Below are 57,671 nucleotides of genomic sequence, written 5' to 3'. Positions count from 1 at the left end.
CAACGATCATATGCCTTTAAATATTCCGATATCCGTTGGTGGATCGGCTATTCTTACAGCTCCTAAGGTTGGTAAGTATAAATTAACGGTAAAAACAAAGGAGGATTGGGGTTTAACGAATACCAGAAGCTATGTGGTTGATATCAAAAATGATTCCCCCGAAGTTTCATTCTCTGTTACAAGCGCGAATCCAGAACCTCCTTTATTTCATACAACCTCGGAAAATGAAATGTTAATGGCATATGGAGATCAATGGCAAGGCTCTTCTTTAACAAATCCTAATTTGAATAAAGTGAGAGATATTGGATTTACATATAACACTGCCACCAATGGTTTAACATCTCATTATGGTAAACAGCCATTTAATGGACCTGCAACCGGATTAACGATTACTCCAGAACAGTACCAAAAAACAACTTATAGCGCTTGGCATACCTTCCCCATTCCTCAGTTATTTAACACACAATTTTTGGGTAATAGATATGGAGTTGGTTCTGTTGGTTCCATTCCATTTTTTGATGGGACGAACACTAGGATAGATGGAGGGTTGGGAAATACGTACGATTCTGTTCAACAAAAGTATGTCCCTATTAAGCCTACACCTGATAATCCAGGAAAGTTTCTAGCATTTGATGCTAAAGGCGGCGCTTATTCGGTAGATTTCAAATCCGGTTATTATAATGATAATGATTATAGTGAGACCTGGACTATTTATCGTAAAACGGCTGATGGCACAATATCTTGGAAGCGTTCTGGTCAGTACATCTATGACGGCTGTTCTGGTGACTGTTCGTCTAGTGAAAGTGGAACAAGATCACCTCATGCTAACCTGAAATTAAACAATGATGGAACCAAGGTATCGCTTGGAAGCACCTATTCTTATGGATGTTGGTGTGTAGTGACTACTTGGCTTGACGTAGAGACTGGTTTAGAAGTGCCTGCGAATACGGTTACTCCTGCACCTACTCTTACGGGTATCTATGAGGACTCAGAAGTATTTCTATATCGAGAACAACCAATGAATCTAACGACGGATACATATAGTTCTGGGAGTTCGGGATCTAGTAGTAACCGAGCAGGCACGGTTAGTGAATATTTTGTTTCCTATAATAAACAAACAGGTGCTACTAAGAAGATAGAAATATACAAAGATCTCTACTTCAATAATCGTTCAAGGACTACAGATGGCAGCGTAATACGAGGTGACGGTTCAGACAGCGATAGTTCAACTTTAATTGATGTGAATTATTCTGTTTCGGCTGACGGATATGTCTATATTGTTGACGGTATGAACAAAATCGTAGTTGCTGATAAGTTCGCAAATCAACTCGCTTCATATACAACAAAAGGAATTAGACCCACTAATACCTTCACTCACGAGCAAACTCTTCAAGAGAGGTTTAGATATACAGTATCTTCGGCAGGATTAAGTGCAGATGGAGAGTTTCAAGTCGTTCTTCAAGAAGAGCATTATAAATTGAGAAGATGGAACTTCCAATGGACTTCTTGTGGTTCTTGTAGTGTCGGCAGCTATGTTTCTCACTATGATGAAGATGATAGTCAATCTGAACGTAAATTTTACTATTTTAAAATAAATGGTGGAACCACTAGTCCTACTAGCTACGCTTTAGCGGAAATTGGTCAAACCATGAAGAAGGATACGAGTATTGCAGACGCTGATTACGTGTTCGATTTCTTACAATCTAGTGTGAATACGAATGTGAATGCTCCTTCGGGTTTAATCTTCAGGGCAACTAATAACGATACGATGTATCGATTAGAGTTCACAACGAACAAAATAAGCTTATCGAAGCTCGATGGTGGTATACGTACCGAGTTACGGTCTACTCCAGTCTGGTTATCTACGACATCTTTTAACAACATGAAGGTTAGTGTTAGAGGTGGAAAAATAAAAGTGCGGATGGGTACAGTTCCTATTATGGAAGTAACCGATCATACGCTTACTGAAGGTACTTATGGTTTTTTCATAGGCGGGTATGGTTCTCATTTCCGTAACTTCTATGTTAAAGTGCCGATTGTAGATAACAACAAAATTAGCGATATCGGCATTGCGGGAGAAGAACTGACTTACTCTACGGAGTTTGTGGATCCTGAAAGTGATGATCATTTGATTAGTAAGGATAAATGGAAGTACGAGCATACGAACTCTACGAAATTTTTAGATTCGGGGGATGGTAAAAGTGGTCTTTCAGCTTACAATAATCAAACATTTAATGGAGATCCGATAAAAATACTAGATAAGGTAGGGGTTTATAAAATAACCTTTATTGGTGCAGATGATCCTACGCCTGCTGGTTATAAATATCCGAATCCTGCCTTTGCAGAGTACCTCTCTGAATCGGACCCTTACTCTAGAAATGTATTGATTCATCGTAGACCTATAGGGGTTTTGAATGTAAATCAAGATATCTATTATAACGTAACTTATGATGATCAGAGCTATGACCCGGATCGTTGGTTAAACAACTGGACTTACTCTACGGAACCAACTGGCATTGATTATTCGGCATCGCGAGGAATTATTGAACGCAGATACGAGTACATAAAACCAGATGGTACAACCGTCAATGGAAAATTAACGAGAGTAAAAGAAATGGGGGCTTATACGTTTAGGGTAGCTGTTAAAGATGAATACGGTGTGTGGTCTGATTGGGCAGAGGCTATATTGTGGCTAGACGCACCACCTGCGAATCATGCGCCTTTCGTTGATATCACGAGCCATACGAGTACGGATATAAATAATCCGTCTGGATCAGCAGGGAATAATCCATTATTTACTTGGAATGCGGTAGATTACGATGCGGATAGCCGAATTGTACGCTCAGAGATTGACGTGCAACAATACTACTACAATTATTATAATAATCCGCAATGGCAATGGTTTAGTATGAATAACCCTAATATTGCAAAAGTCTCTAATGTACTCAGTGATGGTCATACAGTTTCATTAAGCTATAACTATCCAATGACTGTATACTCCAATCTAACTTACAGGGTTAGAATCAGGGTACAGGATGAGCAAGGAGAATGGTCTGGATGGTCGGAAAGGTATTTTGCATTAGGATTCCCTCCCACGGCTACCTTGACTTTCCCTAACGGAACGCAAGTCAATCCTACACCTATTTCTGACGGAGTTTTGAAACCTTCTTGGAATCAGAATGATCCAGATGTTCCTACGGAGTATCGCAGTTTTCAATATCGTATTCTAGATGCTAATGGAACTCAAGTTCAGTATAGCCAATATGGGTACGTGTACGATGCTCAAAGATATGGCAGTTTTGCGCACTTTTGCAGCTATGATAGCGAAAATAGCTCTTGGAACAACTGTGATTATTATACAATTTCCAATAATTGGAATACTCATCCTACAGAGTGGTTTGGTCTTTCGTTAATCCAAGGTCAAAACGGCCCCTTCCAAGTTCAAGTTAGAGTACATGATGGAAGATACTGGTCGGCGTGGTCTAATTCCGGTTGGTTTACGACGAATAGACCTCCAGTAGCCAACATGACGATTCCAAGTGGGACGCAAGCTGCGCCTACCATTTTCTCCGAGCTGCGCCCTACCTTTGAGTGGAGCCAAACCGATCCTGATCCGGGAACAACTTTCACTTATTTCCAAATGCAAATTACCAATGAGGCTAACAATGTATTGTTGCTGGATTCAGGGCAGTTCTACCAAGGGACGGTTTCTAACGTGGGGAGATGGATGGTTAATCAGGAACTTCCAGCTGGTCAAAAACTCCGCGTCAGAGTTAGAGTATTTGATGGGGTTACTTGGTCCGATTATTCCACTCAAACATGGTTTTATATCAATCAAGCACCTGTAGCCGAATTTGATTGGTCTCCAAAGCCGGTTTGGGAGGGGGATGTAGTGACAAGCATGAATACCTCTTTCGACCCAGATGGTGATGTTCTAACCTATGCGTGGAAATTAGAGCAGCCTGACGGGGTTACTTCCACTTTTTCTAATAAAGATATGTCTCATCGATTCCTTAAGCCTGGTATGTATAAGGTGTCGTTAACCGTATCAGATGGACGTCTTTCTAATACCATAGTTAAAATGATTTCGGCGATGCCCTTAACGATTCATTCGGATGTCACTTATACAGACAACTGGCTGGTTTTGCATGAAAAGAGTGGTCACCAAACGGTTTCGGCACCTAAGGACTTCTACTCTGGTGAAATTTTCATAGTTTCTAGTAAGAGTTCACCTGCTCCTGTAGACGAAGTGACAGCTTGGCTCGATACGACAGGGTTAGATGGGCATGCACTTTATGTGTCTGAGCGTTTAGTTGCAGCAGGAGGGGATGCGACCTCTTTTAGCGGTGAACTATTTGATGCGAAATTCCAGTCATTTGTGGAGGGCTTGCCTAAAGGATTGCAAACCATCCATTTTCAAATTCGTTACCGCAACGGCGTTGTGAAAAAGGAGGACATTCCTGTCAAAATCATTGGCAATGTCAATAAATCAGTCGGAGTTCATAGGGTTCAATAATTGGAGGCAGTTATCTTCGGATAGCTGTCTTTTTTATGTAAATTCGATGAATCCCATGTCTTCCTATGGTACAATAGGTCGATAAAAAGGCGAAGCATAGGGGAGAGAGAAAATCTTGAGATATCGATTAATTGCACTTGATGTAGACGGAACTCTTTTAAATGATGAGCATGAATTATCAGAACGTACGATTGAAACGATTCAGGAGGTACATGATCAAGGGTGTCATATTGTGCTATGTACCGGAAGAGCCCCAGCAAGCACGCTGCCTATTCTTGAGCAGCTCGGGCTTGAGGGAACGATGATTACGCACAATGGCGCGGCGACAGTTCACGCGGATGAACGGGGTCAGACATTGATCAATGAGTTTGCTTTTACGATTCCTGAAATTGAGCCTATGTTGGATTATGTACGGAGAGAAGGCATTCATTTCGATGTATGCACCTCTTTTAACATGTATATTGAACGGATTAGTGAGTACGAAAAACAGATGTATCAAAAGTATCTGATTAGCCCTAAACTTGTGACTAATGTATCAGAGCTTGGTCTGCCATTAGTGAAATTTACACTTTTTAGCCAAACTGAGCTGGACCGCGTTCAAAAGGAATGGGAAGAACAGAAGCTGTACGGTCAAATGCGGATGATTCGCAGTGGCGACCTCTTCATTGATGTGATGAGTCCAAAGGCCAATAAAGGCAACGCCTTGAAAGCTTTGGCTGCTTCATTAGGGATTGATTCTAGTGAGATCATGGCTATCGGCAATTACTATAACGATCTGGAAATGATGGAATTCGCAGGACTCGGCATCGCTGTGGAAAATTCGCCAGATGGTGTGAAAGAAGCAGCGGATGCGGTAACTTCCTCTAATAATGACGAGGGTGTACGTGAAGCTATCTTGAAATACTGTTTATAATCTAAAATTTCGATAAAATCCTCGGTTTTTGAGGATTTTTGTCGTTTTGGGGGGTTCTTCCAAATTATGACGTATGGTAGAATGAGAGAAAGAAAATTGATAACGGTGGTGTAGAGATGGGGAAAGAGAAGAAAGCTTTTAGTAAAAAGGAGAAAATAGTAGGGGCTATTGCTAGTACTGCGATTTTGGCTGTGCCTTTTTTAGTTGCTCCTGCTCAGCAGGGGTATGCAGCCATTGTATCACCTTCAGTTACTCCAACAATTTCAGTGGATAAAATAACAACGATTGTTATACCACTAAACGGAACCAAATATATCGATTTAGATTCTTTGTATAGTGCGGATTATACGTCTGTCGTTCAGAATGAGACTGAGGAAAATATCGCTAAGGGCAAATACACTTTAGGAAATCATGGGATCTATGAAATTACTGCTAGTTCCGTTGGTAAAGCTACATTCACTGTAACTGGAACAAGGTATGAAGAGCCATCTTACACTCAGATCACAGACACATTTCAAGTTATTGTAGTCCCTAATACAGGGAATCCGGATGAATTTAAGTTTGATATTTCAAATGTTCTAAATCTAATGAATCAGTCCTCTGAACAAGATCAGACGAATGACCAAGTAGTTAAAGGATTACTAAGGAATATAAGTCCTAAAACGATCAATAACTATGATCCATTTGAGTATGACTCAATTAATTCAGCACCTTACCAGTTGGAAACAACCGATAAAATTCATGGCATTGTAGGAGAACCAATTCATAGTTTGGAAATCGAACAGCAAATTTATAAGTACTTTAGTGATAATGATGAAAATATGTTAGATGTTATTTTTATTGATAGGAATAACGGAAATATTCAATATGAAGAGAAGTATGATGCGAGTGGCGAAATCTTACATGGATACGACTTGACTCCATTAAGAACAGGAGATTTTGACCTGAATGTTCTTATAGTTGATCATCATGGAGGATTAACGAAAGGAAAGATCCCTTTTCATATTACTGAAACTGAAAACTTTATCTTAGACACGGAATCTTCCATTACTATAGATTTAGCTAACTACTTCACCATTAATCCTAATACTAATTTTGATCTTAATGGAGCCTCGGGCCATTTGACTATTTCGGGTACAGAAGCTACTTTCACACCAGACTCAATGGCTAAGACTTATATAATATCGGCCATTAACGGGGATGAGAGAGAAGATCGTAAGTTTATAGTTACTCCTAGAGATAGTTTAGTGAATAGAAAGATAATCTTAGGCAGTCAATTAAAATTGAATTTGCAAAGTCTTTTAGTACCTGTTCCGGGCTCTTCCGTCACATATTCGGTTTATTTAAACAATTCATCAGTCACTGGAATAACTTATGGTATTGATTATACAAATTCATTGTATTTTAGTTCGGAAATTAATGCTGAAACTAATAGTCCGATTGACATTACGGTAACAGCCAAAGATGAAACAAATAATGTAACTATTAAAGATAAAATGCAAATAAGTGCTATCCCAATGGTAAGATCAAATTCAAATCGTGGATTCGAAGTTACGCAATTATTTGCAAGTGATTCAGAATGGAACGATGTTGTAGTAAGTTCTCCTTTTATTAAAAATGGAACTCCTTTTGGCAGTTATAATACGGTTTATTCAGAAAGTAACGGAACAGGTTCAACAGCAGTAACTTTAAATTATAAAAATGAATTAATATTCACTGTACCATTTACCTATCCATTAAATTAAACAGGTGACTCATGCAACGAAATGCTTCTATCATTGAACATCTACAACAGCAAAGATACAAGGAAGCAGAGTTAGCAGCAAAGGATCTAATAAGGGGCAACCCTTTGGAAGCGCAAAACTGGGTCTTTCTAGGGGAAGCCCTAATGCATCAAGGCTACGGCGGTGCTGCAAATAAAGCATTCCAACGTGCATGGCTGCTTGATCCAGAAGCAACTTGGGTCGCTCCAGTGTTGGATGCTCTCAAGGCAGTTCCTCCAGGCGACGAACGTGTCGACATCGAAGGTTTGCTTCATGTGAGGAAGGTCAGCATTACGGCAGGCATCATCTCGTATAATATGGAGGATACCATCCAGCGTTGTTTAGACTCACTTCAAGGCGCAGTCGATCAAATTGTACTTATCGATTGTTCCACGGACCGCACAGCGGAACTTGCATCGGAGTATCCCAATGTTACGATCATTCCTTATGAGTGGACGAATGATTTTGCCGCGGCTCGCAATACAGGATTGCTGCATATGCATACGGATTGGGTATTTTGGATCGATGCAGATGAGTACCTAGTGAAAGAAGATAAAGATGCCGTCAGACAGGCAGCAGGAATTTATCATGAATCGACAGTGCCGGCTATCTTATGTTTTTGGCAAATTAATCTGATTCAAAATAACGTGAAACACAATTTTTCACAGACGAGATTATTTCCTCTAGGGCGTGGACTTCGCTATTGGGGTAGGGTTCATGAGCAGGTAGGAACTGAATCGGGTATTTATAACAATGAAGCCGCTCGTCATAAAGTTAAGGTTAGAGTGTTTCATGATGGTTATGAACCAGATGTTATGGCAAGCAAGCAGAAAATTGATCGGAACCTGAACTTGTTGCGAACAATGATTGAGGAAGATGCGGATAATCCAGCATGGTGGTTCTATCTTGGTAGAGAACTTCTGGGAGCAGGTATAGAAACAGATGCTGTGGAGGCTCTGATCGAAGCAGAACGAAGAGCAATACCTCATTCGCTTTTTGGAAGGCTGCTTGATATCTATAAATATCTAATGGATATTTATTTTCAGCGTAAGGATTGGGAACAGACTGCCGTGTATTGTATGAAAGCTTTGGATTATCAGTCAGATTTCCCTGATGCGCATTATATGCTTGCACAAGTTCGTATGAAGCAAACTGATGAGCTCTATAGAGATGCAGAAAGTGGTTTCAAAAAGGCAAAAGAATCATTCCATTCCTTTCGGAGTATCGTTTCTCCAGATCATGAGATAGGGGAGTGGAAGGTAGATGTGGCTTTGGGAGACATCGCTCATCGTGCAGGAAAGTCTTCTGTATCTAGGGCTATTTATTCAAATGTGTTAAAGCAAAATCCACGCTTGGTAAACATCGTTGGTCAACGACTCGCAACCATAGAAGCCGAACGCCAACGTCTAAATGATCACAGTAAATAGAAATAGGATGGTTCCATGTCATTTACCATGATGCTGGAAACTGTCCTTTTTCGTTTATCCTAAATACTCATATTTTGGACGATGTTGGGACAATCTACAGAAGAATCATAAGATCTGTAGAGGAGGCGAGTAAAGTCGTGGCCGATATTATGCTGAGACCCGACCTGAAAACGGCAGGCGGAGAAGTCTGCGATATTGTGTACAATGGGGAGTTTGTCGGTACGTTAACGCTAGTCTACAGGGAATCGGATCGACTTAAAGGCTCGATTCATCTGGAGCAGCAGTCCATTACGATCGTGGACAAAGAGAAGGTATATGATTTCGTTCAGTCATATGTTCAGAATGTCATTGATGCACTGTCTATTGAGGAGTGCGAGGTATTATTTAGTTACAGTGATTATGATCTCGTTATCGCGACGGACCATGCCTTACAACCTACCATGACCGAAGCGGATTCTCATTCGTACACTCGTCATGATCATGACGATGAGGTAGATTATGAGTGGGTGAGGGACGAAACCCGATTTGATGACATCGACTCAGAGAATGCTCCGGATAAAATGGAAATGATTCAGGAACGCAAGAAACAACAGGGCTATGAGCTTGTTATTGTAGGTGAAAGTAGAAACCGTGTGGATTATCATGTTTATGATAAAGACTCGGAGCTCGTTGCAGAGATAAGTCTTCATATGTTTGGTACGGATGTGATTGGAGATATAACGTGGAGATTCGATCCTTTTGATGAGGAAATGGATAGGGTATCGGAGCTTATTGTTGAAGATTTCAATGAGGATGAAACGGATACGTTTATTTTTAATATGATCTATAATGGGGAAACCGTAGATACGGTGGAATTAACGCACATTGATTTGTTAGATTTGGTTGATGACATAGAAGCAGATTCGATGCATCCATCTCCGGAGGATTATACGATTAATTTGGCCAGAGATGATGGCGATACCCTCACGTATGAAATTTATCAGCAATCCCATGGTGGTTTGCCAATTGGTACTGCAACGGTGGATATCAGTTCTCGCCAGCTTACAGGATTCATTGATTTCCGAGAGCCAGGAGATTCGGATGATCGAGAGCTAATTGCGACATTATTGCTTGAAGAGTTGGATAAAGAAAAAGAGTACGAAACGTTTAATGTATCCATGCTGTATAGAAATAAGCTAATTGATGAAATTTGGTTCGAAACGGATCAGTATCATTGAGTTAGCACCAAAAGCTAACACCAATTAAAAAAGGCATGAACTTCCTTAGATGGAAGTCATGCCTTTCGTTTAATTAAAATGTATTAGAAACGATGATTTGATCCAAAGGAAGGCGTCCTGAAGGTCTTGCTGGAGTAGCTGCTAAACCTACGCTAATCAGCATAACAGGTACATAACGTGCAGGTACATTGAATGCTTCAACGAATTTGCCGGCATCATAACCACCCATTGGGCATGTGTCATAGCCAAGTGCTTTAGCAGCAATCATAAGCTGCATAGCAGCTAAGGATGCGTTACGAATAGCTTCATCACGAGCAACTTGTGGGTATTGATATGCGCCTTCGATTTGAGCCGCAAGAGTGTCGTACAATTCTTTTGGCATGTGGCCAGCTTCAACTGCTGGACCAAAAACGCGTTCTGTGTTTTTGTTAGCTTCGAGATCGCCTAGAATAGCGATAACAACGGAGCTCTCAACGATTTGCTTTTGTCCGTATGCGATAGGAAGTAATTTCTCTTTTTGAGCTTGATCATCAATAACGAGAAGCTTCCAGTGTTGAAGATTCCATGAAGATGGTGCTTGTGACGTTGATTTCAGCAGCTGCTCAAGATCGGCTTTCGGCATTTTGTGCCCAGCTTGATATTGCTTTACGGAATGACGGTCTTCTAAAACTTTCAAAACTTCGGATTTAACTTCTGTACTCATTAGGTTTCCCTCCAAGGTTATAAATTCTTTTTAGTGTGTTTCGAAGCATTCAGTTTTATCATTTGAAAAAAAATCCAATCAGTAAACTAATTCATAACAATTACTGTAATCATAAATGTTATAGTTTAAGTTGTCAAGAGAGTCTTTCGCGATGTCGGAAAATGTTGGATAATGGAAGCAAGAAAGGGGATGTTCCTCTTGAAAATGACGCAAAAAGAGTTGAGTCACCTTATTTTTCTCTCCGAAGTCATCTTAACCGGCAAGAAGAAGAGCCTTATGGATGAGACGCTGCAATGTTTGCTTTATATTGTAAAATCAGTTGAAGAGGTTGAGCTTCCCGATACCGTGGTTGATCAAATTGAAAGTCTTACAGCTCTAATTGAATCGGATTTACGTAATGAGAATGAACGGATTCAGGAGATTCGGGGTCATTTGGACTGGTCGCAAAAGGGAAGACGAAAAGAACAAGATTGATTGTGAAAAACGGTCTCTTCGTGATAGAATGTAGAGTACTGTTTTTTTCATAATTATGAGGTGATAGATATGAGCTATGATATCCCCAGAGATGTGCAAATGTTGGGGCGTGACATCCAAGAGAACCAATTAAAATATCATCACAAGTCCGTTTTGATTTCCAAAGAATTTACGTTTGACAGTGCTCATCATTTGCATTGTTATGAAGGAAAATGTAAAAATCTACACGGCCATACCTATAGACTGCAAGTTATTATGCGCGGAAAAGTAGATAGCCGGGGGATCGCTATAGATTTTGGTGATATTAAACGTATTGCAAAAGAACGTGTCGTTGACCGATTGGACCATAAATATTTGAATGATGTGCTGCCCGCTATGAATACAACCGCTGAAAATATGGTCGTTTGGATGTATGAGGAAATTCATCAAGCTTTGCTTGAGGAACAACTTTATCCAGCGATCATGCTGGAAGAAATCCGGCTGTGGGAAACGCCGACGAGCTATGCGGCCATCACACGCTCGATGATGGAGGAGGATGTGTAATGCGAGATATCCGCATTCCAATGGTCGAGATCTTCGAGACGGTTGAAGGCGAAGGGACCCGTGCCGGGTTCCCGACGGTCTTCGTCCGTCTTTTTGGTTGCAACCTGCGCTGTACCTGGTGTGACACCAAGTACAGCTACCCGCCCGCGGAAGCGGAGAACGTCATGACCATTGCTGAAATTATCAGCAAGGTCCAGACGTACCGCTCCCGGCATATTTGCCTTACCGGCGGCGAGCCGCTCCTGTACGGCGAGAAGTCGCTCGCGTTAATCGACGCGCTCGCTGAGCTGGAGCAGGTCGATGACCTGCATATCGAGACGAACGGCGCGATCGATCTCGCACTGTTCGTAGAGCGTGTCGCATCGCCGAAGGTGCGATACATCATGGACTTTAAGCTGCCCGACTCTGGCGAGATGGGGCAGATGATCATAAGCAATCTCGCCCTGCTGCGCGAGCAGGACGAGCTGAAGTTCGTCATCGGCAGCGAGCACGATTTCCGCACCGCGGTGGAAGTGCTGGAGCAGCACCCGACGAAGGCGCTGCCGATGTTCAGCCCGGTGTGGGAGACCATGCCGCCGCGAAAACTCGTCGAGCTGATGCTTGACGCAGGGTTGTCCAAGGTGAAGCTGAACATGCAGCTGCATAAGATCATTTGGGATCCAGCAATGCGCGGCGTCTAAGCGCGTGACTACTTATTTATCTATTTTTCACTAGAAGAAAAAGAGGTGTTTATAATGAGCGCAAGCAAAGATAATAAGAAAAGAGCCGTCATCATTCTAAGTGGCGGATTAGATAGTACAACATGCATGGGAATTGCCAAAGAAGCGGGATACGAGCTATATCCGATTTCTTTTGACTATGGTCAGCGCCATAAGATCGAAATCGAGAATGCCAAGCAAGTTGCAGAGCATTACGGAGTCGGTCATCGTCATAAAATCATCAAGCTTGAATTCTTACGCGATTTCGGAGGCAGCGCTCTAACAGACGATAGCATCGATGTTCCGAATGTTGTGGATGGTTTGACTGAAGGAGCCGAGGAAATTCCAGTTACTTATGTACCGGGTCGCAACTTGCTTTTCCTCTCGATTTCGACCTCTTACGCTGAAGTGACCGGATCAGAAGCTATTTATATCGGAGTGAATGCCCTCGATTACAGTGGATATCCGGATTGCCGTCCGGAATTCATTCATAAAGTGGAAGAAGTGATTGCTCTTGCGACCAAGGTCGGTGTTGAAGGGAAAGGAATCACGATTGAAACACCACTCATTGATTGGACCAAGGCACGAATTGTGCAAGAAGGTTTGAAGATCGGCGTTCCTTACGAGCTAACCACGTCTTGTTACAATGGTAAAGCGGAAGCTTGCGGGGTTTGTGACAGCTGCCGGTTACGGTTGAAAGGTTTTGAAGAAGCGGGTTCAAAAGATCCAATACCTTATTTAGCTTAAGTTCCCGCAAGAAAGGCGGAGCGTTTCGTGACCAGAATCATGGTGGTGGATGATGACGCAGATATCAGAGAGTTGATTCGCGTTTATTTGGCCAAAGAAGGCTTAGTGGTTATACAGGCAAACAATGGACGAGAAGCGCTCAGAATGCTTGAAACAACTCCGGCGGATTTAGTCGTATTGGATGTCATGATGCCATTGATGGACGGCTGGGAACTTTGTCGCGAATTAAGGGCGCAATATGCGGACTTGCCTCTTCTTATGGTGACAGCCAAAAGCGAGTCGGTCCACAAGGTGAAAGGTTTTCAGCTTGGCACGGATGACTATCTTGTGAAGCCTTTTGACCCCGTGGAGCTGGTGATGCGTGTCAAAGCTTTGCTGAAGCGCTATCGAATCAACACGTCTCAGACGATCACACTCGGAAATGTGATGATTGATCGGACAGCATTTGAGGTGCGGTTGCAGGATCAACGCTTGGCACTTCCTTTAAAAGAGTTCGAGCTCCTCTATAAGCTTGCTAGTTATCCGGCACAAATCTTCACCCGTACGCAGCTTATTGAGCAGATCTGGGGTATCGATTATGAAGGTGATGACCGAACGGTTGATGTTCATATTAAACGTTTGCGTGAGCGGTTCGAACCGCTGACGGAGGAGTTCCGGATTACGACCATTCGCGGACTTGGGTACAGGCTCGAGGTAAATACATGATTAAGATAAAGTCGCTTTATCTGCGCGTTGTACTGACATTTCTGGCTATCGTTGTGGTTAGTTTGTTAGTCGCCTTTTGGCTGGCAACTTTCTTTTTCATGAATAGGATTGCGATGGATAATCAAACGGAGATGTTGGCGAAAAGCCGGCAAATTGTAAAACTGATTGAAGATGTACAGCCGAGTAATCTTGATTCATTTGTGGCTGGGAGCAATCGCCTAAATGAGAATTACATTTTTACTTTATTTAACGCAAACGGCGAGACTGCTACAGAAATTTCTAAGGATAAAAAAGGGAAGCCTCGTATTTTAGCATCGGAAGTAGACTTTGTTTTACATGGCAACATGTATAAAAGCCTAGACTATGGCATACCTAAAGATCCCATAAATCAGATAAAGGTAGGGATACCGCTCCGTGTAGGTGATACGACATATGCTCTTTTCATTCATCAAAACATCTCCGAAGCAGCCCGGCGTCAAGGGCAGACAGCCATCATTACTGTACTCCTCATCGTACTCATTGTAGGCAGCTTGCTCATTCTCGTCGCCTCTCGCTATCTAGTAAATCCACTAAAGAAGTTGACGCTGGCTACAGAACGATTAGCTCGAGGGAACTTCAATGTTCATGTTTCTGTGAAGCAAAAGGATGAACTAGGGCAGCTAGCTCAAAGTTTTAATCATATGGCTGGCGAACTGAAACAGCTGGAGCAGATGCGGCAAGACTTTGTTTCGAACGTTTCCCATGAAATCCAGTCCCCTCTTACGTCGATTCGAGGCTTTTCCAAGGCACTAAGGGGTTCAGAAATTGATGAGGCGGAGCGTGGACGTTACTTGGAAATCATTGAACGCGAGAGTGAGCGGTTAGCTCGCCTCAGTGATAATTTATTGAAGCTGGCCTCTCTGGAATCGGAGCATCATCCTTTTCACCCAACCACATACGATTTGGATGAACAGCTGCGTAGAATTGTTGTATTTTATGAACCCCAGTGGTCCAGTAAGCAATTGGAGCTTGATTTGGAGCTCCCTCGAGTGAAAGTTACCGCGGATGCAGACCAATTAAGTCAGGTATGGATGAATCTTCTTGGGAACGCAATCAAGTTCACACCTGTAAAAGGGACGATACACATTCAGTTGGAACCTCTCAATGACCGGATTCGCATTCGCATTCAAGATAGTGGGATAGGAATCGCTGCATCTGATCAAGAACGGATATTTGAACGATTTTATAAGGCGGATGCGTCTAGACATCGCGAGACAGGTGGAAGCGGTTTGGGACTTGCGATTGTACGGAAAATTGTTGAACTTCACCATGGTACTATTGAACTGCAGAGTGAGATTGATATAGGAACGTTGTTTACCGTTACGATACCGATTCTGATATATCCAACTAAAAAATAAGAGGACAGCATGCGTTTATGCTGTCCTTTTCCTATTTAAGATGTAACCCTGCCAAGCTGTAACCCATATATTAGTTTAACTGCAAATCATTTTTTTTGTAAAAAGTGAGCATATTCTAATGGGCGTTTATAGACGCTATCGCGCTTATCTATCTCATCATACAGTTCTTTTTGTGGCTTTCCGTTCACTTCAATGATCCAAAGATATCCGGCGCTGTCCAGCATAAGGTCAACACTAAGTTCACCTAAATGGCAGTGGGTACCCATTTCTATGATTTCCGCGGCTCTTAAGCTTATGTCGTAAATTGAGCGAATGATGGCATCAACTTTATCAGGAGGATACAATTGTTTAAGTGCTTTTTCGGATAGACAAACCTTCTCGCATATGCTTGTGTTAAAGCAACCTTTATGAGCTAATCGACTGACAACATTAGTGGCTGACCATTGACCTCGCTTATTTTTTTGTGCGAGTACTCGGATATCGAAAACTTGTTCGTTCAGTGGTTGAATATCAACGCCTTTTTGAATGATGTAAGGAGTCGAACCCACAAGCTTATCGATACTTACTTGGAGTTGTAGGGAGTCTTCTACTATGATTTTAGGAGAAAAATGATGCTCTCCAATGTGAATCTCCTTCGAATCTTTCACTTCTACTCGATAAACACTTTTCCCTTTATTTCCATAGCAAGGTTTAACGTATAGGACCTTATGAGTATCTAGAAAGCGCAAAACATTTTCCTTGTCGTACAGGATAGTTTCCGGTAAATATTGTGCGAGCCATTGGCTTAAATGAATATGAACCTCGTGTTTATTAAATTGGTTGATATGATTGAAGCATTTGTTACTGCCGATTATGGTACCTAAACGTTCGATAATTTGAGGATTAAAACGGTAACAACGGTTGTAAACAACATCGGGGAAAGGAAATTTGCTTAGAAGCCATTTTCGGTTTATTCGATGTATGCCGGTAATGCTATTCCGTTTCCAATCAATATCAGCCGGGGTAAAACAGAATAATTTCATATTGGTCGTATTACAATTCAGATATTTTTGCAGGGCATACTTTCTTTCATACTGGTTAGCAACCATGATACCGACTAAACCGCTTCCTTTGTCCATCTTTTTCCTCCTTATTGCTGTAAAGAAAGTCCTATACAGAATATGTTAGGAAATTGGAAGTGTATGGACAAGAATACAATTGAACAGAAAATGTGCGTATTTTGTTACTTTGGAAAATAAAATGGACTTTAGGGTACATTAGCCCAGCCAAAACGCCGTTAGGTGAATAACTTGATTTTGACATCAAATAAGGAGTGATTGTATATGGGTAGAATACCTGGTCCTCCAGGACCTCCAGGACCGCAAGGACCGCAAGGGCCACAAGGGCCACAAGGGCCACAAGGACCGCAAGGGCCAGCTGGTGGGATTTCTTCATTTGCTTTCCTTTGCAGCACAGTGGAACAAAACATTGCTGCTGCATCAGTCCCCGGCGGGCAAGGTGGAGCCGTCTCTTTCAATGATTCTCTTATCAACGGTACGGCCATTTCATTCACGGCTCCGCAAACGATCAATATCCTTGAGACTGGCACCTATAATATTAGTTGGGAAGTGTTCCCTACACAAGGTAATAATGCGTTTGGACTGTTTTTTGATCCAGCTGGTCCTACTCCAGCTAACTTGGTACTTTGCAGCAATTATGGCACAAACGCAGGAAACCAACCTTACCAAGGTCAGGTCGTTACTCAATTAACAGCAGGAGGTACGTTAACTCTGAATCGGATTGATAATATGGGTAATTTGGTATTGCAAAACGCTATTGGCGGAGGTACACCTGTAGTGAGCGCATCCATTGTAATTGAAAAGTTAGCATAATGTCATATAAATAAGCATTAGACAACCATGATTAGCGGTTGGTTGTCTAATGCGTTCCCGAGTTTTATCTCCCGAAATTTGGCGGAAATTACCATGTACAAATGCCGATAATATACATAAGTAAGTCCAAGTATTTCTTATTGAGAGGTCACCAATAGTCCCCGTGTTTTCAACGGAGATGATTGGTGACCTTCTTTTTTTTGGTTTGTTCATATTGGGTTCATATTCAGAATGTATCTTTAACGTAATCAGTTGATGAGGGGAGTACAGGAATGAATCGATTAACACAGTTTTCCATGAAAAATGTCTCGGCATTATTCATTATCATGATCATGCTTTTTGTTGGCGGATTTTATTCATCCACGCAGCTTAAAGTAGAGAACATGCCCAACGTTTCTTTTCCGGTAGTTGCTGTAACAACTACCTATACAGGAGCGCCTAAGGATGTCATGGATGAGATTACAGCTCCGATTGAAGAAAAGCTAGCGAATATTGAAGACTTGGATTCCATGTCTTCAACTTCGAGTGATAATTTCTCCACGATTATCATTATGTTCAAACAAAATGTAGATATTGACAAGAAAAAACAGGCCGTTCAAGACATGCTGGCTCAAGTTTCACTTCCAGCAACGGCAGGTGCGCCTAAAGCCTCCACATTTGGTGCGGCATCATTCCCTTCGAATTACTTAGTCGCTTATGCGAAGGACGGGGTAAGTCAAACAGAGCTAGACAAATCTTTTAAAGATAAAATCAAGCCAGGTCTTGAAGGAATTAAAGGGATCGACCACATGAACGTTATTGGTTCCAGAAGCACATCGCTCGATATTGAGCTGGATGCTGCTGCGCTTGATGTTTATGGATTGTCACCGGCTCTAGTGAGTAATGCGATTAATTCCGCCGCGACGAAGAGTCCGATCGGCAGTGTAGAAATTAGCGGCAACAATAAGATGACTCGTGTCACTGGCAATTTATCAAGCTTGTACGATTTGGAGCAAGTCGAAATCACTACACCTAAAGGAGATATCGTAACACTAGCTCAAGTCTCCAAGGTAAAGGCGATAACGGAATCTAACTTCAATGGCAGACTGGATGGAAAACCTGCTATTGGTATGATTTTGTATAAAGCAGGCAGTGCTAATGCGGTTGATTTCTCAGGATCCATCGAGAAGCAGATTCATGAGTGGGAGACGACCCTACCCAATATTACGTTCAAAAACACCTACGATAGTGCAGATCAAATTAAAACATCAATTGCAGGACTTGTACGTGAAGGCGTTGTAGGGGCAGTACTGGCTTCCTTGATGATTCTCATATTCCTCCGGAATATAAGGATGACACTCATTGTTCTCGTCTCGATTCCACTTTCCATTTTGATCACCTTATTATTAATGTCGCAGTTAAATTTAACGCTTAATACGATGACACTCGGTGGTATCTTTATCGCAGTAGGTCGCGTAGTCGATGATTCCATCGTAGTTATCGAGAACATATATGCTTCACTGGAAAAAGCCCAGGAACGCAAAGAATCCGTCATCGCTTTAGCGACAAAGCAAGTTTCGATGGCTATTACGTCCTCAACATTGGCAACTGTAGGGGTCTTTGCTCCACTAGCTTTGGTAACGGGTGTTGTAGGAGGGTTCTTTAGACCCTTTGCCTTAACAATTGCATGTGCACTTCTATCTTCCTTAATAGTAGCTTTAACGGTTATTCCGATGCTGGCTAAATTGCTCGTTCTTCGCAGCAAACCGGGTAAGGGACATCATGACGAATCAAAGCCAACCAAATTAACAACATTCTACGAAAAGGCTTTGACGTGGAGTTTGAAAAATCGCATAAAAACATTGTTAATTTCAGGACTTTTGCTTGTAGTCACCATTGCGGCGACAGTACCTTTCCTATCGGTTTCGTTCTTGCCTAGCTCGAAGCCTTCGACAACAATGTACTTCCAGTTAAAAATGCCGTATGCGACTTCTTTTGAGGCTACAGATGCGAAAACGAAAGAAATTGAAGCTGTATTGCTGGATACGAAAGATTCCAATGGCGAACCTGTGTTCAAATTCGTTGAAGCTTTGGTGGGTTACGCAGGCAAAGATGATGAACGGACGCCTTATGCTTCACAGATTTTTGTCCAAGTGAATGATAAGGTCAATCCGAATCAAGTGAAAGACCAAATGAAAGCTTATATTCTCTCTGAACTGCCGAACGGATCTGAAGTAGAACCTAAATCCATGGAAGGTGATTTCGGTGTTTCATCGACTGACTTTGCCTATACCCTGCAAGGGGAGGATCAGCTTCAATTAGAGAAAGCGGCCGGTTTGGTTAAAGAGAAGTTAAATACTTTTACAGAGCTTAGTGAAATTGGGGATAACCTGAGTGATGCCAAAACAGAAATAGAAATTGCTGTGGATCAGAAAAAAGCGAGAGCATATGGATTAAGCTCATCGACTGTACGTGATACTGCACGTGCATGGATTCAAAAGCAAAAACTAGGAGACATGAAATTCGATAATATCGTTTATACAACAACGGTATCGTTAGATAAGTCGGACAAAGATACACTAGAAAAACTAGGTAATATCCCTTTGACCGGATCGAATGGTTCAAAGGTTTTATTGAAGGAAGTAGCTAAGGTCACTGAAACGAAAGGTGCTGCTTCACTTGCACGTGAGAAACAGCAGCAGCTTGTGAAAGTGACTGCAAAAATCAATTCAGCAGATAAAACAGGCGTCAGTGCCAAGCTTAGCGCGGCTTTGAAAGATATACAGCTGCCTGAAGGCGTTACACCCAAAATCAGTGGTGTTTCGGATGATGTGAATGATAGCTTCAAGCAGTTATTCATCGCGATGGCTGCCGCTATATTCGTGGTTTACTTGATTATGGTTTTGGCCTTTGGAAACGCAAGTGCACCATTCGCGATCTTGTTCTCTCTACCGCTTGCCGTTATTGGGGGGCTTCTCGGACTAGTCATAGCCAGAGAGCCGTTAACCGTAACCTCGATGATTGGTTTCCTCATGCTTATTGGGATCGTAGTGACGAATGCGATTGTATTAATCGATCGTGCACAACAGCTGCGCGAAGATGGATACACGGTACGCCATGCTCTAATTGAAGCAGGGAAAGTAAGACTTCGTCCTATTATTATGACCGCTGGTGCTACGATTATGGCATTGGTACCTCTTGCGCTCGGTATTTCTGGCGAAGGCGGATTAATCGGTAAAGGGCTGGGAGTAGTCGTTATCGGCGGTTTGATTACTTCTACAATATTGACACTAGTTGTCGTACCCATTGTGTACGAATTGATTGAAAGTATTAAGAACCGTATGAGCCGATTGTTCAATCGTAAAAAAGGGAACGAAAAAACAACAATCAGTACGTTAGATGTATAAGGAGGCACTTCGATGATTAACGATAGTTCGCGAAAACGAAAATTCAAATCCCGTTCGATGGGGGTGATTGTTTTATTGACCGCAGCAGCGGTCTTGGCATCAGCCTGTTCAGCTCCAGGCGCAAAAGGGGCTGCAACGGTACAGTTAGCACCAAAGGCAATTAAAACCGATGTTATAAAGAAGCAGAAAATTAGCAATCCAATCGAACAAGTTGCTGATGTAGCAGCAGGAATGACACTTGATGTAGTATCGAAAGCGAATGGTGAAGTTACCGAGGTACTGAAAAAACGAGGAGAGTATGTTGAGAAAGGTGAAGTTCTCTTCGTAATCGATAGTAAAGATGCCTTATCGGCCAAAAGGAAAAGCGAGCTTTCTGTCAGAAGTGCCCAAGAATCCTTGCAGCAAGCAAAGGATAATAAAGTTAATAACCGGAAGGATCTGGCGGACAATGTAACTAGATCGCAAACGGCACTCAAGAATGCTGAGCAAGAATACAACAAAGTTCGAAATGAATATGATGCAGGCATTGCCGTTCAGCATCAGGTGGATCAATCCAAACAAGCCTTGGATAGCGCTAAGATGAATCTAGATGCTGCACAGTCAAAGCTTTCAGCTTTTGATAACTCCGATTCGATATCGACTATTCAAACGCAGGCAGAGTCCGCAAGTCTAGCCTTAGAAGATGCGAATCGTTCTTTAGAGAACTATCAGGTTAAGGCTCCAGGCAACGGCATTCTTACCGATTTCAACGTAGTGGTTGGGCAAACCGTAGCTGCGGCGGCAGGAAAAGTCGGGCAAGTCCAACAGATTGATCCGATCAAAATCAAAACCGAGCTTACGGAAACGAATTTCCTACTTGTAAAAGGAAAACAAGAACTTATTTATTATAATCCCGATTCGCCTGATAAAAAAGGAACAGCTAAAATTAGCTACTTGGCACCTATTATGAGTGCTGCGACAAAAACGTACACGTTAGAGTTGGAAGTTCCCAATAGCGATCATCAACTGCAGCCAGGCAGCCGATTCATGGTTCAGCTAACGACTGAAACGGAAGAACAAGTGGTTGCTGTTCCTTCCTTAAGTGTCATTCGTGAAGAGTCCGATACCTTCGTCTTTGTTCAACAAGGTGATCAATATCAGAAACGGAAAGTGAAATTGGGACGCATCAACGGAGAGTATCAGGAAGTGATTGATGGAGTCAAAGACGGCGAGAAATTAGTTACTGCCGGGCAGAACACTCTGAAAGACGGACAAAAAGTAGACACTGCAAGTGCTAGCGTACAACCTCAAGCGACAACAACACCAGCAGCCAAATAGACATCAGCGAAACTTCACAATAAGGAGAGTACTTACATGAAAAACAAACCATGGAAATATAGTCTAACAGCTATCATGCTTGGAGCAATGATCGTTCAAGGAGGCACGGCCGTATGGGCGGCCGACTCGACGACCCCTAGTGTCTCTGCACCGACTGTCAATTACGGATTGACACCTGATATACGTGCCGCGATTAAAAGTGCAGCGGTGACGCCAACCGCGTCAGGTTCGCAACTTGCGGTTACGGTTCGCTTATATAACGGAGGCGCCGTGCAGAACAGAGTTCCCGAGCACGAGCTTCGTGTTCAAACTGCTAGCGGCGTTTCGTATACATTGAAACCAAGTGCGGGCAATAAAGAAGCTCTACAGCCTAAAGAAATTGGCGAGCTCGTGTACATGACTTCCGTTGATAGCAAGGAAATTGGTCAAATTGAGCAATTATCCTTCGTCAATGTGGATATCTATTCCTATCCAAAGGTGGAAACTACACTGCTTGCAATGCCAACGAAATCCGTGTGGTATGGCGGTACGGGAAACACTGCTCTGCAGAACCTCGAAAACTTAGCATGGGGTCAGGCATTCACCATTCCTGGGGTTAACTCAGGGCTGACGTATTCACCCGTCGAAGTTTCTATGCAAAATACGGCGTCAGGCCGCGTGGCTGTTGTGACGGTATTAGCTAGTAATCCCGGAGCGGGGCGGGAAACCGTTCCTGCTTTCCGAATGGACGCACAGTCCGAACTGAAGAGCTATGAAGGCAAACGTTCCGAAGTGGATCCGGTGACCCTGGAGGCAGGCGAAAAGAAATACATTCATTTCGCGATTCCCGTGGAAAATGGGGTGAGTTTGTCTAATCTTCTCGTTTTATCGACGGATACGTTTGTACCCAAAGGTGGAGGTCAAGCCACCACGTTAGCAACAGGCAAACTAGCTATCGCATGGCCGAAAGAGCAAGGGAATTCGGCTGCAGTGCCATACACAATTGGACAACCGATCGCATTTGATGCTTTGACCAAAGTTGTTGATAAGTCAACAGAAGTGTCGCTGATGGAGCTTCATCTGCATGAGAATCCAGGTGAAGGCTACCAAACTGCTGTAGCTAAGTTCAAATTAACGAATACGAGTACAACACCTACTGCTACTCCTGCTTTCCTATCGGAATTGGTCAACGCACAGGGTGTCACTTATCAAGGTTCCCGTCAAACGAATGTAACGACGATGCTAAACCCTGGATTAAGTTACGTGGTTAGCTACTCATACATTGTGCCGCAAACCGAAGATAGCACAAGCTTCTCGTTAAAGCTGCTCGATTCCGTTGCTGCAGCACCTTTCACAACAACGATTGCAGCTCTGCAAACGGATGTACAGAAGGAAGAAACAGATTCTACGATATCCTTGTATCCGTTTGATCTGAAGTTCAATGATGTGTCAGTGACCACTCAGACGACTGCTCAATTGATGTATACGTACAAGTTCCGACTTGATCTCGACATTAAACAGAAAGAAAATGTCGTGGTTGACAACAATTTCTCGAAATTGAAATTTGAAATTGTGGATAGCGCCGGACGTGTTGTCGGTTCTAAGGACGCTTCTTTCACAGGAGTAAATAAACTAATCAGCGGGAAACAGATGCTGGACGCCACGAATATTACAACCGATCAATTCAGCTATCCTTTCACTGTTAACGTGTATGAAACAATCGAAACGCCAAATGGAACGGCTAAGCGCTTATTGAAAGTAATCAAATAAGGGCCAGTTGAACGAAAAAAGAGAAGGCAAGGATATTCTTGCTTTCTCTTTTTTACGTTTTCTTTCGAATCGCTAAAGACGAGCTTTAACGGACCTGGCATAGTCGGAAGGCGGCATGCCAACCGTTTTCTTGAAATCTCTTGAGAAATAGTGAATGCTGGCGTACCCCAACATAGCTGCAATCTCTGTAAAATTATATCGGCCATCTCTAATATAAGTTTTGGCTTGTTCAATTTTGAGAGACTTGAAGGCTTCCAAGACGCCTGTCTGCATCTGGGATTGGAACAGCTCCTTCAATCGGCTTTTGCCCAAGTGAAACGTTTGGCATAAATGGTCTTGGGTAAAAGACTGTGAAAGATTGGCTTTCAAATAGTCCATGATTTGCTGAACAATTCGTTGTTCGGCTTTTTCTTTTTGAAGGGATGATTGTTTGTATTTCATCGAATCTTGTGTGGAAGCTTGCGCTTGATTCCGAATGAGTGTGATTAACAAAAGCTCTAAATAGGATTTGATCATTTGTTCGCTGGCAAAAGGCGCATGCGGACTTCTTTCCAAATGATGAACGGTTGGTTTATCAAAAGGAGGCAGGAACGCCTGAAACCCTTCTTGGATAATGAGGGACAGGATATTTCTTTCCCGGTCTCCTAAAGACAGAATCTTTTTCTCGAAAATAGTCATGGCTGGAGACGTACATTCGAAGCAGATGACGATAAGGTTTGGCGGTGTATGCTCGTGTTTCACGCTAACCGTATGGAATTCCTCGGGTTTGTGAAAGATCATATTCCCTTGATGAAGGGTATGAATGTGATCATCGGCTCGAACTTCAACTTCCCCTTTGTCCACGTAAAGGATTTCCCAGAAGTCATGCTGTTCTCCGTCAAATACAAATCCTTTGGCATACTCAAAATAATGAAAGGAAAAGAGGGTTTGTATGGTAAGTGATTCCTGTAGTTGTATACTTGGGAAATCCATGCTGCTCGTCCTCTCTCAGGGTGGATCTTGTTCCAATCTATATTTTAATTCTCATTTTAATCTCATTTTACCATATCCGTTTTTGCAAAAGTGCAAATAAATCGGCTTTTTGGATAAATCTTATCGAATGTGTCTCACTTATAATAGAAGGAAGAGACGGAGGAGATAACAGTGAAAAAAGGGATCAATATTTGGTCATTTCCAGGCTCCATGAAGGTAGAACAATGCATATCTGTTGCCAAGGAAGCCGGATTCGACGGCATTGAGCTGGCTCTAAATGAGACTGGCCAACTAAGCTTGGAGAGTACTGAAAGCGAAATCAAGGAATACCGTAAAATTGCGGATGATCAGGGCATTGCGCTTTCGAGCTTAGCCAGTGGACTGTACTGGACATATTCTTTAACAAGTGGACATGCACAAACGCGTCAGAAAGCGAAAGATATCGTCAAGAAACAATTGGAGAACGCTGCTATTTTAGGTGTTGATACGATATTGGTTGTACCAGGTGCTGTTGGCGTTGATTTCATTCCGGATTCTGAAGTGGTTCCTTATGATCAAGCCTATGATTACGCTTTGGAAGCCTTTAATGAGCTTTCCGATGTTGCTCAATCATTGAAGGTTTCCATTGGTATAGAAAATGTATGGAACAAATTTTTACTGTCGCCGCTTGAAATGAGAGACTTTATCGATAAAATCAATTCGCCATATGTGGGCGCTTACTTTGACGTAGGGAATGTCTTATTTGCCGGTTATCCGGAGCATTGGATTTCCATTTTAAATAAACGTATCAAAAAAGTCCATTTCAAAGATTACCGCCGCGCCGCAGGAGGTTTGCATGGTTTTGTTGACCTGCTAGCCGGTGATGTCAATTATCCAGAGGTTATGAAAGCCCTTCAAGCAATCGGGTATGACGATTATGTCATTGCCGAAATGATTCCAGGTTACACGCATCATGGCGAACAGATTATTTATAATACATCGGGTGCTATGGACGCCATCCTAGGGAGGAAGTAATCAACATGCTAAGAATCGGGTTAATTGGGTTAGGGTTTATGGGCAGGACTCATCTGGAGAATTACGTTCGCCTGGAGTCCGAAGGAGTTCCTATTCAAGTTGTAGCTTTGTGCGATATTGACAATGAGAAGCTCGAAGGCCGAGCGGCTGCAGGCAACATCGATACGGGTTCATCTGGTATTGATTTCGGCCGCTACAATAAATATACAAGTGTGACTGAAATGCTTGAGAAGGAACAGCTTGATTACGTGGATCTTGCACTTCCTACTTTTCTACACCGTGACATAGCGGTTCAATGTTTGAATCAGGGTCTTCATGTTTTGTGTGAAAAACCGATGGCGCTGAATGCTGCGGAATGCAAAGATATGATTCAGGCAGCCGAGGCGAATGGCAAGCAGCTGATGATAGGTCAATGCTTGAGATTCTGGCCAGCTTATGTTTACCTGAAGCAGGTTGTTGAGGAGAAAACGTTTGGAAATGCACTAGGTGGTTATTTCTACCGCGGGGGAGCAACACCAACTTGGGGACCATGGCTAACACAAAAGGAGAAAAGCGGCGGAGCACTCCTAGATATGCACGTTCATGATATTGACATGATACATTGGTTGTTCGGGAAGCCAGAATCCGTATCCTGTTTGGCACGTAATGTCGTTCCCGGCAGCGGATATGATGTGGTTTCTGCGAACTATCTGTATGAAGATGGCAAAGTCATCAATGCTCAAGCGGATTGGACGCTTGAAGGAGATTACGGCTTCGATATGCAGTTCCGAGTTAATTTTGAAAAAGGCAATGTCGTTTTCAAAGATAATTCCCTACAAGTCAATGTGAATGATGGAAAAGGCTTCAGTCCTGAACTATCAGCGGAAATGGGCTACTATAACGAACTTAAATATTTTATTGAGACGCTGCTTTCAGGTGAAAGTATTTCCACAGCGACTCCATCCAGTACGATGGGAAGCATTGAAATTGCTGAGGCTGAAATCGAATCTGCGGACAACCGTGGAGCATGGGTTAGCGTGAAGTAGCTTGCAGTGTAGAAAAACCTTGGAAAACGGAGCCGATTTCCAAGGTTTTTTTCTAGCTTTTATTTGCCAGCATGTTTGTTTGCATCATCAATGCCGTTGTTACTGTTGTTTTTATTCTTATTGCTGTTTTTACCTTTGTTTTGTGGATTGTTTTGACTTTTTTGTTGATTCGACATTAGCCCACGTCCTTTGGTTGTATTTTAAAACCTTCATTATTGTGAGCAGTCCAACGCTTCTTATTCATTGATTTTATGATGGGAGTAAGTAGCATTTGACTGCAATCGCTTACGTATCCTACACTAAAATCATTTGAAATGAGAAAGTGTAGGGATTGAAGGACATGGAATCGATAGCATCTTGGAAAAAGCTTGGACTATTCGCGGTCACATGGCCGATATTCGTTGACTCCGTGCTGCGAATGATGCTGGGAACGGCAGATGTGTTTATGCTCAGTCTGATCTCGGATAAAGTGACTGGAGCCGTTGGCTTAGCCAATGAAATCATCGTTTTCTGCATTCTGATGTTTGGCTTCGTTGGGATTGGAACGAGTGTTGCAGTCGCGCAAAATCTTGGCGCTGGCAGGGCGAAAGAAGCGAGCCGCATTTCAGCTCTCGCGATTACGATTAATTTGATCTTCGGAATTTTGATTAGTATTGTGTTGGTTGCCTTTGGTGAGCCGCTGATGCGGTTAATGAATTTGGCGCCCGAACAGGTACTGATCGCTAAAAGATATTTAAATATCATTGGCGCTTTTATATGGATTGAGGCGTTATCCTATGCCATTTCATCTGTGCTTCGCTCCAATGGTCAGACTAGAGACGTCATGTTTGTTACGTTGGGTGTGAACCTGATCCATGTAGCAGGCAACAGCCTTCTTATCTTTGGAAACCTTGGTTTTCCCGAATGGGGAGTTACTGGTGCCGCGGTATCCACGGTAGTAAGCCGCCTTATTGGGCTTATTGTTCTGATTGTCATCTTATATCGCCGTATTCCCGTACCGATTCGTTTGAAGGACTATGTCACATTCGATAAACGTATTGTGAAGCAAATCATGAGTATTGGCATCCCGTCAGCCGGCGAGCACTTGTCATGGCAGTCTCAACATATGATGATTGTCAGTTTTATAAATATCATCGGTCAAGCGGCTTTGAGTACGCATATCTACTTGATGAATATCACCAACTATTTCATGGCGCTAGCTATGGCAATTGGAATGGGGACAGAAATCATTGTAGGTCATATGGTGGGTGCTGGGGCATTCAAGGCAGCCTATCATAAATTAATTCGAAGCTTGCGAATTAGTCTTCTGGTGACCTTTGTCGTTGTGGGAATTGCTTCTATTTTCCGCAAGGATCTGATAGGACTTTTCACCGACAATCCAGAAATTATTGCGATGGGTTCCAGCATTTTAATACTCTCTGTTATTTTAGAGCCTGGCCGGACATTCAATCTAGTTGTCATTAACTCCCTTCGGGCTGCTGGAGATGCTAGATTTCCCGTCTTTATGGGGATTCTATCCATGTGGGGGATCGCAGTGCCGCTTGCGTATTGGCTTGGCATTGTCATGAAAATGGGTCTGTTAGGCGTTTGGGTAGCATTTGCGGCGGATGAATGGGTTAGAGGTCTACTCATGTATCTACGGTGGAAGAGCCGTGTATGGCAAAGTAAGGCCCTCGTGAAGCCTACTGCAGGAACGGTAGGAACAGTCGCCAAGTAAGAATGCAATAGAATGCAAAGAAGCACGGGACCCTTAAGGGTTCTGTGCTTCTTTAGATAGAGTAGTGACATGGGCGTAGCAGCTGGCGACTGGTACAATCCTAGTATATTCAGTTTCTTGTAAAAGAATTGGATGTTTAACTGATATAGTAGAAATAATGCTAGTGTCCCATTCCAAAGATTATTTCTTGAAACCTGTATAAATGTGGATGGCATCTCTCAGAAACTCAGCGGTACCGGGCTGTTTTTCATCATAATAAGCCTTGAACCGTTCGTCATCCACATACATTTGGGCTAGACCAGCATGCGCTTCTTTACTATATTCGTTCCAATAATAGCTTAGCCACTGCTTATGCAAACCCGCGGCGGCTTGAGCCAGATCGCTGGCAGGATCCCCATGTTTGAAAGCTTCCGCCAATGCAGCAATGACTTCACTTTCCAATCGAGTTACCTCGTCATGCTGTTCTTGTGTCATGTTTTTGATTTTTGGTTGGACTTATCTACGGTATCATCGCCATACTTCTCGCGGATTTCTTTCCCGTATTTATCCTCGTTATCATCGATCATCTTTTGCTTGAAGCCTTCAAATTTCTCGGTATCTGTCATGGTTATTCTCCCTTCGGTAAAAGCAATTGTTTTTTCAACATTTGCAATCAGGACATCTAATTGTTTTCTTTTGTCGAGGAGTTGTTCATGGTGCTCTTTCAGGGCAATGGCTCCATTAAAGGAAGGGGCAGTCACAATTTCTTTAATACTGTCCAGACTGACGCCAAGTTCTCTGTAGAACAGAATTTGTTGTAACCTGCCCACTTCCGCTAAACCATAGATTCGGTATCCAGACGAATTGATTCTCGCCGGCTTAAGAAGGTCAATTTCATCATAATATCGAAGCGTTCTGGTGCTGACCCCAGCCAATTTACCCAGATGCTGCACGGTGTATTCCATCTGTTCACCTCCTGACAACATAACTGTACAGCTTTACGTAGCGTGAATGTCAAATGCTTTTTTGAAATTTAATTCTGCTGGTAATACAAGCCATATTCTAGGAATAGGATGATACAGGCCTTGAAGCATGTACATACAAACCAATGAATGGGTGAGGAAAATGTATACGATTCTTAGTTTTTTTCTCTTGGGATTATCGTTGTCGGCACCTATTGGTCCCATAAATGCAGCCATGCTCGACAAAGGGATTAAGCAAGGTTTTCTTCATGCTTGGGTAGTAGGAATTGGAGCGATGATTGCTGATGCGCTGTTAATGATACTCATTTATTTCGGACTTGTTCATTTTCTGACAACACCTTTTATGAAAACGTTCCTCTGGTTATTTGGTTGTTTCATTTTGCTCTACTCGGGTATCGAAAGTTTGAATGGTGCAAGGAAAATAAAGGGAGAGGGTTATAGGAACGTAGAGAAGCTAACGAAATCGGTTTTCTCCGGTTTTATCATGGCTATTACGAGTCCTTTATCCATCCTCTTTTGGCTTGGTATCTATGGGTCGGTTTTAGCAGAAACGATCGCGGAATTCGATAGAAATCATGTATTATTATATACGGGGGCTATGTTCTTAGGGATTTGTATGTGGGATGCTTTTATGGCGTCGTTAGCCAGTACATTTCGAAGATTTCTCACTTCACGCTCCCTATCGATCATATCCATCGCATCAGGCTTATCCCTGATCGTCTTTGGGTTGCATTTTGGGATAAAAGCCTTCGAGGCCCTCTTTGGATAACGCTAGGTCGCTCCTTCGCGATTATCAGGTTTGGGCTTTGGCAGCTTCATAGTATTGTAAGATGCTTCGTGGACATTCTTATTCCATTTGATTCGCATGCCCAAAGTAAGCAAGCCTATGATCCCGACAAAAAGGAGACTAATCCAGAATCCGGGTCGGCTCGTTTCATGAAAGATTGTACCCGTGATAGCTGTAAGGATTAAAACCATGCCCAGATATCGTTTGAAATTTCCCCATTTGGTTAACTGTAATAACCGACCAGATGATAGCAGGATGAAGAGCCAGTTCAAGAGCAGCATAATCCCGGCGGCTGTTGTTACATATTCAAAGAGCTCATCTGGCAGTAAGAGTGCCATCAGCACAGCTACAGTTATACCCCCACTCGTAAAACCGATGGCGAATAGAGGCATCCGCCTTTTCCCTGTTGTTGTTCTGGCAAATATCGAGGGGGCATCGTGATCTTGGGCTAACGTAATAAGGATCGTTGTCACCGCAAATAAAGAAGCAACCATGGTAGAAAATCCAGCAACAATGAGGATCGCATTAAACGCATGCGGGACAAAAGGGAGATTGTAACTTCCCAAAGCAACCTGAAACGGACTTTCATTTCCCTGAATGGCATTTAAGGGGATCAAGGTTAAAGCAAGAATAAGAGAAGCGATATAAATCGTTGTTAAAAGAAGGATCATGACATTTCCTGCTTTAGGCGCCTCTTCGGGTCGCTTCAATCTTGCAGCCATTAAGCCCATGATTTCAATACCGCCAAAGGCGTAAAAAGCATAAATAAAAGAAGACCAAGCGCCCATTAATCCAGCTGGCAAAAAGGTATCTTTGGCCGCCCGTAATCTCGGTTGATGAGCTCCACCCGTGATAAATCCTAAGACAGCGGCCCCTGCTATTAGGAGAAACATGACGATGGCGGATACTTTGATGATGGCAAAAATATGCTCTGTGCGCTCGAATGCTTTCGTCCCAAGCAAGATAACACCCAACCCTATTAAGGCATAGACCGTTGCAAAAACCCACATGGGTATCGTTGGAAACCAGAATCGGGTAAAGAGGGACAAAGCTGTTAATTGACTGCCCATAATTAAGAGCTCAGAGCTCCAATATACCCATCCGCTGCTGAAGCCTGCCCAGCGTCCAAATGCTTTTTTGGCATAGGCTCTAAAAGATCCTCGCTGCGGGTCCGCTTCCGTCATTCGGGCCAAAACATCAAAGACAATATAAGTGCCAAAGGCTGCGAGAATGAACATGATGATAACGGATCCACCGCCCATGCTGATAGCTATCCCGGAGCCTAAGAAGTAACCGGTACCAATCGTGCACGCAACGCCAAGCAAGGACAACTGCCACCACTTCATTGTTCCTGACTTGTCACCTTTTGTGGACATAAAGCCTCCTAATGCCGTTCGTCTAGAAATAACAGCTGTTAGTATAGCTTGTCCATTGGTAAAATATACTTAGAGATTAACCCATCTGAGCTACTAGAGTGCCGTCTCTTAGTATGACCTCGTAGGAGTTGAGTCTAGCGCTCGGCACATTATGGCAACGCCCCGTATGTACTTCAAACGTCCATCCATGCAGCGGACACACAAGCTCTCCATCTTCAAGGTCAACCGTGAAGCCGGCATGAGGGCAAACACTGGACATTAGGGTGTATATCCCATCCATTTCCGTAAGGAAGTACAAGCTATCTTCGACTTGGACCTCTGCCGGAAATACTGTAAATTGTTCTTTTGTTCCAATTAGGATTTCTTTCATGGTTATTCTCCTTTTCAAACAGGTTAGTTTGATTATAAGGCACGACTGTTGTTCCACCAAGCGAAAAATGACAAAGGAGGATGATATTAATGAGCAAGAACAATCCCTTATTAGAAGCGTTTAATCAAACTATTTATCCAGTAGGCGGCCATAGTAAAAGAAACATTCAGGTTTTGAAAGAGGTATTGAATGAGATAGATGGGAATCTGGACAGTGATATTTATGGTTCAGGTAAACTTATCGAAAATTTCCAAGAAGAAATGGCGGCGTATCTAGGTAAAGAAACAGCCGTATTTTTCCCTAGTGGAACCATGGCGCAGCAAATTGCTTTAAGAATTTGGTGTGACAGGAAGGATATTAAAAAAGTGGCTTATCATCCTTTGAGTCATTTGGAAATTCATGAAGAAGACGGGTTAAAAGAATTGCATCAGATTGAAACGATTTTGCTTGGAGATAAAGACAGACTCATTCGACTAGAAGATGTTCTTCACATGCAAAATGATATTGCTTGTTTATTAATAGAATTACCGCAACGTGAAATTGGCGGGCAGTTGCCGGACTACGAGGAGCTTGTTGCCATCTGTACCTATTGTCGTGAAAAAGGGATTAGATTGCATCTTGACGGAGCCAGACTGTACGAGATTCTACCTTATTATCAAAAGACAGCAGCAGAGATTTGTGAGCTTTTTGATAGTGTGTATATCTCTTTTTACAAAGGAATTGGCGGAGTCGCTGGAGCCATACTTGCAGGGGATGAAGCTTTTACAAAAGAGTCCAAAGTGTGGAAAAGACGACACGGAGGCGATTTAATAAGCCTTTATCCGTATATCCTCAGTGCCAGCTATTATTTTAAACAGAGATTACCTAAAATGAATCAGTATTATGAAGAAGCCAAAATGCTTGCTGGTTTCTATAATCAATGCCATGGCATTACGACTAAACCTGTTGAACCTGTGACTAACATGTTTCATGTGCAAGTTGATTTGCCGAAAGAGAAGCTTGAACCTATATTAGTAGCTTTGTATGAGGAGACGGGTATGGGTTTAACCCACTATGTAAAAGAGAGCAGCGAGACAACTTGTTGTTATGAAGTAAGTATCGGTGATCGCTTTGCCCATATACCCAAAGATGAGCTTAGGAAAGCATTCCAGCTGCTGGATGTGAAAATGAGAGAAGCAGCCGCTTGGAGCGAATAATACTTAACCCTCGCCAATGATAGCTGTTTAGATCATATACGAAAGTGCCACACTGGTGTTATGGGGTGGTTAGAAATGCTCTTTGAGCCAATAAAACCAATGATTGTCAGTATCGGTAAAGAAGCTTTTGATGATGAGAATTATATATTTGAACCCAAATGGGACGGATGGCGAATCCTCATACATAAGCAGGGGGATCGTATTGAAGCTTTAACACGTAACGGCATGTTGGTTTCCAGCAAATTTCCGGAATTAAAGGAAGCAGCAGCGGCAATCAGGGCACATACAGCGATTTTTGACTGTGAGGGGATCGTTTTACGCGGCGGCAGACCGGTATTCGATGATTTTTCTTATCGCGGCCGGTTGAGTGTTTCTGCAAGGATTAATCGCGCCGTAAACACACATCCCGTAACATTCGTAGTATTTGATGTCCTTTACACGAATAGAGATCACTTGGATGAATCATTGATTGAGCGAAAACAGCGGCTAGCCGATATTGTCGACTCTACATCTGTTATCATGCCTACTATGCACGTAGGAGGACAAGGTAAGGCGCTATTTGAGCTAATGAGAGAACGGAATATGGAAGGCATTGTAGCGAAGCGGAAGGATTCCAAATATCAACTGGATACCAAGAGTGACGACTGGTTGAAAATTAAATATTTTAAATCGATTGACGTTATTATTTTAGGCTATAGAACGAATCCATTCGGTCTTGTGATCGGCTTGAATTTCAGAACGGTGAAGAATAAGCCTGTTGGTGTCGTTGAATTTGGTTTTCTAACCGAAGATAAACAAATGTTTTTGATGTTAGCTAAGCAATTGAACACATTCATGGAAGACAAAACGCAGTGGATCGAACCGCGCTTGTGCTGCCGGATTGACTATTTGGATCGAACCGACACGCATCAATTAAGGACTACGGTGTTTCGTGGTTTTTTGCCGGATAAGAAGCCTGAGGCTTGTAAATGGGAATCTTAAAGCTAAATGCCCGCTGACAGCAGCGGGCATTTCATGTATTTCTTTGTAAACTTATCTCCTACTTCATTTTCTAATAAATTTCTCACAATTCAGTTGTTGTACCTGCTGCAGCTAATCCACTAAAGTTTGCAGCTCCTAAAGTAGCATTACTTGTTGAATCAATAGTAGCCGTGTACCGGATTTGTCCTTGTCCTGCTACAATTTCAGGTGGAAAATCAACTGCACTGAATCCAAATGTATATGTGGTTAGGTTAACGTTTAGAAAACTAGTCACGAGTATTGATGTTGTTAAATCTCTAAAAACTCTAATTGTCAGAGTTTCAGCACCTTCTAAACCGGAAATTTTTGCGTAACCATTTAGATTCACACGGATGTCTCCTAAATTTTCTGGTAAAACTCCGGTAGTTTGAATTCCGATGTCTCCAAATAAAATTCCAGGAAAAGCAGGGATAACAAAAGTATTAGCATCATTTGCACTTTGACTTGAAATTCTCATATCTATAAATTGCTTTGTCAAAAATATCACCTCCCTTACTACTATTCTAGTATATGCAAGGGAGTGTTCAATGTTTGGATTTTTATAAAGTATGATAAAATAAGTTTAAGACCCAATTAAGAATTGTTAGGATATCACTTATAATTAACCAAAGAGGAGCGATTTTATGAACATTATTTTTCATGGACAAAGCTGTGTTGAGATTCGTTTAAAGGACCATACGCTCATCATTGATCCCTTCTTGAACCATAACCCTCTAGCCACTGCAAAACCGGAAGATATTAAGGCCGATTACATACTCGTCACACATGGTCATGCTGATCATGTAGGTGATTCACTAGAGATTGCAAAACGCAACGAAGCCACGATTATTGCACCCAATGATTTGGGAAGGTACTTGTCTTTCCAAGGGGCAAAAACTCACGGAATGGGGATCGGCGGAGAATATCAGTTTCCTTTTGGTAAAGTGAAAATGACACTGGCGCTGCACGATTCTTCCTATAACCCACCTGGTACCAAAGAAAATATTTATACAGGGATGGCTAGTGGTTTTCTTATTACAGTAGAAGGGAAAACGATATACCATGCAGGCGACACGGGCCTTTTTGGAGATATGCAATTGCTGGGCAAATTAAATGCTATCGATCTTGCCTTCCTTCCAATTGGTGACAACTATACGATGGGCCCTCGCGATGCCGTTATCGCTGCACAATTTTTACAAGCAAAAATGGTCATTCCGATGCACTACAATACATTTCCGCTCATTAATCAGGATCCGAGGGCTTTTGTTGAGAGTCTGGCTTCTGAGGGAATTAAGGGTATTGTCCTGGAACCTGGTCAAAGTCTATCATTCTAAATAATCCTAAAAGGAGGCTTTTTTAGCCATGATGTTCGAGCACCTGGTTTCGTTCAAATTTAAAGAGAATTTAGATCCACAGAAGGAAAAGGAATTGCTTGAAACCTTATGGTCTTTTAAAAATAAGATCCCAGGGATCGTCGATTTATCGGCCGGCGTCAATGTGACAGAAGAAACTGAAAATGTGCAAGGGTACACGTTAGGGCTTCGTGTGACTTTTGAAGATCAAGAATCTCTGCGACAATACGGACCTCATCCGTTGCACCAGCAATTCGTGAAATCATTAGAGGGAATTATAGAGAATGTCATTGTAATTGACTTCCCAATCGTAAAGTGAGTGATAAACTGGGGGGGAATCGAGTGAAATTAGCTTTTATTTCAGATATACATGGGAATTCAATCGCTCTCGAAGCTGTTCTGGAGGATATCAGGAAGAATCAGATTGACCGCATTTATGTACTGGGTGATCTTTGTTATCGTGGACCAGATCCCAAGCGATCTCTTGCATTGGTCCGTTCTTTAGACACACAGGTCATAAAAGGGAATGCAGATGAATGGGTTGTGCGCGGCGTAAATCAAGGAGAAGTCCCGGAACAGGCCATTGAAATGATGAGGGCGGAACGGGAGTGGACGGTTGCGCAATTGGACGAGAAGGATATCGAATACTTAACGAGTCTGCCGACTGAAATGAAACTTGAGATAGAAGGTATCTCTATTCATGCGTTCCATGCGACACCAAGCAGCTTGTTCGAAATCGTACTTCCCGGCGTTGGCGATGAGGTGTTGAAGTCTAAGCTTATGTCCGCGTCGGATGCTGATATCTTCATTTATGCTCATATCCACAGGCCATTCATCCGATATATGGAAGGTAAAATACTTCTAAATATCGGAAGTGTAGGTCTGCCATTTGACGGTATGCCTAAAGCTGCCTATGCCATTGTAGAAATCGAAAATGGACAAATACGAACATCGATTGAACGTGTTCCATATCGGATTGAAGACGTGGTCAAGCAATATGAAGAAGTCCAGTACCCAAACGCAGAAATGATGTCAAAAATAGTTCGAAACGGCCTTGTGAAATAAGATGAATCATTGAACGTCGGATTTATTCGTCTGACGGTCTTTCCAAAATAAGACAGTCAGCATGCGCTCGACCCATTCTTTATCTTCGGATGTAAGTACAAAACCATCAAACATGAGCTCATTCTCACGGAGAAATCGTCGCAAATTCACGGGATTGCTTTGAAATTGTTGATCCGAGGGAGAAGACTCCAGATAGCCAGCGATATCCATCAGTTCGGAATAGGAAGTGTTAAGCCCTTCTGAAAGCTTCATGAGTACTTCCGGTGAAGGTATGCCGCGATTCCCGTTTTCTAGTTGGGAAATATAAGCTGCTGAGACTCCTGAACGGTCGGCTAGCTCACGGATGGTGAAGCCTTTTAATTTGCGCATATCTTTTAATTTATCGTAGAAATACATAGACCCGCACTCACCCTCGCTAACAAAAGTAAACATTAGTAAACGATATAATAGTAGCAGTTTACTAATGTAATTACAATCGGAGAAACGGTAGAAATTGATCCATATAAGGTTACTTATGTAAACAAAAATGGTTGCATAAGTAAAATTTAATGGTATAATGTTACAAGGGGAACAAAATGAGAACGGGGGTCTATGGCAGAATGAATATAAAGATCTTGGCGAAGACCGATGTTTTTATTAAAGCGAGAGTCATTAAAGGTTACTCCCAGCGAGAGTTGGCGAAGCACTCGGGTTTAAGTCATGCTTATATTAGTCTGCTTGAACGATCTATTAAATCAGTGGGCCCATCCACGGCTAAGAAATTGAGTGATTTGCTAGAAAAGGATTTGGAAGAGTTATTTCTGATTGAGATGTAGTTTTTCAATGAAGGCAGTAACAAGTAACAGCCATCCATGATGCGTGAAGTGCATCCTAGATGGCTGTTTATTTTATTGACGAGAAGTTTGATGAGAGAAAATTAGTCTCCGCAGTGGTTTGTTTAAACTGTCCACAATCCGGGTCAGTGTTCAGTTATGTTTGGGAACAAAGAGGTCTAGACGTGTCTAAATCCAAAATCGCAGTGTTCGGGTAAAATAACTCTACTTGATGACCAAACATTACTACAAGTAAATTTCTTGTACATTAAGCGACCGCCTATTATTGAAGTGCAGCAACGACTTCATCCGTTGTCCGGACTTTGCCGATCTTAGGGAAGATGGAGCTCACGACATAATCGTGCTCTTCTTTCGCCATAGCTGTCATCGCTTCTTCGACAAATACTTGATGGTATCCATGCTGAAAAGCTTCTCTGGCGGTTGTGTCTACACCGATGGAGGTGGAGATTCCGCACAGCACGATGGTGTTGATCCCGCGGCGGCGCAGCTGCAAATCGAGGTCCGTACCGTAGAAGGCTCCCCACTGGCGTTTAGTCACCACATGGGCATTCTGGAAGCCTGCCAATTCGGGTATCAGGATGTCCCAGCCTTCCGGCCACTGAAAGGCATTGGGGCTGGCGTCGGTGTGCGGATGCAGCCTATCCTTGCCGTCCAGGCTCGAGACTCTGACGAGCACGACGAAAGCGCCTTTTTCCGTGAAAGCCTCAACCAACTTTGTGGCTTTTCCGACGACTTGCTCAGCGGAGTTCGGAGCTAAGGGAAGCGCCGGATTGGCGATTCCCTTCTGCAGATCGATGACTACTAGTGCGGTTTTCTTCACGTCCAATTCAAGAGCTGTTTTTACATTTGTCATAGTTTTCTCTTCCCATCTAATTGATTTTTGTATAAGGCAGACTTATTTATGTTAAGTTTCTTGTACACCTTAAAGTACACCCACACGGCGTTGAACAGCAGCACGGCGCTCATGATGAAAAATAGCCAGGGGATGCCTAAACTTGCCGCGATCTGTCCGCCAAACACCGAACCACCAAACGCGCCTAAATACTGAGCTGAGACGTTTAGCCCGAACACTCGTCCGGTAAGGGCTTCGGGAGTGATTTTCTTGACAAGCGCATTCATGGAGGGGGCTAGCCCAGCCGCGGCAAACCCCAGCAAGAAGCGCAGGCCTGTCAGCTGCCAGGGATTGCTTACGAAGGCTTGCGGAACATATAAAATACCCGCCGCAATCATGGCGGCCAGGATGACCTTATGGGGCCCTATGCGATCAGACAGTCCCCCGAGCCGCGGGGCAGCAAAGATACTGGCAAGTCCCGAGGCAGAAAAAGCTAGGCCGGAGATCAACGCAATGTGGCTGGTATTCCGGGACAGTTGCGTGACATAGACGGTAATGATCGGCTCAATGGCATACATGGCTATCGACATAACCAAAAAACTAATGAACAGAGTTATCGTCAAGCCCTTTTCAGGTACACTGGCCCAGACTTCTTTTATGCGCAGCACTTTTTTATCCTGGCGCTGAAAGGTTTCCTTAACGAACAAGGCTGTCATGATAAAAGCAACCAGCATCAGTCCGCCGGTGACAAAAAAGGAAGCCTGCAGGCCGAATTTTTCGGCTATAAAGCCCCCGAGCGTCGGCCCGATAAGCGAGCCTGAAGTGCTGGCGGTGGAAAGAGCTCCTAATGCCCAGCCGGAATGCTCCTTATCTGTCTGCGTTGCAATCAGCGTCGTACAAGCCGTGGTATAGCCAGTAATGACCCCTTGCAACAGCCGAAGCCCAATCAAAACATAGGCATTGTGGGCAAAGCCCATACAGCCGATCACGATGGCCATTCCTAGGCTGGCCCGGAGCAGCATCGGCTTGCGTCCAATTTTGTCCGCAGCGCTCCCCCATATAGGAGAGAAAATGGCGGATACAATAAAGGTGATTCCGAATGCGATTCCTGTAAGCAGGGCGACCGATTCGGAGTCTTGTACACCGAGATGCTTGATAAAAAGCGGCAGGATGGGCGCGATCTGGCTCATCCCGATACCTGTAACGAAAACCCCGAACCAGCAGGCGAATAAATTTCTTTTCCAGATGGGCATGACAAACAAGCCTCCCTTCTGCATTGATACCATGACGTGTATTGTGCACCACCCGATTGATTCACAATAACAACCTCATCTTAACAGCCGGAATGCTTGTATACCATGCAGGATATTAATCTCCATGGACATTTTTGCTGTAAAATTCCGAGGGACTGAGCCCTTCCGTTTTCTTGAATACGCGGCTGAAATAAAATTCATCGGCGTAGCCAAGAGCACCGGCAACCTCCTTAATTTTATTGTTTCCTTCGAGCAGCAGCTCTTTGGCTTTATCCATCTTGATCTTATTGAAGAACTCGATAATGGAGTAGCCGGTTATTTCTTTAAAGGCTCTGGACAAATAAGTCGGCGACCATTGCACAAGGTCGGACAATTGCGCCAGGGTGATTTTATCGCGAATATGGTGATGCATATATTCGATGATTTTCTCTACCTTCAGGGCGGTGGAGAAAGGGTGATTTTCATTTTTCAGGTTGTTTGAAATAGCCGTCAGTAATTGCTGAAGCATGGTTTTGGACCTGAACTCATAACCTGGCAATTTTGCATCCCAGGCCTCTGTCAGCTTTCTAAATCCTTCCTCAACTTGATAAGCATTGTTCAGCTTTTGCGCAGGCTGGAGCGGGAGCACTTTCGGCTCCTCTTTAAGCTGCCAATGTCCTTCATTTATATTCACGGAGGTATAACTGAAATGGACGGTAAAGCAGCTGACTGGATTGTCAGTCTTTTCGAACGTTTGAGGCACGCCTGAGGGGATATACAGCAGCATGCCGTCCTGCAGCTCAAAGGTTTTTTTCGCGATTGTAAACCTGCCTCTAGCTCTGGCGAAATAATACAGCTCGTGATGCTGCAGCGTTCTGCTGATTTTAACAAGATGATTGTCTAATTGCACGGAATTACAGTAATGAATATGGAAGAAGAGATCTTTTAATTTCATGAGCGTCTCCAACGGATATAATGTCCTAGAGCAAATTGGTAAACTTACATATAATTATAGACATTAGTACAATAAAAGATCAATTGGGTCTCGCCTACTACCTTCGAGATTTGGGGAGGTACTCCTTTTTTTATGTCTTAAAAAGCTAGATGTAGCAAGGGTTTGGAATTATGAAATTGACCCAGAAGTACAATAATAAAATTCCGTCTTTAGAGGGATACACAGAACCGTTCAACAATAAAAGCCAATAGCTATGCATCAATTATCATGCAGCTTCCTTTGTACACCGTTGGGAGACATTCATGCTGGCCATACTCAGTTAAAACAAGGGTTTACTGTGTTTTTAATCGGCTAAATTTTAGTTTTTTACAAAAAAATTACAGTATAGATAAAAAAGTATAGACAAAATTCCGCTGGTATAATAATATGAATCCAATAAATCTAAATATTTAGTCAATTATTTTAGGAGGAGATGACGATCTGGAAAGTATATACGAAAAGATCAGATTGCTGAGATTACAGCAAAACATGACATTGAAAGACTTAAGCATCAAAACCGGTTTATCGATCAGCTTTCTTTCTCAGGTAGAAAGGGGGAATAGCTCGCTAGCGATCACTTCATTGCAAAAAATCGGGGAAGCGTTACAGGTGCCAATTACTTATTTTTTTGAAGAACCAGCGAATGAGAATTACTTTTTGCCTGAGAAAGAACGGAAGCGGTTTCAAATAGGAGGGTCTCACGTCGTTTATGTTCGGTTGGGAGGCGATTTCCCAGACAGAGCGCTTGAGCCTATCCACATCACTTTACCCCCTCAACAACAGCAAGAGGTTGCGTTTAATCATCCAGGCGAAGAATTTTACTTTATTTTAGAGGGGAAAGTCGTCACGGTCGTCGATGGCAAAGAGCATGAAATGAGCAAGGGGGATACGATCCATTTTCCGTCTACCCTCGATCATACCTGGTATAACCATTCCGATGAACCGGCACAAATTCTATGTGTTTTGACGCCTGTCATTTTTAAGAATTAATCCATCATAATATTGTATCGATTTACCTACGTTTGGGAGGAGTGAAGGAATGATCATAGTGAATGCCAACACAGTTAAGCCGGATGATAGACCACAAGTCTTCCTGAAAACACTGTTTACTGAGGAATCTATTGCCGGAGGGAAAGTGAAATTCGGCACCATCGTTATACCGCCGAAAGCTAGAGTTCCATTGAATGGAGAAGGAGCGCATGACCAAGACGAATATTCCATCGTAATCAAAGGAGCCGTCGAAACAGGGAGCGGGGGCAAAGAGTACCTGATTTCCGCAGGAGATGCGACGTTAATTCCAGCAGGTGAAGCGCATTGGGCGTATAACTCTGGAGACGTGGACTGTGAAATCGTTTGGGTGCTTGTCGAACGGTAAGTACATAGGAGTTAGGAAAAAAATAAATATTTGGGGGAAAAGCGAATGAAAAAAGTGCTTACAAAGGTTTGTACAGTTACACTACTTGGTACTGTCATATTAACAGGTTGCACCAAACCAGCAGCAGTAAACAACGAAACCAAGTCACCCACCAATGAACCGACAAAAGCAAGCGCAGCTTTACGCTCCAATTTAAAAGCAGAGCCGGTATCGCTCGATCCGCCGAAAGCGTACGATCCAGTTGCATTCGAAGTGTTATACAACACGTTAGAAGGTCTGGTTCGCCTAGACGACAAACACATGATTATACCTGCGATGGCAACGAAGTGGGATATCACGGATAATGGGAAAAAGTACACCTTTCATCTTCGCGATAGCAAATGGTCCAATGGAGACCCTGTAACTGCATATGATTTTGAAATCTCATGGAAACGCATGGTTGATCCGAAGAACGGCTTCCCGGCTTCATTTCTCGCTTTTGTCATCGCGGGGGCAGAAGACTTCAACAAAGGCAAAGGGACTGTAGACAATGTGAAAGTAAAGGCGCTTGATGATAAAACGCTCGAAGTTGTCTTGAAAGCGCCTTCAGGATATTTTTTAAGCATGATTACAACACCGGTTTTCGCTCCTGTTAACAAAAAGTCAGTGGAAAATCCGAATTGGTCTGCGGAAGCGGCAACTATCGTCTCCAACGGACCGTTTAAGCTGACGGAATGGACGCATAATCAATCAATCAAGGCTGTCAAAAATGACAACTACTGGGATAAAAATAATGTGAAGCTTCCCGCAATCAATTGGGTAATGGTGAATGATGAGAATACGCAATATCAGATGTTTAAATCTGGTGAGCTGGATAACATTGAATCCGTTCCTAAAGATGTCAAGCAAAAATTGATCGAATCCGGAGAAGCCAAGCTTGCGCCTGAGGCGGCTACTAGTTTCTATCGATTGAATACGGCAATGCCGCCATTTAACAACAAAAACATCCGTAAAGCGTTCTCGTTAGCAGTCAATCGCAAATTGATTATCGACAAGGTGGTTCAAGGTAAGCAAGCGCCGGCTATGGGCATTGTTCCTGTCGGGTTCCCTGAGCCAGACGGCAAAGATTTCCGCGCTGTTGGTGGCGAGTACTTTAAAGATAACGATCTAGAAACAGCAAAAGATTTACTGAAAAAAGGAATGGAAGAAAGCGGGTATACGACTTTACCTGAAGTTACTTTGACATATGATACAAACGATTTGAATAAATCGGTTGCACAGGTGTTGCAAGAAATGTTCAAGAAGAACTTGGGCGTGGACGTTAAGCTGGAAAGCAAGGAATGGAAAGTTTTCTTAGACGAGCAGCGGGCAAGCAAGCACCAAGTGTCTTTAAGCACATACTATGCCGACTATGCCGATCCTCTGAACTTCATTGAAATATTCCAAACTGGTCATCCGGGAAATCGAATTAACTACAGTAACAAAGCGTTCGATGAATTGATTCAAAAAGCAAGCATCGAACCGGATGAGAAGAAGCGTTTCGCCATCATGCACGACGCCGAAAAAACATTCTTCGAGGATATGCCGGTGCTGCCGCTCTTCTACAGCACGAAAGCATACATGGAACGACCGAACGTCAAGGGTATTATTCGCCACCCAGCATCACTCATCGATTATAAACAAGTGGAAATTACTGCTAAATAAACAAAAATGCTTACAACAACAATTAGAAAAGGGTATCTCAATACCCTTTTCTTTCTTATCCAGATCTAATACCGATGTGATGAAAAAGGAGGTAAACCGGTGTCGAGATACCTGTTAAAACGTATTTTGATGATGATTCTCACACTGTGGATCATCGTTACATTGACGTTTGTCCTCATGCATCTCATACCTGGCGATCCGTTTTCGGCGGAGTCCGGCAAATTGCCCAAACAGGTTTTGGAGAACTTGCGTGCCAAATATCATTTGAATGATCCCTATCCGGTGCAATATTTTTATTATTTGAAAAATTTAGTGACACTTGATCTTGGTCAATCGATAAAAAGCGACATGCGCAGCGTAAACAGTATGATTGGTGACGGATTTCGGGCATCGGCTTTGCTAGGCATCCAAGCGATGTGCATATCCCTTGTTTTCGGAATTTTCTTTGGTATTGTTGCGGCGCTTAATCGCAATCGTATACCGGATTATGTGATGACAATTCTAGCGATTGCCGGCATTTCAATTCCGAGCTTCCTAATGGCTCCTCTTCTTATCAACTACCTTGCCATCAAAACGCCGATTTTCCCAGTAGCTACTTGGGGAACATGGATGCACACTGTACTCCCTTCCCTCGCGCTATCGTTTGGTCCGCTGGCTATTGTAGCGCGGTATATGCGTACCAATATGATCAATGTAATGAGACAGAATTACATACGTACGGCGGAAGCGAAAGGTATTCCCATGCATTTGATCGTTATTAGGCATGGCATACGGAATGCTATTTTGCCCGTTATTACCTTTCTCGGTCCGCTGATGGCGGCGCTGATTACCGGAACGTTTGTGGTGGAAAAAGTTTTTGCCATTCCGGGAGTCGGCAAGTATTTCGTTGAGGGTATCTTTAACCGTGATTATCCGGTCATTCTAGGAACGACCATTTTTTATAGCACGATTCTAATTTTGGCTGTGTTGATAATTGATATCGCGTATACCTTGATCGATCCGCGCATCAAATTGACCGTCAAGGAGGAATAGAAAAAATGATTGCAGAATCGAAATTGGATACATCGTTTCGCCCGCTTAACAAGCAGATATTCGAGAACGCTTCCACTCGTCCGAGCCTCACGTATGGGCAATTAACCTTACGCAAATTATTTAAGAACAAACTGGCCATGGTTGGATTCACGATCATTGTGATGATTCTCATCATGGCGATCATCGGTCCGTATATTGCACGATATAGCTTTTCCGATCAAAGTTTGCTCGAGGCTAACCAGACCATCTCGAAAGACCATTGGTTTGGCACAGACGATTTGGGCCGAGACGTGTTTGCAAGAACTTGGTACGGCGCCCGCATTTCTCTGACGATTGGAGTGGTAGCCGCGCTCATCGACTTAGTCATCGGTGTAACCCTCGGCGGGATTGCCGGTTTTACGGCAGGACGCGGTAAACGAGGTGAACGGATCGATAATGTCATCATGCGCGTGATTGAAATCTTGAGCGGTTTGCCCTATTTATTGGTCGTTATTTTGCTGATGGTGATTATGAAGCCTGGAATTTGGACGATCATCACGGCCTTAACTGTTACTGGATGGGTAGGCATGGCCCGGCTCGTTCGCGGCCAAATTATGCAGCTTCGCTCACAAGAATATATCCTCGCGTCGCAAGTATTAGGGGTTTCATCCGCACGAATTATATGGAGACATTTGATTCCCAATACGAGCGGGATTATTATTGTGACTCTGACCTTTACGGTTCCTGCAGCGATTTTTTCGGAAGCATTTTTAAGCTTTTTGGGTCTGGGAGTTCAAGCACCTATTGCGAGTTGGGGAACGATGACGAACGACGCTTTGGGTGTCATCCTAACCGGAGATTGGTGGCGCCTCTTTTTTCCGGGACTTATGATATCGCTGACTATGTTTGCTTTCAACGTATTTGGAGACGGTTTGCAGGATGCGTTGGATCCAGGTCTTAGCGATTAGGGGGAAGAGTGATGGAACATATATTAGAAGTAACAAACTTGAAGGTTAATTTCAAAACGCATGGTGGAGAAGTGAAAGCGGTGCGCGGCGTTTCGTTTCATGTCGATCACGGTGAAACGGTTGCTATCGTAGGCGAGAGCGGCTGTGGGAAAAGCGTGACCGCTCTTTCAATTATGGGTTTGATTCCAAGCCCTCCGGGTAGATTGGTTGACGGCCAGATTCGATTTAACGGCCAAGACATCACTCGACTCTCTAAAAAGGAATTGCTGAAGATGCGGGGCTCTGAAATGGGAATGATATTCCAAGATCCGATGACAGCGCTAAATCCGACGATGAAAATAGGCCGGCAGTTCACGGAAGGGCTGGTTTATTACCACGGATTATCCAAAAAGGAAGCCCGCAAGAAAGCAATAGAACTGCTCAATAAAGTGGGAATATCGGATCCGCAGAAACGGGTGGATCAGTACCCGCACGAGTTTAGCGGCGGCATGCGGCAGCGTGTCGTGATTGCGATCGCGCTGGCGTGCAATCCGAAACTGGTCATCGCCGATGAGCCAACAACGGCTTTGGATGTGACGGTGCAAGCGCAAATCCTTGATTTGATGAAGGAATTACAGGAACAAACGAAGCTTTCTATTATTTTGATTACCCATGATTTGGGGGTTGTTGCGGAAATCGCTCACAGGGCAGTAGTCATGTATGCCGGCACCGTGGTGGAATCTGGGACTACGCATGATCTGTTTACGGAGCCTAAACATCCTTATACATGGGGACTGATGAAGTCGATGCCGCATCTGGATGGCGAACAGAAGAAGCGGTTGGTTCCAATCGAAGGAACCCCTCCCGATCTGTTCAATCCGCCGAAGGGCTGCCCGTTTGCGGAGCGCTGCGATTATGCAATGGAGATCTGTGCGGAGCAGGCGCCTGTTGTCAGATATTTCGGTAACGGCCATCACGCAGCGTGCTGGCTGCATGATGAGCGTGCCCCTAAATTCAAGGAACTCATAGCAGTCGGGAGGCAAGCCTAATGTCTGAAATCCTTGTTGAAGTTAATAATTTGAAGAAATATTTCGCTCAAAAAGCTGGAACGAATCTAAAAGCTGTAGATGGCGTATCCTTTGCTATTCGGAAAGGGGAAACATTCGGGCTTGTCGGAGAGAGCGGCTGCGGTAAATCAACCTTGGGGCGGACGATCGTTCGACTGTATGAGAGCACGGGGGGCGAGGTCCGGTTTAAGGGGAAAAATGTCCATCAGCTTTCACGAAAAGAAAGCAAGCAGTTTAACAGCGATGTCCAGATGATCTTTCAGGATCCTCATGCCAGCCTGAATCCCCGCATGAATGTCCGCTCTATTATTGCCGAAGGAATGAAAGTCCAGGATTTAAGCGGCAAAGATAGAGCTGAACGGGTTCGCGAGCTTCTGCAGCTTGTCGGACTTCGACCTGAACATGCCGACCGATATCCGCATGAATTCAGCGGCGGGCAGCGCCAACGCATCGGGATCGCTCGAGCGCTTGCGGTCGATCCGCAGTTTATTATCGCAGATGAACCGATTTCGGCGCTGGATGTATCCATTCAAGCACAAATCGTCAATTTGCTTGAAGATTTACAGCATAAACGCGGATTGACGTTTCTGTTCATCGCGCACGATTTGTCAATGGTCCAGCATATTTCCAATCGGATTGGCGTCATGTATTTAGGTAAAATGGTCGAGCTTGCGGGAAGTATTGAGCTCTATAAAAAGCCGCTGCACCCGTATACGCAGGCCCTGCTTTCGGCCATTCCTATTCCCGATCCGACTGTCAAAAGGGAGAGGATCGTGCTGGAAGGGGATTTGCCGAGCCCGTCCAATTTGCCGAGCGGATGTAGATTTCGGACGCGCTGTCCTAAAGTAATGGAACAGTGCAGCATCATGGAACCAGAATGGAAAGAAATTCAGAGCGACCACTGGATTGCCTGTCATTTATTTTAAAACCTTACGGGAGGTATTAGCAGCAAATGATCTCATTATACGATCTTAGACGCAAGCAACTCATCGCTTACATGGAACAAAAAAAGATCGACACAGCTTTGATAACGTCGCCTGTCAACGTGTATTATTTCACCGGATTTTCTTGCAATCCCCACGAACGTTTTTTGGCGCTTGCGGTCGATCGTTCAGGTTGTGATTGGTTGTTTGTACCCAGTCTGGATTTGGATGCGGCGAGGCTGCACAGCTCTGTTCAACATCTTGTACCTATATCCGATATCGATGATCCCATGGTTGTTCTGGAGCAAAATATCGGAAATAACGTCGCTTGGTTTGGTGTGGAAAAGAATGATATCCAAATGGTCAGATTTGAACAATTGCAGGGTACATTTCCGAAAGCTGGTTTTATCTCGCTCGAAGATCTTATCATGTCGCTAAGATTGAAAAAAAGCGAAAATGAAGCAGCGAAAGTTCGACTAGCTGTCGATGTGGTGCAAAAAGCGATAGAATATGCGACTCAAAAGGCAGTTATCGGCATGACCGAATTGGAACTGGTCGCTGAACTGGAATATCAAATGAAATGCTTGGGAGGCGAAAAGCTCGCCTTCGATTCTATCGTACTCGCTGGAACTAATTCTGCGCTTCCTCATGGCAAGCCGGGCAGTACCCCCTTCCGGCAAAATGATTTTATTTTAATTGATATCGGAGTTCACGTCGAAGGATTTTGTTCGGACATTTCGCGCACTTTTATTATGGGGGAAGGAACAAAAGCGCAGGAACACATATACGAAACTGTGCTTGCAGCCAATCTTCAAGCCATTGGGGCAATCAATGTAGGCACCCCATTCGGTGCCCTGGATCGTGCCGCGAGAAGCGCCATTTCATCGCAAGGGTATGGACCCTACTTTACACATCGCGTAGGTCACGGTTTTGGCTTGGAAGGTCATGAACCGCCCTCTATTCACGGACAGAATGAGATGATAATCGAGCCTGGCATGCTGTTTACTATTGAACCTGGCGTTTACGTGCCATCCATTGGCGGCGTTCGCATCGAAGATGATATTTTCATTAAGGAAGACGGCTCTGTAGAGGTATTGACGAATTACCCTAAGGCATTACGACGGTTATAATTCGCTAAAAGCTTGTTTTCATTTCGGAAAAGTTTGTTGTCTGTGTGTCGGTACTGCCGCTTGAAGGATTGAAATTCTAAGGAACGCTTGGCATCGCAACAGCCTTCATCGAAACGGCAGCTTTAGGGTTTCTGGGTTGGGAGCACAGCAGCCCAAATCGGAATGGGGCAAAATGTTGTCCGACTCGCGCCAGTTTATTGCGAACGCTCCGTGGAGGGTATTATCCCCAGGTTTGTTCATTAAGCTCAGGGTGCTCGGCTTCAACTTGATTGGCGACGGTTTGCGCGATGTGCTCGACCCTAAAATGAAACAATAAGCAGCAGCTTAATAGGTAATCGTGTGAAATCAAGCATAAGGATCCCTCTTGGTTGCGGTTTATTGGCGATAAAGGTGTGAGAACCCTTGAAGACGCACGCGATTATATATTGAAAGGACCTGTTGAAATGTATACCAGAATGGGCTTCGGTCTGTACTTAACGGAGATGAAGGAGGGGGGGGGGCCCGATTGGGATCTGTGGTCTCATAAAAAGAGATTCCTTAGAAGATGTGGATATTGGATTTGCGTTCCTTCCGACAGTAGATAAGCTTTTTATTGAAAGGGGAAAAAGAAAATGGATAAAGACAATATTGATAAATTAACAGCGCTGTTCTTCAATTCATTTACCAATAAAGAAGGACTCAAACCAAATGTCAGTGGATTACATCAGTTATTTATTCCAAAAGGAATGATAATTAAAAATACTGGTTCAACTCCTGAAATTTACAATCTTGAACAATTTATTGAGCCTCGTGAGAAACTGTTAAATGAAGGGCTTCTTATTGACTTTAAGGAAGAAGAAATATCTGAGAGAACTGAAATATTCGGTAATATCGCTCATCGCTTCAGTCTTTATCAAAAATCAGGAGTACTATCAGGAGTGGCGTTTGAAGCCAAAGGTATGAAGACTATTCAATTTATTAAGACGCAAGACGGTTGGAAAATTAGTGCTGTAGCTTGGGATGATGAAAGAGATGGATTATTTATTCCAGAGCATCAGTAGTTTTTTTAAGGGATTTGAAATAGATTGTCAACAAAAAGAGAGTTATTATACTAGTGTTCACTACTTAGTTAAGCCTAAAGAGGAAAGTAGCATTATTTGTGAAATACAAGTCAGAACTTTATTTGAGGAAATATGGGGGGGAATTGATCACACGGCTTTCTAAATTAGTGTCTACAGGTACAAGATTAGCGGATTCAATATTCCGAAGGTTACAGTGAACATGGCAAAAGTATAGTTTGATATAAATTACGAATTCATTTAATCCAGGGGATTGGCAAATCTGGCTCCAACTTTACAGCAGATGGGATGTGTCTGCCTCACTCAATATAAATTATGCCCTCGCTATTAAAGTCGAAGATCCATCTGGTCAAGTTAATGCATATCAGGACATTCAGAATGAGGTAGGGAATAGAATTACGCCAATGACAAGCGTAAGATTACGGTCTTCTTTTTAATTTAATTATTGCACGACTAAAGAGGATCGGGCAGTTTAATCACTGCTTCATCCTCTTTAAATTTAGCCGTTATATTGTGTAAGGGGAACCGTACCACAAATGACGGCGAAAAAAGTTATTGGGAGACTTTGTGCATTAATGGTAAACATATACACGAAACTACACATGTTTCCTTTAATAGAATCAGGCTATTTACTCTGTGGGGCTAAATTGCCTAGGTGAATGAGGAGGTATAGATATGCCTACAATTTTGGTAGTAGAGGATGAAAAAGAGATCCGTGAGATGATCGTCAATCATTTAAAGACGGATAATTTTGATGTTGTCGAAGCAGCCGATGGCGAAGAAGCTTTGTCCATCTTCAGTAAGCATAACTTTGATCTCATTTTATTAGATTTGATGTTGCCCAAGTTAAGCGGCAAGAAAGTTATGGCCCATATTAGAGAGCATTGCTTGGTGCCATTGCTCATCATATCAGCTAAGGATACGGAGACAGATAAGATTCTCGGACTCGAATTAGGGGCGGACGACTACATAACAAAACCGTTCTCGATGGGTGAGTTGAACGCACGAATACACGCTCTGCTTCGAAGGGCTAGTTATTCTCGTTCAACGCCCGAAGAAACGGTGATACGTTTCGGTCAGCTGGAATTAAACATGGAGGACTACTCACTGGTCAAGTCGAATCGGAAGATCAATCTTACGATCAAAGAGTTCGAGATCCTCAGGCTATTTTTCACCCATCCCAAAAAAGTATTTACGAAAGCGCAAATTTATTCGAGCGTATGGCAGGAGGATTTTGTCGGGGACGACAACACGGTAATGGTGCATATCAGCCGCCTTCGCGACAAGATTGAAGATAACCCTGCCGAGCCGAGAATCATTAAGACTGTCTGGGGAATCGGCTATAAACTGGGAGATCAAGCATGAGGTTTATGCTTCCTCTTTCTGTTTTATGCGTTGTCTTGCTGCTTATTCTCATCTATGCCCTTATTCAGTTAAGGCTCAAGAACAAGCATATTTCTCAAATTGCATTATCGCTTGAAAATTACTCGCAAGACGCGGTGAATGCAAGGGTCCGATTGTTGACAACAGATCCGAGCAGCCGTCGATTGATTGAAAATATTAATCAACTTCTGAAAGAACACGAGAACTACCGTATTCGTGATGCGCAAACACGCGATGAGATGGGAAAAATGTTATCCAACGTGTCACATGATCTACGTACACCTATGACGATCATTCTTGGATATGTGAATGCGCTGAATGCCAACCCCGATATGAACACCGATCAGGCAAAAGCCTATCTGAACAAAGTAGAAAACAAAACGAAAGAAATCATCGACATGATGAATGATTTTTTCTCCCTATCGAAGCTGGAATCAGGGGATGTGCACATACAACTTTCAAGGCACAATGTATCGGAGATTTTACGAGAGAACATATTGACCTACCACGATATGATTACCGAAATGAATCGCAATGTTGACATCAGCATCCCCGGAGAAGACTGTTATGCTCTAACGAATCGGGAAGCTCTCAGCCGTATTCTTAGCAATTTGATTAGCAATGCCATCAAATATGGTGCAGACGGAGATACCATTGGTTTTAACGTAAACGACCAGCATGATAAGGTGTACATCGAGATCTGGGATAACGGAAAAGGGATCCCGCATTCGAAAATCCAGCGGATCTTCGAACGCTTGTATACCCTGGAAGAATCGCGCAGTAAAGATTTGGAGGGAAGTGGATTAGGCCTCGCTATCGTAAAGGTTTTGGTGGAAAAAATGGGGGGAGTAATAGAGGCGCATAGTCTTCCCTTTGAGAAGACCAGTTTCCGCTTTTACTTGCGAAAGTAAGAAATATGTATGATTGAAGACAGAGCTTTTACAGATCTGTCTTTTATAATTTAGAGGTGTGAAACACGAAAGGAGCTGAGGTATGACATACGCTATACAAACTCACGACCTGAGTAAGCGCATCGGCGGAAATACGATTGTGGACAATCTCAATATGAATGTGAAAGCCGGGGAAATATACGCTTTTTTAGGCGGCAACGGTTCAGGCAAAACAAGTACGCTCAAGATGATCGCCAATCTATGGAAACCGACAGCAGGCAGTATTGAAGTGTTTGCGAAGACGATCAAGCCTCAATCTTACGAATATCTACAGAATGTTGGCTGCATTATCGAATATCCACGCTTCTATGACAGACTGTCTGCTCGTAGAAATTTGGAAATTCATCAAAAACTCAGCGGGTATGAGGAGAAAGGCTGTATTGATCAGGTATTGAAGGAGGTCGATTTGTCTCTTAGCAGTAACAATCCGGTCTCTACGTTCTCCTTGGGCATGAAGCAACGGCTGGGGTTGGCTCGGGCGATCCTTACACGCCCCTCTCTGTTGCTGCTGGACGAACCGATTAACGGCCTTGATCCAGCGGGCATCAAAGAAATACGCAGTTTACTTATCGATTTGTCCAAACAAAGAGGGCTAACGGTCGTCATTTCCAGCCATGTCTTAAGCGAATTGGAGCACATGGCAGCGACGGTCGGGATTATTCATCGAGGGAAGATGTTGACCGAACTTTCCTATCAAGCGATTTCTGAAATGAACCGGCAAAGCATCGAATTTATGGTGAATGACGGACAAAAAGCTGCTTTTCTCCTGCACGATAAGCTTGGTCTGTCTAATTTCACAATCGTGGATGCTCATACGATTCGCCTCTATGAACATTTGGATGAAGGTGGGAAAATAAATGGATGGCTCTCAAGCGAAGGGGTAGAGGTACGGTCCATGGTGCTTAAGCAAGATACGCTGGAGGATTACTTCTTGTCGCTAGTGCACAGAACCAACCATCATGCAGAGGAGTCGAAATAGCATGGGAGTTATCATTCAATGCGAACTCATGAAGCTTAAACATCGAGGCCGAATATTCGGTATTATTGGATCCTCGTTGGTATGTGCCGGTCTGATGGTTCCCATCTTCTTGTTGCTGGAAACGGGCATGAATGATTGGAACTCCATCTTTGTGGTCTGCTTTATTATATCAGCGTTCGTCACGCAAATTTTCCTGTGTGTCCTTTCAGGAGAAATCTTCACGCAGGAATATGAACAGAAAACGATCCTAAACATGCTCATGTATCCGATTGATCGTTCTCGACTCTACTACGGGAAGATGGTGGTCATGTTCATGTATAGTGTACTTGCAACCGTATTGTCTTCCTTGCTTCCTTTGATATCCATATCAGTTGTAAATGTTTTCCGTGTCAGTGTGGCCGAGCCGTTCACCTTCGGCCATTGGCTAACCTTTGCTTTTTTACTAGTCGTCTTCAGTGTGACTCATACTGTAGGATCGATCGTTTACAGTTATTTTTCCATTGTCCGTCGCTCCACGTTGCTGAAGGTGCTTGCATGTGTCCTGCTAATTTCTCCGTTTGGAGGAGGTGAGACGGGAGAGAACGTCTTTTTCCGGTTGATTTCAGTCGGGATCATGACGGTGCTGTCACTCTTATTTCTCATACCAACTTTGAAGACATTTAAATCTGAGGACGTTGGTTAGGAGATTTTTATTTCTGGAGGTGTATCAAAGAGTTATGGGGAACAAAAAGGACAGAATAGTTTTCTTAATCGCCATTGCAGCGATAATAATTATTATCAATATAACACTGTCATTGACTGTATCTTGGTGGTAGAGACAGGCGGGAGTCGGTCCCCACTTTTAAATCATACTGTAAAGGCACCCCACCGGGGTGCCTTTATTTTACGCCGATAGACCCGTTAAGCTGAACCATACCATAAGTGACGGCGAAATATTTAGTCAAACGGCTCCTTAGTAACATATCAAATCTTCCTAGCAACAACGAAATATTCCTGAGAACTTTTCTTCAAGCAATCCGATTAGCAGCTCTGCCGGGGTAACAACAAAAAAAGATTGAACACGAAATACCGCTATGATATAATCGGTAGCGGTATTGACAAATTAAAATAAAGAATATATACATTTTTATTCCCACTTTAATTGTACATCTGGAACTTTGATTTGTCAATGCTCTTTTTTATCCCAAAAAATGGAAAAAGGAGTGTGTTCAGGAGAGATGGAAGCGAAGGATTGGCGGCAGGAACAGGAGCGGCTAGAACGGGTCAGGAACAAACTGCAGGCGAGAATCGCCGAACTGGAGCCGGAGGTTGCCGGACTGCGCGATCAGGCTACGGACATCCGCAAGCGGTTTTGGGAAGAAGTTACGATCAACACAAGCACGTACGAAGATTTCGAAGAGACTTTCTACACGATTAACCAACAGTCCGCGGTATTGGCCGAACGGGAGCGCGGCCACAAGCTGTTGACGCAGCAATGGAAAAGCATGAAACGTCTGCTCCCGTCTCCTTATTTCGGACGCATCGACTTTCAGGAGGATGGCCTGGACCTCAGCGAGCAGATCTATATCGGCGTATCTTCTTTCGTAGACGAAGACGGATTGAGCTTTCTGATCTATGACTGGCGTACGCCAATCGCTAGCCTGTACTACGACTACTCCCCGGCCTGGCGTCTTATGTCACGCCGACTGGAAGAATCGAAGGGAATATGGAGCTCAAACGGCAATTTCAGATTCAAAACGGGCAAATCCGCAACATGTTTGACGCGAGCGAAACGATCGGAGACGAATTGCTGCAGCAAGTGCTCGGCAAAGGTGCTGACTCGCAAATGAAGAGTATCGTGGCAACCATCCAGAAGGAGCAAAACGCCATCATCCGCAATGACAAAAGCCGGATGCTTATCGTACAGGGGGCGGCCGGCAGCGGTAAGACTTCCGCGGCATTGCAGCGGGTGGCGTACTTGCTGTACAAACATCGGCTGACGATCAGGGCTGATCAAATCGTTCTTTTCTCACCGAATCCGATGTTTACCAGTTATATCTCCACCGTCCTTCCGGAGCTCGGTGAAGAGAATATGCAGCAGACGACTTTTCAAGAATATCTCGACTATTGGGTAGGTTCCTCGTTACGGCCGGAGGATGCCTTTGATCAGATCGAATTTGTACTGACCGCACAAGGAGCGCCGGGGTATGAGGCTCGTCTTCAGGGGATCGAGTATAAAGCTTCCGAGGCTTTCCTACAAGCCCTGCAGAACTATGGAATGTGGTTGGGACGGGAAGGCATGCGATTTGGCGGCATTCGGATTCGCGACCGCGATTTGATTACCGCGGAGCGAATGAGAGCGAAATTTTACAGTTATGACCGTTCCCTGCCGCTCTTCAATCGTGTCGTTCTCTTGCAGGAATGGCTGCTGAATGAACTGGCTTCGCTGGAACGAATGGAACGGGAAGCGCCTTGGGTACAGGAAGAGTTGAATTATCTCGACACCGAGCAGTACGCGGAAGTCTTCGGAATGCTGCATAAAGACAGGGAAGTTTTCGACGTTGCGGAACAATACGCCGAAGTTCACGAGAAAATTAACAACAAGCGCCGGGAAGATGAAGGCGACTTTGACTTCGCCCAGAGGGAGGAAGATCTGCTCCGCCGAAGGATCGTGAAAGAAAGCTTTAAACCGTTAAGGAAAAGTGTGAAGAAATTCTCGTTTGTAGATGTCAAAGGCATATATGGCCAATTGTTTGAGGGCGGAGCCGCTTATCGGGAGAAAACGAATGGGGCCGTCATCCCACCGCTGTGGCCTGAAATATGCAGGCAAACCAAGGAAAAGCTGCTCCGGAACGAGTTATTCCACGAGGATGCGACTCCGTATTTGTATGTAAAAGAACTGATCGAAGGCGTCCGGACGAACACGGAAATCCGGTATGTCTTCGTTGATGAGGGTCAAGATTATTCGCCGTTTCAATATGAATATCTAAAAAAGCTGTTTCCCCGTGCCCGGATGACGGTACTCGGCGATTTCGGGCAAGCGATCTTCATGCAGGCCACAAGTTTGGACGCAGCCGATTCGCCGCTGCTCCGCCTTTTCGGCGAAGCCGAAACAAGCCTTGTCCGCCTGGTGCGCAGTTATCGTTCAACCAGGGAGATTGTTGAATTTACGAAATCGATGCTTCCAGGCGGAGAAGAAATTGAACCGTTTGAAAGGGGAGGCCAAAAGCCCTTTCTGACGAGACTAGACGGCAGGGAGAAGCGTGATGCACAAATTCTGGCAGACATCGCGGCGCTCAGGGCCGAGGGCTTCGATTCCATCGCCGTCATTACGAAGACAGCTGCCGAAAGCCGGGAGGCCCATGAATCGTTACGGATTCATGGAGGCGAAGGTCTGCAGCTCATTACGAAGGAGACGCTCAATTTTGAAAAAGGAGTGATGGTCATTCCCGTGTATCTCGCCAAGGGTGTCGAGTTCGATGGAGTCTTGGTCTATGATGCTTCGCCCGAAGCTTACGGCCGGGACAACGAACGCAAGCTTCTTTATACGGCGTGTACGCGGGCCATGCACCGGCTTCATCTTTACACGACGGGCGATTGGTCGCCGTTCGTGCAGGCGTTGCCTGCGAATTTGTATGAGAAAGCAATATAACACAGCTCGATGAGCAGAAAGCAGGGATCAATGTCAATTCCTACGCAAACAAAAACAATGGCAGCCGGCGGGGATGACTTCACGCTGAAAGCCATTCTGCCGCCGCTCATAGCGATTATTGTCGGCATGATCATGGTTATTCTGGACAGCACCGTCGTCAATAATGCCATTCCGAAACTCGTGGAATACTTCGACACCGACCTAAAGACGATCCAATGGACCGTCACCGGCTATACGCTGGCCTTATCCGCCGTAATCCCGCTTGCAGGCTGGATGGCCGATAAATTCGGCTCCAAGCAAATTTTCATGATTACGATCGCCCTGTTCACGATCGGCTCAGTGCTGTGCGGCATCGCGCAATCGCCGGAACAGCTGATTATTTACCGCGTCATTCAAGGCTTGGGAGGCGGTATGGTGGGCCCGATCGGGATGGCCATGGTGTTCAAGCTCGCGCCTCCAGAGCGCCGCGGATCCATCATGGGCGTACTCGGCGTCCCAATGCTGATTGCACCGGCTTTCGGTTAGGTGCTATCCGGCTGGCTGGTCGATTCTGTCAGCTGGCACTGGATTTTCATTATCAATCTGCCGATCGGCATTATCGCCTTTATTCTCGGGTATAAATATTTGCCGAAAGTAGGTCGCCATGCGGCGCCGCATCTGGACGTCATCGGCATGTGCCTCGCACCGATCGCCTTCTCCATGCTGGCGTACGGCGTGAGCGAAGGCGGCACCAGCTGGTCCTCCGCTTCGACGATCACGGGCTTAACCGTCGGCGGCATTGCACTCATCCTCTTCATCTTCGTGGAACTGGCACAGAAGCAGCCGCTGCTGGAGCTGAAAGTGTTCAAGTCGTCCGATTTTACACGCAGCATCATCATGACGTGGATCGTACAGCTCCCGCTGTTCGGCACAATGCTGATCGTGCCGCTGTATCTGCAAGGCGTCATGCACTACACTGCGCTTGAAACGGGCTGGATTCTGATGCCGTATGCACTATGCGCAGGACTCGGCATGCCAATCAGCGGCAGGTTGTTCGATAAGATCGGCGCGCGTCCGCTCGCCTTCGCCGGTCTTACCGTCATAACCATTTCCCTGTTCATCTTGTCCGGCATATCGGTGGATACCTCGCTGTGGGTTATCATTCTGTGCATCTGCATCTTGGGTCTCGGCATGGGCTTCACCATGATGCCGCTCAACACGCATGTCTTGAACTCTGCGCCTCGCCGACTGGTGAGCCGCGTCACACCGCTGACAACAGCAGCTTCGCAAGTTGTCCTCTCGTTCGCGGTCGCGGGCCTGACGGGTTATCTCACGTCGCATATTACTTCCCACGCCGCAAGCGTGGGAGCGGATGCGAATCCGCTCAATGCCGTCGTCGCGGG

49 protein-coding genes and 5 pseudogenes (2 of these 54 only partly in view) are annotated in these 57,671 nt (G+C 43.9%); 43 read left to right on the top strand and 11 right to left on the bottom strand.

The genetic code is table 11. The features are described 5' to 3' along the window. The 5 genes from ACBP55_RS28040 to ACBP55_RS28020 form a co-directional block, all read left to right on the top strand. Window positions 1-4,516 carry the 3' portion of a PKD domain-containing protein gene (locus ACBP55_RS28040; RefSeq protein ID WP_464646310.1) on the top strand. Its footprint begins 2,465 nt before the window's first position, so the window shows 4,516 of its 6,981 coding nt (coding positions 2,466-6,981); its start codon lies beyond the left edge, outside the window; its stop codon occupies window positions 4,514-4,516. A 115-nt stretch (window positions 4,517-4,631) separates the two neighbouring features. Further along, the gene (locus ACBP55_RS28035; protein ID WP_464646308.1) at window positions 4,632-5,429 is read left to right on the top strand and encodes a Cof-type HAD-IIB family hydrolase; all 798 of its coding nucleotides are present in this window, start codon (window positions 4,632-4,634) and stop codon (window positions 5,427-5,429) included. Between the two features lie 116 nt (window positions 5,430-5,545). Next, a complete protein-coding gene (locus ACBP55_RS28030) occupies window positions 5,546-7,174 on the top strand; it encodes a hypothetical protein (RefSeq protein ID WP_464646306.1) in 1,629 nt (542 codons plus the stop codon). Between the two features lie 11 nt (window positions 7,175-7,185). Then, window positions 7,186-8,619, top strand: coding sequence for a glycosyltransferase (locus ACBP55_RS28025; protein WP_464646304.1), 1,434 nt, complete (start codon window positions 7,186-7,188; stop codon window positions 8,617-8,619). A gap of 137 nt (window positions 8,620-8,756) precedes the next feature. Further along, entirely contained in the window at window positions 8,757-9,836 is a 1,080-nt protein-coding gene (locus ACBP55_RS28020) for a hypothetical protein (RefSeq protein ID WP_464646302.1), read from the top strand. A 73-nt stretch (window positions 9,837-9,909) separates the two neighbouring features. Here ACBP55_RS28020 and ACBP55_RS28015 read toward each other — a convergent pair whose 3' ends face one another. Continuing rightward, complete coding sequence (locus ACBP55_RS28015; RefSeq protein ID WP_464646300.1) at window positions 9,910-10,539, bottom strand: nitroreductase family protein; 630 nt, start codon at window positions 10,537-10,539, stop codon at window positions 9,910-9,912. A gap of 204 nt (window positions 10,540-10,743) precedes the next feature. Between ACBP55_RS28015 and ACBP55_RS28010 the strand changes: the two genes are divergently transcribed. The 6 genes from ACBP55_RS28010 to ACBP55_RS27985 all read left to right on the top strand — a co-directional run bounded on the left by ACBP55_RS28010 (window position 10,744) and on the right by ACBP55_RS27985 (window position 15,103). Then, a complete protein-coding gene (locus ACBP55_RS28010; protein ID WP_464653426.1) occupies window positions 10,744-11,013 on the top strand; it encodes a hypothetical protein in 270 nt (89 codons plus the stop codon). A 69-nt stretch (window positions 11,014-11,082) separates the two neighbouring features. Further along, a complete protein-coding gene (gene queD / locus ACBP55_RS28005) occupies window positions 11,083-11,556 on the top strand; it encodes a 6-carboxytetrahydropterin synthase QueD (protein WP_464646298.1) in 474 nt (157 codons plus the stop codon). After that, window positions 11,556-12,236, top strand: a complete 681-nt coding sequence (locus tag ACBP55_RS28000) for a 7-carboxy-7-deazaguanine synthase QueE (protein WP_464646296.1) — start codon at window positions 11,556-11,558, stop codon at window positions 12,234-12,236. Before queD ends, ACBP55_RS28000 begins: the two co-directional genes overlap by 1 nt. Window positions 12,237-12,290: 54 nt before the next feature. Continuing rightward, entirely contained in the window at window positions 12,291-13,001 is a 711-nt protein-coding gene (queC, locus tag ACBP55_RS27995) for a 7-cyano-7-deazaguanine synthase QueC (protein WP_464646294.1), read from the top strand. 27 nt (window positions 13,002-13,028) lie between these two features. Beyond that, window positions 13,029-13,706, top strand: a complete 678-nt coding sequence (locus ACBP55_RS27990) for a response regulator transcription factor (RefSeq protein WP_464646292.1) — start codon at window positions 13,029-13,031, stop codon at window positions 13,704-13,706. Then, a complete protein-coding gene (locus ACBP55_RS27985; RefSeq protein ID WP_464646290.1) occupies window positions 13,703-15,103 on the top strand; it encodes a sensor histidine kinase in 1,401 nt (466 codons plus the stop codon). Before ACBP55_RS27990 ends, ACBP55_RS27985 begins: the two co-directional genes overlap by 4 nt. An 86-nt stretch (window positions 15,104-15,189) precedes the next feature. On the opposite strand, the gene ACBP55_RS27980 is transcribed toward ACBP55_RS27985, so the two are convergent. After that, window positions 15,190-16,221, bottom strand: a complete 1,032-nt coding sequence (locus ACBP55_RS27980) for a YheC/YheD family endospore coat-associated protein (protein WP_464646288.1) — start codon at window positions 16,219-16,221, stop codon at window positions 15,190-15,192. Window positions 16,222-16,425: 204 nt separating this feature from the next. Between ACBP55_RS27980 and ACBP55_RS27975 the strand changes: the two genes are divergently transcribed. From ACBP55_RS27975 to ACBP55_RS27960, 4 genes are all read left to right on the top strand, one after another. Beyond that, window positions 16,426-16,974, top strand: coding sequence for a collagen-like protein (locus tag ACBP55_RS27975; RefSeq protein WP_464646286.1), 549 nt, complete (start codon window positions 16,426-16,428; stop codon window positions 16,972-16,974). Window positions 16,975-17,246: 272 nt separating this feature from the next. Next, a complete protein-coding gene (locus ACBP55_RS27970; protein WP_464646284.1) occupies window positions 17,247-20,360 on the top strand; it encodes an efflux RND transporter permease subunit in 3,114 nt (1,037 codons plus the stop codon). A 12-nt stretch (window positions 20,361-20,372) separates the two neighbouring features. After that, on the top strand, window positions 20,373-21,677 hold the full coding sequence (locus ACBP55_RS27965) for an efflux RND transporter periplasmic adaptor subunit (protein WP_464646282.1): 1,305 nt from the start codon (window positions 20,373-20,375) through the stop codon (window positions 21,675-21,677). 36 nt (window positions 21,678-21,713) lie between these two features. Beyond that, window positions 21,714-23,426 (top strand): hypothetical protein, encoded by a 1,713-nt coding sequence (locus ACBP55_RS27960; protein WP_464646280.1) that lies wholly within the window; start codon window positions 21,714-21,716, stop codon window positions 23,424-23,426. A 72-nt stretch (window positions 23,427-23,498) separates the two neighbouring features. Here ACBP55_RS27960 and ACBP55_RS27955 read toward each other — a convergent pair whose 3' ends face one another. Beyond that, window positions 23,499-24,398: an AraC family transcriptional regulator gene (locus ACBP55_RS27955; RefSeq protein WP_464646278.1), complete on the bottom strand. Its 900-nt coding sequence runs from the start codon at window positions 24,396-24,398 to the stop codon at window positions 23,499-23,501. Between the two features lie 171 nt (window positions 24,399-24,569). Between ACBP55_RS27955 and ACBP55_RS27950 the strand changes: the two genes are divergently transcribed. The 3 genes from ACBP55_RS27950 (at window position 24,570) to ACBP55_RS27940 (ending at window position 28,154) form a co-directional block, all read left to right on the top strand. Beyond that, entirely contained in the window at window positions 24,570-25,412 is an 843-nt protein-coding gene (locus tag ACBP55_RS27950; protein ID WP_464646276.1) for a sugar phosphate isomerase/epimerase family protein, read from the top strand. A gap of 5 nt (window positions 25,413-25,417) precedes the next feature. After that, complete coding sequence (locus tag ACBP55_RS27945) at window positions 25,418-26,437, top strand: Gfo/Idh/MocA family protein (protein WP_464646274.1); 1,020 nt, start codon at window positions 25,418-25,420, stop codon at window positions 26,435-26,437. A 340-nt stretch (window positions 26,438-26,777) separates the two neighbouring features. Then, window positions 26,778-28,154 (top strand): MATE family efflux transporter, encoded by a 1,377-nt coding sequence (locus ACBP55_RS27940; RefSeq protein WP_464646272.1) that lies wholly within the window; start codon window positions 26,778-26,780, stop codon window positions 28,152-28,154. 180 nt (window positions 28,155-28,334) lie between these two features. On the opposite strand, the pseudogene ACBP55_RS27935 reads toward ACBP55_RS27940, so the two are convergent. Continuing rightward, window positions 28,335-29,098, bottom strand: a pseudogene (locus tag ACBP55_RS27935) (MerR family transcriptional regulator). A 160-nt stretch (window positions 29,099-29,258) separates the two neighbouring features. Between ACBP55_RS27935 and ACBP55_RS27930 the strand changes: the two are divergent. Next, window positions 29,259-29,885 carry a LysE family transporter gene (locus ACBP55_RS27930; protein WP_464646270.1) on the top strand — a complete coding sequence of 209 codons (627 nt, stop codon included), beginning with the start codon at window positions 29,259-29,261 and terminating at the stop codon, window positions 29,883-29,885. Between the two features lie 2 nt (window positions 29,886-29,887). On the opposite strand, the gene ACBP55_RS27925 is transcribed toward ACBP55_RS27930, so the two are convergent. Beyond that, window positions 29,888-31,279 (bottom strand): amino acid permease, encoded by a 1,392-nt coding sequence (locus tag ACBP55_RS27925; RefSeq protein ID WP_464646268.1) that lies wholly within the window; start codon window positions 31,277-31,279, stop codon window positions 29,888-29,890. A gap of 76 nt (window positions 31,280-31,355) precedes the next feature. Further along, window positions 31,356-31,649: a Rieske (2Fe-2S) protein gene (locus tag ACBP55_RS27920; RefSeq protein WP_464646266.1), complete on the bottom strand. Its 294-nt coding sequence runs from the start codon at window positions 31,647-31,649 to the stop codon at window positions 31,356-31,358. A gap of 89 nt (window positions 31,650-31,738) precedes the next feature. Between ACBP55_RS27920 and ACBP55_RS27915 the strand changes: the two genes are divergently transcribed. Further along, complete coding sequence (locus ACBP55_RS27915) at window positions 31,739-32,845, top strand: threonine aldolase family protein (RefSeq protein WP_464646265.1); 1,107 nt, start codon at window positions 31,739-31,741, stop codon at window positions 32,843-32,845. A 75-nt stretch (window positions 32,846-32,920) separates the two neighbouring features. After that, window positions 32,921-33,826 (top strand): ATP-dependent DNA ligase, encoded by a 906-nt coding sequence (locus ACBP55_RS27910; RefSeq protein WP_464646263.1) that lies wholly within the window; start codon window positions 32,921-32,923, stop codon window positions 33,824-33,826. Window positions 33,827-33,908: 82 nt separating this feature from the next. On the opposite strand, the gene ACBP55_RS27905 is transcribed toward ACBP55_RS27910, so the two are convergent. Further along, window positions 33,909-34,343 (bottom strand): hypothetical protein, encoded by a 435-nt coding sequence (locus tag ACBP55_RS27905; protein WP_464646261.1) that lies wholly within the window; start codon window positions 34,341-34,343, stop codon window positions 33,909-33,911. Window positions 34,344-34,488: 145 nt separating this feature from the next. Between ACBP55_RS27905 and ACBP55_RS27900 the strand changes: the two genes are divergently transcribed. From ACBP55_RS27900 to ACBP55_RS27890, 3 genes are read left to right on the top strand one after another with little or no spacing between them, the layout of a single operon-like run. Continuing rightward, window positions 34,489-35,178, top strand: coding sequence for a metal-dependent hydrolase (locus ACBP55_RS27900; RefSeq protein ID WP_464646259.1), 690 nt, complete (start codon window positions 34,489-34,491; stop codon window positions 35,176-35,178). A gap of 28 nt (window positions 35,179-35,206) precedes the next feature. Further along, window positions 35,207-35,515, top strand: a complete 309-nt coding sequence (locus ACBP55_RS27895) for a Dabb family protein (RefSeq protein WP_464646257.1) — start codon at window positions 35,207-35,209, stop codon at window positions 35,513-35,515. 23 nt (window positions 35,516-35,538) lie between these two features. Next, window positions 35,539-36,261, top strand: coding sequence for a metallophosphoesterase family protein (locus ACBP55_RS27890; RefSeq protein ID WP_464646255.1), 723 nt, complete (start codon window positions 35,539-35,541; stop codon window positions 36,259-36,261). A 6-nt stretch (window positions 36,262-36,267) separates the two neighbouring features. Here ACBP55_RS27890 and ACBP55_RS27885 read toward each other — a convergent pair whose 3' ends face one another. Then, window positions 36,268-36,657 carry a helix-turn-helix domain-containing protein gene (locus ACBP55_RS27885; RefSeq protein ID WP_464646254.1) on the bottom strand — a complete coding sequence of 130 codons (390 nt, stop codon included), beginning with the start codon at window positions 36,655-36,657 and terminating at the stop codon, window positions 36,268-36,270. Between the two features lie 203 nt (window positions 36,658-36,860). Between ACBP55_RS27885 and ACBP55_RS27880 the strand changes: the two genes are divergently transcribed. Next, entirely contained in the window at window positions 36,861-37,076 is a 216-nt protein-coding gene (locus ACBP55_RS27880; protein WP_217282792.1) for a helix-turn-helix domain-containing protein, read from the top strand. Between the two features lie 280 nt (window positions 37,077-37,356). On the opposite strand, the gene ACBP55_RS27875 is transcribed toward ACBP55_RS27880, so the two are convergent. The 3 genes from ACBP55_RS27875 to ACBP55_RS27865 form a co-directional block, all read right to left on the bottom strand. Beyond that, the gene (locus ACBP55_RS27875; protein WP_464646252.1) at window positions 37,357-37,947 is read right to left on the bottom strand and encodes a hydrolase; all 591 of its coding nucleotides are present in this window, start codon (window positions 37,945-37,947) and stop codon (window positions 37,357-37,359) included. Next, on the bottom strand, window positions 37,944-39,179 hold the full coding sequence (locus tag ACBP55_RS27870; RefSeq protein ID WP_464646251.1) for a multidrug efflux MFS transporter: 1,236 nt from the start codon (window positions 39,177-39,179) through the stop codon (window positions 37,944-37,946). The genes ACBP55_RS27875 and ACBP55_RS27870 overlap by 4 nt, the downstream gene beginning before the upstream one ends. A 115-nt stretch (window positions 39,180-39,294) precedes the next feature. After that, window positions 39,295-40,113 (bottom strand): AraC family transcriptional regulator, encoded by an 819-nt coding sequence (locus ACBP55_RS27865; RefSeq protein ID WP_464646249.1) that lies wholly within the window; start codon window positions 40,111-40,113, stop codon window positions 39,295-39,297. Window positions 40,114-40,593: 480 nt separating this feature from the next. Here ACBP55_RS27865 and ACBP55_RS27860 point away from each other — a divergent pair, with 480 nt between their 5' ends. The 18 genes and pseudogenes from ACBP55_RS27860 to ACBP55_RS27775 form a co-directional block, all read left to right on the top strand. Beyond that, window positions 40,594-41,142, top strand: coding sequence for a helix-turn-helix domain-containing protein (locus tag ACBP55_RS27860; RefSeq protein ID WP_464653425.1), 549 nt, complete (start codon window positions 40,594-40,596; stop codon window positions 41,140-41,142). A 49-nt stretch (window positions 41,143-41,191) separates the two neighbouring features. Beyond that, window positions 41,192-41,527: a cupin domain-containing protein gene (locus ACBP55_RS27855; protein WP_464646247.1), complete on the top strand. Its 336-nt coding sequence runs from the start codon at window positions 41,192-41,194 to the stop codon at window positions 41,525-41,527. A 45-nt stretch (window positions 41,528-41,572) separates the two neighbouring features. Continuing rightward, window positions 41,573-43,210 carry a peptide ABC transporter substrate-binding protein gene (locus ACBP55_RS27850; protein WP_464646245.1) on the top strand — a complete coding sequence of 546 codons (1,638 nt, stop codon included), beginning with the start codon at window positions 41,573-41,575 and terminating at the stop codon, window positions 43,208-43,210. Between the two features lie 99 nt (window positions 43,211-43,309). Beyond that, window positions 43,310-44,242: an ABC transporter permease gene (locus ACBP55_RS27845; protein ID WP_464646243.1), complete on the top strand. Its 933-nt coding sequence runs from the start codon at window positions 43,310-43,312 to the stop codon at window positions 44,240-44,242. 5 nt (window positions 44,243-44,247) lie between these two features. Then, window positions 44,248-45,189 (top strand): ABC transporter permease, encoded by a 942-nt coding sequence (locus tag ACBP55_RS27840; protein ID WP_464646241.1) that lies wholly within the window; start codon window positions 44,248-44,250, stop codon window positions 45,187-45,189. 11 nt (window positions 45,190-45,200) lie between these two features. Further along, window positions 45,201-46,217 carry an ABC transporter ATP-binding protein gene (locus ACBP55_RS27835; RefSeq protein ID WP_464646239.1) on the top strand — a complete coding sequence of 339 codons (1,017 nt, stop codon included), beginning with the start codon at window positions 45,201-45,203 and terminating at the stop codon, window positions 46,215-46,217. Continuing rightward, window positions 46,217-47,161 (top strand): ABC transporter ATP-binding protein, encoded by a 945-nt coding sequence (locus tag ACBP55_RS27830; protein WP_464646237.1) that lies wholly within the window; start codon window positions 46,217-46,219, stop codon window positions 47,159-47,161. Before ACBP55_RS27835 ends, ACBP55_RS27830 begins: the two co-directional genes overlap by 1 nt. Window positions 47,162-47,187: 26 nt before the next feature. After that, window positions 47,188-48,288: a M24 family metallopeptidase gene (locus tag ACBP55_RS27825; protein WP_464646235.1), complete on the top strand. Its 1,101-nt coding sequence runs from the start codon at window positions 47,188-47,190 to the stop codon at window positions 48,286-48,288. A gap of 83 nt (window positions 48,289-48,371) precedes the next feature. Continuing rightward, a pseudogene (locus ACBP55_RS27820) lies at window positions 48,372-48,604 on the top strand (ABC transporter permease); the annotation flags it as partial. Window positions 48,605-48,632: 28 nt separating this feature from the next. Continuing rightward, a pseudogene (locus ACBP55_RS27815) lies at window positions 48,633-48,858 on the top strand (GNAT family N-acetyltransferase); the annotation flags it as partial. Window positions 48,859-48,899: 41 nt separating this feature from the next. After that, complete coding sequence (locus tag ACBP55_RS27810; protein WP_464646233.1) at window positions 48,900-49,328, top strand: hypothetical protein; 429 nt, start codon at window positions 48,900-48,902, stop codon at window positions 49,326-49,328. Continuing rightward, window positions 49,288-49,491 (top strand): hypothetical protein, encoded by a 204-nt coding sequence (locus ACBP55_RS27805; RefSeq protein ID WP_464646231.1) that lies wholly within the window; start codon window positions 49,288-49,290, stop codon window positions 49,489-49,491. Before ACBP55_RS27810 ends, ACBP55_RS27805 begins: the two co-directional genes overlap by 41 nt. A gap of 530 nt (window positions 49,492-50,021) precedes the next feature. Further along, window positions 50,022-50,711 (top strand): response regulator transcription factor, encoded by a 690-nt coding sequence (locus ACBP55_RS27800; RefSeq protein ID WP_464646229.1) that lies wholly within the window; start codon window positions 50,022-50,024, stop codon window positions 50,709-50,711. After that, complete coding sequence (locus ACBP55_RS27795) at window positions 50,708-51,640, top strand: sensor histidine kinase (protein ID WP_464646227.1); 933 nt, start codon at window positions 50,708-50,710, stop codon at window positions 51,638-51,640. The genes ACBP55_RS27800 and ACBP55_RS27795 overlap by 4 nt, the downstream gene beginning before the upstream one ends. A gap of 82 nt (window positions 51,641-51,722) precedes the next feature. Further along, window positions 51,723-52,658: an ATP-binding cassette domain-containing protein gene (locus ACBP55_RS27790; protein WP_464646225.1), complete on the top strand. Its 936-nt coding sequence runs from the start codon at window positions 51,723-51,725 to the stop codon at window positions 52,656-52,658. A gap of 1 nt (window position 52,659) precedes the next feature. Next, the gene (locus tag ACBP55_RS27785; protein ID WP_464646223.1) at window positions 52,660-53,340 is read left to right on the top strand and encodes an ABC transporter permease; all 681 of its coding nucleotides are present in this window, start codon (window positions 52,660-52,662) and stop codon (window positions 53,338-53,340) included. Between the two features lie 535 nt (window positions 53,341-53,875). Next, window positions 53,876-56,289 (top strand): annotated as a pseudogene (gene helD / locus ACBP55_RS27780) (RNA polymerase recycling motor HelD). Window positions 56,290-56,319: 30 nt separating this feature from the next. Continuing rightward, a pseudogene (locus tag ACBP55_RS27775) lies at window positions 56,320-57,671 on the top strand (MDR family MFS transporter) (it continues 145 nt past the right edge of the window).

The organism is Paenibacillus sp. WG02 (assembly GCF_055396115.1).
This window is presented reverse-complemented; position numbering and strand designations above follow the sequence as displayed.

Coding starts and splice junctions, on each gene's coding strand:
- ACBP55_RS28030 (WP_464646306.1), top strand. CDS start 5,546: ATGGGGAAAGAGAAGAAAGCTTTTAGTAAAAAGGAGAAAATAGTAGGG.
- ACBP55_RS28025 (WP_464646304.1), top strand. CDS start 7,186: ATGCAACGAAATGCTTCTATCATTGAACATCTACAACAGCAAAGATAC.
- ACBP55_RS28015 (WP_464646300.1), bottom strand. CDS start 10,539: ATGAGTACAGAAGTTAAATCCGAAGTTTTGAAAGTTTTAGAAGACCGT.
- ACBP55_RS28010 (WP_464653426.1), top strand. CDS start 10,744: ATGACGCAAAAAGAGTTGAGTCACCTTATTTTTCTCTCCGAAGTCATC.
- queD (WP_464646298.1), top strand. CDS start 11,083: ATGAGCTATGATATCCCCAGAGATGTGCAAATGTTGGGGCGTGACATC.
- ACBP55_RS28000 (WP_464646296.1), top strand. CDS start 11,556: ATGCGAGATATCCGCATTCCAATGGTCGAGATCTTCGAGACGGTTGAA.
- queC (WP_464646294.1), top strand. CDS start 12,291: ATGAGCGCAAGCAAAGATAATAAGAAAAGAGCCGTCATCATTCTAAGT.
- ACBP55_RS27985 (WP_464646290.1), top strand. CDS start 13,703: ATGATTAAGATAAAGTCGCTTTATCTGCGCGTTGTACTGACATTTCTG.
- ACBP55_RS27980 (WP_464646288.1), bottom strand. CDS start 16,221: ATGGACAAAGGAAGCGGTTTAGTCGGTATCATGGTTGCTAACCAGTAT.
- ACBP55_RS27975 (WP_464646286.1), top strand. CDS start 16,426: ATGGGTAGAATACCTGGTCCTCCAGGACCTCCAGGACCGCAAGGACCG.
- ACBP55_RS27970 (WP_464646284.1), top strand. CDS start 17,247: ATGAATCGATTAACACAGTTTTCCATGAAAAATGTCTCGGCATTATTC.
- ACBP55_RS27965 (WP_464646282.1), top strand. CDS start 20,373: ATGATTAACGATAGTTCGCGAAAACGAAAATTCAAATCCCGTTCGATG.
- ACBP55_RS27960 (WP_464646280.1), top strand. CDS start 21,714: ATGAAAAACAAACCATGGAAATATAGTCTAACAGCTATCATGCTTGGA.
- ACBP55_RS27955 (WP_464646278.1), bottom strand. CDS start 24,398: ATGGATTTCCCAAGTATACAACTACAGGAATCACTTACCATACAAACC.
- ACBP55_RS27945 (WP_464646274.1), top strand. CDS start 25,418: ATGCTAAGAATCGGGTTAATTGGGTTAGGGTTTATGGGCAGGACTCAT.
- ACBP55_RS27940 (WP_464646272.1), top strand. CDS start 26,778: ATGGAATCGATAGCATCTTGGAAAAAGCTTGGACTATTCGCGGTCACA.
- ACBP55_RS27930 (WP_464646270.1), top strand. CDS start 29,259: ATGTATACGATTCTTAGTTTTTTTCTCTTGGGATTATCGTTGTCGGCA.
- ACBP55_RS27925 (WP_464646268.1), bottom strand. CDS start 31,279: ATGTCCACAAAAGGTGACAAGTCAGGAACAATGAAGTGGTGGCAGTTG.
- ACBP55_RS27920 (WP_464646266.1), bottom strand. CDS start 31,649: ATGAAAGAAATCCTAATTGGAACAAAAGAACAATTTACAGTATTTCCG.
- ACBP55_RS27915 (WP_464646265.1), top strand. CDS start 31,739: ATGAGCAAGAACAATCCCTTATTAGAAGCGTTTAATCAAACTATTTAT.
- ACBP55_RS27910 (WP_464646263.1), top strand. CDS start 32,921: ATGCTCTTTGAGCCAATAAAACCAATGATTGTCAGTATCGGTAAAGAA.
- ACBP55_RS27900 (WP_464646259.1), top strand. CDS start 34,489: ATGAACATTATTTTTCATGGACAAAGCTGTGTTGAGATTCGTTTAAAG.
- ACBP55_RS27895 (WP_464646257.1), top strand. CDS start 35,207: ATGATGTTCGAGCACCTGGTTTCGTTCAAATTTAAAGAGAATTTAGAT.
- ACBP55_RS27885 (WP_464646254.1), bottom strand. CDS start 36,657: ATGTATTTCTACGATAAATTAAAAGATATGCGCAAATTAAAAGGCTTC.
- ACBP55_RS27880 (WP_217282792.1), top strand. CDS start 36,861: ATGAATATAAAGATCTTGGCGAAGACCGATGTTTTTATTAAAGCGAGA.
- ACBP55_RS27875 (WP_464646252.1), bottom strand. CDS start 37,947: ATGACAAATGTAAAAACAGCTCTTGAATTGGACGTGAAGAAAACCGCA.
- ACBP55_RS27870 (WP_464646251.1), bottom strand. CDS start 39,179: ATGCCCATCTGGAAAAGAAATTTATTCGCCTGCTGGTTCGGGGTTTTC.
- ACBP55_RS27865 (WP_464646249.1), bottom strand. CDS start 40,113: ATGAAATTAAAAGATCTCTTCTTCCATATTCATTACTGTAATTCCGTG.
- ACBP55_RS27855 (WP_464646247.1), top strand. CDS start 41,192: ATGATCATAGTGAATGCCAACACAGTTAAGCCGGATGATAGACCACAA.
- ACBP55_RS27850 (WP_464646245.1), top strand. CDS start 41,573: ATGAAAAAAGTGCTTACAAAGGTTTGTACAGTTACACTACTTGGTACT.
- ACBP55_RS27840 (WP_464646241.1), top strand. CDS start 44,248: ATGATTGCAGAATCGAAATTGGATACATCGTTTCGCCCGCTTAACAAG.
- ACBP55_RS27835 (WP_464646239.1), top strand. CDS start 45,201: ATGGAACATATATTAGAAGTAACAAACTTGAAGGTTAATTTCAAAACG.
- ACBP55_RS27830 (WP_464646237.1), top strand. CDS start 46,217: ATGTCTGAAATCCTTGTTGAAGTTAATAATTTGAAGAAATATTTCGCT.
- ACBP55_RS27825 (WP_464646235.1), top strand. CDS start 47,188: ATGATCTCATTATACGATCTTAGACGCAAGCAACTCATCGCTTACATG.
- ACBP55_RS27810 (WP_464646233.1), top strand. CDS start 48,900: ATGGATAAAGACAATATTGATAAATTAACAGCGCTGTTCTTCAATTCA.
- ACBP55_RS27805 (WP_464646231.1), top strand. CDS start 49,288: ATGATGAAAGAGATGGATTATTTATTCCAGAGCATCAGTAGTTTTTTT.
- ACBP55_RS27800 (WP_464646229.1), top strand. CDS start 50,022: ATGCCTACAATTTTGGTAGTAGAGGATGAAAAAGAGATCCGTGAGATG.
- ACBP55_RS27795 (WP_464646227.1), top strand. CDS start 50,708: ATGAGGTTTATGCTTCCTCTTTCTGTTTTATGCGTTGTCTTGCTGCTT.
- ACBP55_RS27790 (WP_464646225.1), top strand. CDS start 51,723: ATGACATACGCTATACAAACTCACGACCTGAGTAAGCGCATCGGCGGA.
- ACBP55_RS27785 (WP_464646223.1), top strand. CDS start 52,660: ATGGGAGTTATCATTCAATGCGAACTCATGAAGCTTAAACATCGAGGC.